50 protein-coding genes and 7 pseudogenes (2 of these 57 cut by a window edge) are annotated in these 57,671 nt (G+C 39.9%); 34 read left to right on the top strand and 23 right to left on the bottom strand.

Going from position 1 to position 57,671, the window contains the following annotated elements; all coding sequences use genetic code 11:
* The 6 genes and pseudogenes from LEP1GSC190_RS18405 to LEP1GSC190_RS18380 all read left to right on the top strand — a co-directional run.
* Positions 1-993 (top strand): annotated as a pseudogene (locus LEP1GSC190_RS18405) (hypothetical protein) (it extends 394 nt beyond the left edge of the window).
* A gap of 64 nt (positions 994-1,057) precedes the next feature.
* Positions 1,058-2,473 carry an MBOAT family O-acyltransferase gene (locus LEP1GSC190_RS18400; protein WP_002749466.1) on the top strand — a complete coding sequence of 472 codons (1,416 nt, stop codon included), beginning with the start codon at positions 1,058-1,060 and terminating at the stop codon, positions 2,471-2,473.
* A gap of 13 nt (positions 2,474-2,486) precedes the next feature.
* Positions 2,487-3,647: an SGNH/GDSL hydrolase family protein gene (locus LEP1GSC190_RS18395; RefSeq protein ID WP_002749388.1), complete on the top strand. Its 1,161-nt coding sequence runs from the start codon at positions 2,487-2,489 to the stop codon at positions 3,645-3,647.
* The gene (locus LEP1GSC190_RS18390) at positions 3,644-5,041 is read left to right on the top strand and encodes an MBOAT family O-acyltransferase (RefSeq protein WP_002749225.1); all 1,398 of its coding nucleotides are present in this window, start codon (positions 3,644-3,646) and stop codon (positions 5,039-5,041) included. Before LEP1GSC190_RS18395 ends, LEP1GSC190_RS18390 begins: the two co-directional genes overlap by 4 nt.
* A 12-nt stretch (positions 5,042-5,053) precedes the next feature.
* Positions 5,054-6,124: a DUF1574 domain-containing protein gene (locus LEP1GSC190_RS18385; RefSeq protein ID WP_036036109.1), complete on the top strand. Its 1,071-nt coding sequence runs from the start codon at positions 5,054-5,056 to the stop codon at positions 6,122-6,124.
* Positions 6,121-6,465 carry a nucleotide pyrophosphohydrolase gene (locus LEP1GSC190_RS18380; protein ID WP_002749655.1) on the top strand — a complete coding sequence of 115 codons (345 nt, stop codon included), beginning with the start codon at positions 6,121-6,123 and terminating at the stop codon, positions 6,463-6,465. The genes LEP1GSC190_RS18385 and LEP1GSC190_RS18380 overlap by 4 nt, the downstream gene beginning before the upstream one ends.
* On the opposite strand, the gene LEP1GSC190_RS18375 is transcribed toward LEP1GSC190_RS18380, so the two are convergent.
* Together LEP1GSC190_RS18375 and LEP1GSC190_RS18370 are read right to left on the bottom strand one after the other, a co-directional pair.
* The gene (locus LEP1GSC190_RS18375) at positions 6,466-6,879 is read right to left on the bottom strand and encodes an ExbD/TolR family protein (protein WP_002749588.1); all 414 of its coding nucleotides are present in this window, start codon (positions 6,877-6,879) and stop codon (positions 6,466-6,468) included.
* A gap of 2 nt (positions 6,880-6,881) precedes the next feature.
* Positions 6,882-7,409, bottom strand: coding sequence for a MotA/TolQ/ExbB proton channel family protein (locus LEP1GSC190_RS18370; RefSeq protein ID WP_002749231.1), 528 nt, complete (start codon positions 7,407-7,409; stop codon positions 6,882-6,884).
* Between the two features lie 494 nt (positions 7,410-7,903).
* On the opposite strand from LEP1GSC190_RS18370, the gene LEP1GSC190_RS18360 reads away from it, so the two are divergent.
* From LEP1GSC190_RS18360 to LEP1GSC190_RS18350, 3 genes are all read left to right on the top strand, one after another.
* Positions 7,904-8,638 (top strand): ubiquinone/menaquinone biosynthesis methyltransferase, encoded by a 735-nt coding sequence (locus LEP1GSC190_RS18360; protein ID WP_002749566.1) that lies wholly within the window; start codon positions 7,904-7,906, stop codon positions 8,636-8,638.
* 148 nt (positions 8,639-8,786) lie between these two features.
* Positions 8,787-10,835 (top strand): LruC domain-containing protein, encoded by a 2,049-nt coding sequence (locus LEP1GSC190_RS18355; protein WP_036036107.1) that lies wholly within the window; start codon positions 8,787-8,789, stop codon positions 10,833-10,835.
* A gap of 43 nt (positions 10,836-10,878) precedes the next feature.
* Complete coding sequence (locus tag LEP1GSC190_RS18350) at positions 10,879-12,270, top strand: PrsW family glutamic-type intramembrane protease (protein WP_002749464.1); 1,392 nt, start codon at positions 10,879-10,881, stop codon at positions 12,268-12,270.
* On the opposite strand, the gene LEP1GSC190_RS18345 is transcribed toward LEP1GSC190_RS18350, so the two are convergent.
* From LEP1GSC190_RS18345 to LEP1GSC190_RS18305, 8 genes and pseudogenes are all read right to left on the bottom strand, one after another.
* Positions 12,253-14,352: a hypothetical protein gene (locus LEP1GSC190_RS18345; protein WP_086005257.1), complete on the bottom strand. Its 2,100-nt coding sequence runs from the start codon at positions 14,350-14,352 to the stop codon at positions 12,253-12,255. The genes LEP1GSC190_RS18350 and LEP1GSC190_RS18345 overlap by 18 nt on opposite strands.
* Before the next feature lie 106 nt (positions 14,353-14,458).
* Positions 14,459-14,917 (bottom strand): TraR/DksA family transcriptional regulator, encoded by a 459-nt coding sequence (locus LEP1GSC190_RS18340; protein ID WP_002749537.1) that lies wholly within the window; start codon positions 14,915-14,917, stop codon positions 14,459-14,461.
* Positions 14,918-14,934: 17 nt separating this feature from the next.
* A complete protein-coding gene (gene rpmG, locus LEP1GSC190_RS18335; RefSeq protein ID WP_002722197.1) occupies positions 14,935-15,099 on the bottom strand; it encodes a 50S ribosomal protein L33 in 165 nt (54 codons plus the stop codon).
* A 383-nt stretch (positions 15,100-15,482) separates the two neighbouring features.
* Positions 15,483-15,896: pseudogene (locus tag LEP1GSC190_RS18330) on the bottom strand (hypothetical protein); the annotation flags it as partial.
* A gap of 611 nt (positions 15,897-16,507) precedes the next feature.
* Positions 16,508-17,452, bottom strand: coding sequence for a bile acid:sodium symporter family protein (locus LEP1GSC190_RS18320; RefSeq protein WP_002749670.1), 945 nt, complete (start codon positions 17,450-17,452; stop codon positions 16,508-16,510).
* 287 nt (positions 17,453-17,739) lie between these two features.
* Entirely contained in the window at positions 17,740-18,897 is a 1,158-nt protein-coding gene (locus LEP1GSC190_RS18315; protein WP_002749329.1) for an aminotransferase class V-fold PLP-dependent enzyme, read from the bottom strand.
* Positions 18,897-19,781, bottom strand: a complete 885-nt coding sequence (locus LEP1GSC190_RS18310) for a ferritin family protein (protein WP_002749390.1) — start codon at positions 19,779-19,781, stop codon at positions 18,897-18,899. The genes LEP1GSC190_RS18315 and LEP1GSC190_RS18310 overlap by 1 nt, the downstream gene beginning before the upstream one ends.
* A 62-nt stretch (positions 19,782-19,843) precedes the next feature.
* On the bottom strand, positions 19,844-20,470 hold the full coding sequence (locus LEP1GSC190_RS18305) for a lysoplasmalogenase (protein WP_002749507.1): 627 nt from the start codon (positions 20,468-20,470) through the stop codon (positions 19,844-19,846).
* 90 nt (positions 20,471-20,560) lie between these two features.
* On the opposite strand from LEP1GSC190_RS18305, the gene LEP1GSC190_RS18300 reads away from it, so the two are divergent.
* The 6 genes and pseudogenes from LEP1GSC190_RS18300 (at position 20,561) to LEP1GSC190_RS18270 (ending at position 27,994) form a co-directional block, all read left to right on the top strand.
* Positions 20,561-21,550, top strand: coding sequence for a TerC family protein (locus tag LEP1GSC190_RS18300; protein WP_002749559.1), 990 nt, complete (start codon positions 20,561-20,563; stop codon positions 21,548-21,550).
* A gap of 90 nt (positions 21,551-21,640) precedes the next feature.
* Positions 21,641-23,521 carry a methylmalonyl-CoA mutase family protein gene (locus tag LEP1GSC190_RS18295; protein WP_002749580.1) on the top strand — a complete coding sequence of 627 codons (1,881 nt, stop codon included), beginning with the start codon at positions 21,641-21,643 and terminating at the stop codon, positions 23,519-23,521.
* Positions 23,518-25,716, top strand: coding sequence for a methylmalonyl-CoA mutase (scpA, locus tag LEP1GSC190_RS18290; protein ID WP_002749204.1), 2,199 nt, complete (start codon positions 23,518-23,520; stop codon positions 25,714-25,716). Before LEP1GSC190_RS18295 ends, scpA begins: the two co-directional genes overlap by 4 nt.
* A 13-nt stretch (positions 25,717-25,729) precedes the next feature.
* Positions 25,730-26,764 (top strand): methylmalonyl Co-A mutase-associated GTPase MeaB, encoded by a 1,035-nt coding sequence (gene meaB, locus LEP1GSC190_RS18285; protein WP_002749402.1) that lies wholly within the window; start codon positions 25,730-25,732, stop codon positions 26,762-26,764.
* Positions 26,765-27,399: 635 nt separating this feature from the next.
* Positions 27,400-27,681, top strand: a pseudogene (locus LEP1GSC190_RS21255) (type II toxin-antitoxin system RelE/ParE family toxin).
* 10 nt (positions 27,682-27,691) lie between these two features.
* Positions 27,692-27,994 (top strand): HigA family addiction module antitoxin, encoded by a 303-nt coding sequence (locus LEP1GSC190_RS18270; RefSeq protein WP_002749284.1) that lies wholly within the window; start codon positions 27,692-27,694, stop codon positions 27,992-27,994.
* A gap of 612 nt (positions 27,995-28,606) precedes the next feature.
* Here LEP1GSC190_RS18270 and LEP1GSC190_RS20880 read toward each other — a convergent pair.
* The 3 pseudogenes from LEP1GSC190_RS20880 to LEP1GSC190_RS18255 form a co-directional block, all read right to left on the bottom strand.
* Positions 28,607-28,699: pseudogene (locus tag LEP1GSC190_RS20880) on the bottom strand (DNA methyltransferase); the annotation flags it as partial.
* A gap of 32 nt (positions 28,700-28,731) precedes the next feature.
* Positions 28,732-29,951: pseudogene (locus tag LEP1GSC190_RS18260) on the bottom strand (IS256 family transposase).
* A 67-nt stretch (positions 29,952-30,018) separates the two neighbouring features.
* Positions 30,019-30,168 (bottom strand): annotated as a pseudogene (locus LEP1GSC190_RS18255) (DNA methyltransferase); the annotation flags it as partial.
* Between the two features lie 206 nt (positions 30,169-30,374).
* Here LEP1GSC190_RS18255 and LEP1GSC190_RS18250 point away from each other — a divergent pair.
* The 10 genes from LEP1GSC190_RS18250 (at position 30,375) to LEP1GSC190_RS18205 (ending at position 39,650) form a co-directional block, all read left to right on the top strand.
* A complete protein-coding gene (locus tag LEP1GSC190_RS18250) occupies positions 30,375-30,752 on the top strand; it encodes an LIC20211 family lipoprotein (protein ID WP_036048612.1) in 378 nt (125 codons plus the stop codon).
* A complete protein-coding gene (locus tag LEP1GSC190_RS18245) occupies positions 30,724-31,263 on the top strand; it encodes a hypothetical protein (RefSeq protein WP_002749194.1) in 540 nt (179 codons plus the stop codon). The genes LEP1GSC190_RS18250 and LEP1GSC190_RS18245 overlap by 29 nt, the downstream gene beginning before the upstream one ends.
* 1 nt (position 31,264) lies before the next feature.
* Positions 31,265-31,690 (top strand): hypothetical protein, encoded by a 426-nt coding sequence (locus LEP1GSC190_RS18240; RefSeq protein WP_036036103.1) that lies wholly within the window; start codon positions 31,265-31,267, stop codon positions 31,688-31,690.
* 10 nt (positions 31,691-31,700) lie between these two features.
* Positions 31,701-34,307: a TonB-dependent receptor plug domain-containing protein gene (locus LEP1GSC190_RS18235; RefSeq protein WP_002749631.1), complete on the top strand. Its 2,607-nt coding sequence runs from the start codon at positions 31,701-31,703 to the stop codon at positions 34,305-34,307.
* Positions 34,307-34,825, top strand: a complete 519-nt coding sequence (locus LEP1GSC190_RS18230) for a hypothetical protein (RefSeq protein WP_002749608.1) — start codon at positions 34,307-34,309, stop codon at positions 34,823-34,825. The genes LEP1GSC190_RS18235 and LEP1GSC190_RS18230 overlap by 1 nt, the downstream gene beginning before the upstream one ends.
* A gap of 73 nt (positions 34,826-34,898) precedes the next feature.
* The gene (locus LEP1GSC190_RS18225; protein ID WP_036036102.1) at positions 34,899-35,513 is read left to right on the top strand and encodes a MotA/TolQ/ExbB proton channel family protein; all 615 of its coding nucleotides are present in this window, start codon (positions 34,899-34,901) and stop codon (positions 35,511-35,513) included.
* Positions 35,514-35,535: 22 nt separating this feature from the next.
* Positions 35,536-35,940, top strand: coding sequence for an ExbD/TolR family protein (locus tag LEP1GSC190_RS18220; protein ID WP_002749515.1), 405 nt, complete (start codon positions 35,536-35,538; stop codon positions 35,938-35,940).
* Between the two features lie 18 nt (positions 35,941-35,958).
* Positions 35,959-36,597 (top strand): energy transducer TonB, encoded by a 639-nt coding sequence (locus tag LEP1GSC190_RS18215; RefSeq protein ID WP_002749301.1) that lies wholly within the window; start codon positions 35,959-35,961, stop codon positions 36,595-36,597.
* A 183-nt stretch (positions 36,598-36,780) separates the two neighbouring features.
* Positions 36,781-37,239: an LIC_20196 family exoprotein gene (locus LEP1GSC190_RS18210; protein WP_002749252.1), complete on the top strand. Its 459-nt coding sequence runs from the start codon at positions 36,781-36,783 to the stop codon at positions 37,237-37,239.
* Positions 37,240-37,250: 11 nt separating this feature from the next.
* Positions 37,251-39,650, top strand: a complete 2,400-nt coding sequence (locus LEP1GSC190_RS18205; protein ID WP_002749429.1) for a C1 family peptidase — start codon at positions 37,251-37,253, stop codon at positions 39,648-39,650.
* 302 nt (positions 39,651-39,952) lie between these two features.
* Here the strand turns inward: LEP1GSC190_RS18205 and LEP1GSC190_RS18200 are convergent, their stop codons facing one another.
* From LEP1GSC190_RS18200 to LEP1GSC190_RS18190, 3 genes are all read right to left on the bottom strand, one after another.
* Positions 39,953-41,308, bottom strand: a complete 1,356-nt coding sequence (locus LEP1GSC190_RS18200) for an EAL domain-containing protein (protein ID WP_002749304.1) — start codon at positions 41,306-41,308, stop codon at positions 39,953-39,955.
* Positions 41,309-41,405: 97 nt separating this feature from the next.
* Complete coding sequence (locus LEP1GSC190_RS18195) at positions 41,406-42,824, bottom strand: UTP--glucose-1-phosphate uridylyltransferase (RefSeq protein WP_002749456.1); 1,419 nt, start codon at positions 42,822-42,824, stop codon at positions 41,406-41,408.
* Positions 42,812-43,219: a hypothetical protein gene (locus LEP1GSC190_RS18190; RefSeq protein ID WP_002749512.1), complete on the bottom strand. Its 408-nt coding sequence runs from the start codon at positions 43,217-43,219 to the stop codon at positions 42,812-42,814. Before LEP1GSC190_RS18190 ends, LEP1GSC190_RS18195 begins: the two co-directional genes overlap by 13 nt.
* Before the next feature lie 51 nt (positions 43,220-43,270).
* Here LEP1GSC190_RS18190 and LEP1GSC190_RS18185 point away from each other — a divergent pair, with 51 nt between their 5' ends.
* Positions 43,271-44,242, top strand: a complete 972-nt coding sequence (locus LEP1GSC190_RS18185) for a lipase family protein (RefSeq protein WP_002749590.1) — start codon at positions 43,271-43,273, stop codon at positions 44,240-44,242.
* A 273-nt stretch (positions 44,243-44,515) separates the two neighbouring features.
* On the opposite strand, the gene LEP1GSC190_RS18180 is transcribed toward LEP1GSC190_RS18185, so the two are convergent.
* The 3 genes and pseudogenes from LEP1GSC190_RS18180 to LEP1GSC190_RS18170 all read right to left on the bottom strand — a co-directional run bounded on the left by LEP1GSC190_RS18180 (position 44,516) and on the right by LEP1GSC190_RS18170 (position 46,578).
* On the bottom strand, positions 44,516-45,085 hold the full coding sequence (locus LEP1GSC190_RS18180; protein ID WP_002749340.1) for a hypothetical protein: 570 nt from the start codon (positions 45,083-45,085) through the stop codon (positions 44,516-44,518).
* Positions 45,086-45,097: 12 nt separating this feature from the next.
* A pseudogene (locus LEP1GSC190_RS18175) lies at positions 45,098-45,355 on the bottom strand (hypothetical protein); the annotation flags it as partial.
* Positions 45,352-46,578 carry a TraB/GumN family protein gene (locus LEP1GSC190_RS18170; RefSeq protein WP_036036123.1) on the bottom strand — a complete coding sequence of 409 codons (1,227 nt, stop codon included), beginning with the start codon at positions 46,576-46,578 and terminating at the stop codon, positions 45,352-45,354. The pseudogene LEP1GSC190_RS18175 and the gene LEP1GSC190_RS18170, both read right to left, overlap by 4 nt.
* 175 nt (positions 46,579-46,753) lie before the next feature.
* On the opposite strand from LEP1GSC190_RS18170, the gene LEP1GSC190_RS18165 reads away from it, so the two are divergent.
* The 4 genes from LEP1GSC190_RS18165 (at position 46,754) to LEP1GSC190_RS18150 (ending at position 49,666) form a co-directional block, all read left to right on the top strand.
* Positions 46,754-47,260, top strand: a complete 507-nt coding sequence (locus LEP1GSC190_RS18165) for a chemotaxis protein CheD (RefSeq protein WP_002749308.1) — start codon at positions 46,754-46,756, stop codon at positions 47,258-47,260.
* Between the two features lie 6 nt (positions 47,261-47,266).
* Positions 47,267-48,118 (top strand): HDOD domain-containing protein, encoded by an 852-nt coding sequence (locus LEP1GSC190_RS18160; protein WP_002749661.1) that lies wholly within the window; start codon positions 47,267-47,269, stop codon positions 48,116-48,118.
* Entirely contained in the window at positions 48,115-48,654 is a 540-nt protein-coding gene (locus LEP1GSC190_RS18155; RefSeq protein ID WP_002749553.1) for a shikimate kinase, read from the top strand. Before LEP1GSC190_RS18160 ends, LEP1GSC190_RS18155 begins: the two co-directional genes overlap by 4 nt.
* A gap of 115 nt (positions 48,655-48,769) precedes the next feature.
* On the top strand, positions 48,770-49,666 hold the full coding sequence (locus LEP1GSC190_RS18150) for a tyrosine-type recombinase/integrase (protein ID WP_002749440.1): 897 nt from the start codon (positions 48,770-48,772) through the stop codon (positions 49,664-49,666).
* Positions 49,667-49,935: 269 nt separating this feature from the next.
* Here the strand turns inward: LEP1GSC190_RS18150 and LEP1GSC190_RS18145 are convergent, their stop codons facing one another.
* The 3 genes from LEP1GSC190_RS18145 to LEP1GSC190_RS18135 all read right to left on the bottom strand — a co-directional run bounded on the left by LEP1GSC190_RS18145 (position 49,936) and on the right by LEP1GSC190_RS18135 (position 52,291).
* Positions 49,936-50,742, bottom strand: a complete 807-nt coding sequence (locus tag LEP1GSC190_RS18145; RefSeq protein ID WP_002749315.1) for an SDR family NAD(P)-dependent oxidoreductase — start codon at positions 50,740-50,742, stop codon at positions 49,936-49,938.
* 13 nt (positions 50,743-50,755) lie between these two features.
* A complete protein-coding gene (locus LEP1GSC190_RS18140) occupies positions 50,756-51,856 on the bottom strand; it encodes an MBL fold metallo-hydrolase (protein WP_002749611.1) in 1,101 nt (366 codons plus the stop codon).
* Positions 51,857-51,922: 66 nt separating this feature from the next.
* Positions 51,923-52,291 carry a SirB2 family protein gene (locus LEP1GSC190_RS18135; protein ID WP_002617059.1) on the bottom strand — a complete coding sequence of 123 codons (369 nt, stop codon included), beginning with the start codon at positions 52,289-52,291 and terminating at the stop codon, positions 51,923-51,925.
* A gap of 823 nt (positions 52,292-53,114) precedes the next feature.
* Here LEP1GSC190_RS18135 and LEP1GSC190_RS18125 point away from each other — a divergent pair.
* On the top strand, positions 53,115-53,594 hold the full coding sequence (locus LEP1GSC190_RS18125) for a peroxiredoxin (protein WP_002749398.1): 480 nt from the start codon (positions 53,115-53,117) through the stop codon (positions 53,592-53,594).
* Positions 53,595-55,316 (top strand): M61 family metallopeptidase, encoded by a 1,722-nt coding sequence (locus LEP1GSC190_RS18120; RefSeq protein WP_002749533.1) that lies wholly within the window; start codon positions 53,595-53,597, stop codon positions 55,314-55,316. It begins immediately after the preceding gene.
* 46 nt (positions 55,317-55,362) lie between these two features.
* Here LEP1GSC190_RS18120 and LEP1GSC190_RS18115 read toward each other — a convergent pair whose 3' ends face one another.
* Positions 55,363-56,118 (bottom strand): SDR family NAD(P)-dependent oxidoreductase, encoded by a 756-nt coding sequence (locus tag LEP1GSC190_RS18115; protein ID WP_002749206.1) that lies wholly within the window; start codon positions 56,116-56,118, stop codon positions 55,363-55,365.
* 79 nt (positions 56,119-56,197) lie between these two features.
* On the opposite strand from LEP1GSC190_RS18115, the gene argB reads away from it, so the two are divergent.
* Both argB and LEP1GSC190_RS18105 read left to right on the top strand, forming a co-directional pair.
* Positions 56,198-57,073 (top strand): acetylglutamate kinase, encoded by an 876-nt coding sequence (gene argB, locus LEP1GSC190_RS18110; RefSeq protein WP_036036122.1) that lies wholly within the window; start codon positions 56,198-56,200, stop codon positions 57,071-57,073.
* 169 nt (positions 57,074-57,242) lie between these two features.
* Positions 57,243-57,671 carry the start of a SpoIIE family protein phosphatase gene (locus tag LEP1GSC190_RS18105; protein ID WP_002749250.1) on the top strand. It continues 1,314 nt past the right edge of the window, so 429 of the gene's 1,743 nt are visible here — the first part of the coding sequence; the start codon lies at positions 57,243-57,245; the stop codon falls past the right edge of the window.

The following is a 57,671-nucleotide window of genomic DNA, read 5'->3' as shown; positions in this document are numbered from 1 at the left end:
ACGCGCAACACAACGATACGCCTCTCATTCATTCCTGTTTAACTGCAATTTTATATCTGTTCTGCGTCTATTTTGCTAAAAATGGACATTCACCGATTTCTATCTCTACCCTTTTTGTGATTCAGCTTTTCGGGGTGTATTTTCATCAATCGGATATTTTATTTTTACCCTTGGTGCCGATTTCAATCCTATTTTCTAGGACTTGGAAAGGGAAAGAATTCAGTTTTGCTTGGAAATTACGATGTACGTTCGTGTATTGTTTTCTTCTTGTGGGAATTCTTACTTTATCCTATCTTTACGTAGGTTTTATTGTGTTGAATCGAAATCTTTCTTCTCCTTTGGACAGCGAAAGAAATTTTGCGAATTGGCTTTTTTTATATGCGACTAAGGACAAATGGGGAAATTCTCCCGAAGCGAAAAATTACGTAATGAATTTTTATCGTGGGATCGGAGATGCGTTTCTCAATTTCGAAGGAGTGAAGAGTGGTTTGAGAATTCGTCCGCATTCTTGGGACAATAGGGAATCTTTACCTTATAATCTCAATCTCGCGTTTTGGATTTTTATCTTTTCTCTTTTTCTTTTAAATCTTAGAAAAGTATGGAAACGTTTCCGAATCGAAACAGTTTTGCTTGCATTTTGGCTTGTTCCTTCGATTCTTTTCTACACTTGGTGGGAAGGTTATTTTTTCGAATTTTGGGTTGGGACATCGATTGGAATGATTCTACTCGCGGGTTTGACTTTAAAGTCTTTGGAGCTTCGAACGTTCGCATTCGGAAGTAGAGCTCTTTATCATTCAATTCTTTTTGTTTGGTGTCTTCTTTTATTTTTAGTTAATTTTTCGTTTTCCACCCTTCCTCGTTCCTCTAAAAAAACGGTAAGTTATATTGAGGGGATCGAATTCAAACTGGAATCCATCCTTCCCGAAAAGGTTTATCCCCCTTGAGTCGGAAAAAACGGGTATTTTTCCCGAGGATTCTAAATCCGTAAATTGAAGTTGTAAGGATATTCTATTTTGAAAAACTGCTCTTCAGATCCATAAGACTCCATTGACGAAACATGCTTTTTAACTCGCTTCACTTTTTGTTTTTTTTTCCCGTTGTACTCGTCATCAACAATTTGCTCAAGGGGAAGATCCAAAGAATTTTTCTTCTCGGAACCAGTTTTTATTTTTATATGTCCTGGAGAAAAGAATTCATCATTCTTTTACTCTATTCGATCGTTATCGATTATTTTGCTTCTCTTAAAATCCAAGCGGCGACTCCTGGTTCAAAAAAAAGAAAAATTTGGCTTTTGCTGTCCATAGTTACGAATCTGGGGCTACTCGCCTACTTTAAATATACGAACTTTCTTTTAGGAGTTGTGAACGATCTCACTCCCGCTGCGGGATTTAAGTTTGCGTATTATGATATTGTTCTTCCCGTCGGAATTTCTTTTTATACGTTTCAATCTCTGAGTTATACAATTGACGTGTATCGGGGACAAATAGAAGCGAAAAAATCCTTTTTGGACTTTGCTCTCTATGTTTCCTTTTTTCCTCAGTTGGTTGCGGGGCCGATTGTTCGTGCTCAAACGTTCTTTCGGGATTTGGAATTTCCTCTTCGGGTTCAGAAGGAAGACATACAAATTGCATTTTGTCAGATTCTAATCGGATTCACGCGTAAGATCGTTTTTGCGGACAATCTCGCAAAGGTCGTGGATTCCACGTTTGCAAATTATGCGACTCTCAATCCGATTGAAATTTGGACCGGAGCGCTTGCATTCGGTTGGCAGATTTACTTTGACTTTGCGGGTTATACGGACATTGCAATTGGTGTGGCGCGTCTTTTCGGATATAAGTTCGATCCGAACTTCAATTTTCCCATGGTCGCAAGAAACATCACGGATCACTGGTCTCGTTGGCATATTTCGTTTTCCACTTGGATTCGGGATTATATCTTCATCCCACTCGGAGGATCGAGAGGAACGGCGCTTCTAACTTACAGAAATATTTTCATCACTTGGTTTTTTGCCGGAGTCTGGCACGGGGCCGCGTATCATTTTATCAGTTGGGGACTTTGGCAAGGGGTTATGATTTTTACACATAGGGAGTATGCCAAAACAAAGATTGCTACCTTACTGAATGAAAAGGGAGGAATCGTCTACGATATCTGCGCGAGAATTTTTACGATGTTTTGCCTAACGTTCGGCTTTATTATGTTTCGTGCTGAAACAATGGAAAAAGCCATTTCCATGATGAAATCTCTTCTCTTTTTAGGTTCGGACGGATTCGTGGGGGTTAAAGGATATTCGAACTATATGTATGGAATTCTTTTGTTCTTTTGTTTTGCGGCTTCCTATATATTCGCAAAAAATAATATAGAAAAAATCGTTCGAAGTCAATGGAAGTTCATTCTATTTTTCCTCGCAAACGTCTTTATGCTTTTGGTTTTCGGTATTACGGAAAGCCAGAGTTTTCTTTACTTTGCGTTTTAGGAAAACATCCGTTATGAAAGAATATCTTGCATTTTTCAAAGACCCAAAATTCTGGATTCCGGTTTTAATTCTGATCTTTTTAGAAACCGGAATGCAGTTTGGTTGTTACCGGCCTTTTTTAAAAAAGAATTCCTATGCGGCCAACGTTTTAAGAATTACAAATCACGTTCTTGATAAACAAAAAGAATTTGATCCGGATGTTTTGGTTGTCGGAACATCAGTAGCCTATCAGGGTTTGTCCATTCCGATGTTAAACGAAGAGCTTGCCCCTTTAGGTAAAAAGATTCAATCGATTGCGATTCCCGGAACGGAGTTGATCGTCCAGGACTTGGCGGTTTTGAAAACTCTTCCTCATTTTAAAAGCGTAAGGACTGTGATCCACGTATTTGAAATTACGACTCCTTGGGTTGGCCAAAAACTTTTGAACTTACATACGCTTGCCATGATTTCCGAATTCAATCGTTCGGAAGTATATCCTAGAATTTACGATTTCGATTACGACGTAAACGTGGATGATCTTATCTACATCACTTTGAAGTCGATTGCGTATAGAAGGGACATTCAGGATCTGATTTTGAGTCCTTCCAAAAGAATCAAAGATATAGGGAAACGTTTTAAAAAAGAAAATCATCATCCTTGGGACTACGAAAATTCTTATAGAGAAAAGATCAGTATGTATCCGATTGTAGACGTTCCCGATTGTGTCGCAAAGACCAATCCTGCCAACGGTCAGCCGATTCCGGAAGGTTCGGATCGTTTTCATAAAAAGGCGATCTTCGATACTTGCATCATTGCAAGTAATCCATTGACTCATGCAAACGAAGACGAGGTCACAAGACAATATTTCGATCGACTCAAAATTCTTCACGACGAGATTCGAAGAATCGGAAGGGAGAACGGTCAAGACATTCGGATCGTCGGGGTTGTTGCACCTTACAGCCAGCTCATTCAACGATGGAGACTTCCGGAAAGAAACGAGGTTTGGAAAAGGGAACTCGCAAGAATCCATCCTTCCGATCCGGTTCCGTTACTCGATTACCAGGATATCTTGGACGGTCCGGATAACGGGGATTATTATTATGATTTGATTCACCTTAATTCGATCGGGATGCAAAAGTTGACGATTGCATTTGCAAAAGATTTGAAAGCCCTTCTAAAAGAGGAAAACAAGTGATCTTTACCTCTACTCTTTTTCTTTTATTTTTTCTTTGTGTTTATATACTTTATTGGGCTTACAACGGGAAGAACTATAGGGAATGGGTGATCGTAATCGCTTCTTTGATTTTTTACGCGACCTGGAGCGTTCCGTTTTTATTTCACTTATTAGGAATTCTTTATATCAATTACTTGGCGATTCGGAGTTTGTTTAAGAGGAAAAGTCTTGGAGTCTTAAGAGCGATCGTCATTTTGGATTTGATCAACCTTGGCGTTTTCAAATACTTCTATTTCTTTACGGATAACTTCTATGTTTGGACGGGTTGGAGCTTCTTGGACCAGAGAAACTTCGGGTTTCAGATCATTCTTCCACTTGCGATCAGTTTTTATACATTTCAGATCATAGCGTTTGTCGTGGATGTCTACCGCGGTAAGATTACAAACGATTGTGGCCTTTTTCGGTTTGTTTTGTTTATCCTTTTTTTTCCTCAGTTGGTTGCAGGGCCGATTATGAGGCACCAAGATTTTTTCCCGATCTTGGATAAGGTAAGAATCAAACCCTCTTACGTTTATGCGGGTTTGTATCTTTTGGGACTTGGAATCGCAAAAAAGATTTTAGTCGCCGATAATATTGCTTCTTTGATAGATCCTGTGTATCGGAACCCTTCCGAATACGACGGTCATTCTCTTTTTCTAGCCACCCAAGGATTTACTTGGCAAGTTTATTGCGACTTTAGCGGTTATACCGATATCGCTCGAGGTTGTGCTTTTCTTTTGGGTTTTAACATTCCTGTAAATTTTCGTGCTCCGTTTTTCAGCCAAAGTATTCAAGATCTCTGGAGAAGGTGGCACATTACTCTAGCCACGTGGCTTCGGGATTATATATATATTCCACTCGGGGGTTCTAGGGCTTCGGAGCCCAGGGTATATCTGAATTTGATCATAACATTTACGTTAGGCGGCTTTTGGCACGGAGCCAGTTGGACTTATGTGGTTTGGGGATTCTGGCATGGTCTGTGGTTGGTGATTGATCGACTCATGGATCGGATTGGTATTCCTAAATTACCAGAAAAAGGATTTGTATGGTGGCTTATTCGAGCCTTTGTTGTGTATTCGATTTTTATGATAGGTGCTGTATTTTTCCGATCTCACTCTTTGGCGGACGCTTGGCATATCTTATTTTATGGGGTTCAATGGATAACCGAACCTTCGAAGTCGGTTTTGAGAACTGACTTACTGACTCCTTTTTTGGTCGCGGGGATTTTACTCCACACTTTGGAATATTTTGAGAAAGGGCTTCGGTTTTATTTTAAATATCAGAAAATTCTAATTTCTGTTTTTCTAATTTTATTAGTGTTGCTTCTTTCCAATTATGCGGGCAAGGGCCAGGACTTTATCTACTTTCAGTTTTAAGGAGGGAGAATGATGGGTGCTCCAAAACGACAGAACTTGATCCCTTTGTTTCGTAAAAAACTGTTAACGGTTCCGCTTTTATTTTTTATCTTCGCTTTTTCTTTGGATCGTCTTTTGTCTTCGCAGTGGGTAAGGCCTTACACCGAAGCCGGGGCGGAATATTACTTTTATGAAATAAAAGACAAGGTACTTGCAGCCTTGATTGAAGAGAAATCTGTGGCGGAAAAAGACAAAAAAGTTTTGATCTTTTTCGGAACTTCTCACATGGGAGAATTCTCTCTCGATACGATCCGTAAAAAAAGAACGGATCTGATCGTATATAATTTTTCCGCTCCTTCGGCTCCTTTTTCGTATCATAACTATAATTTTGAAAGGATACTTTCTGCTGGACTAAAACCGGACTACGCGATTTTGGAATTCTATCCCGATTCTATGACAGATTTTTGTAATCGTTACCCCCTACGTTATTCTTACGATCTTCCGTATTTTATACGTTATGCGAAGGAGTTTTCTACAAACGATTGGGACACGTTTTTGAGATCCAGGGTTTTTAGAACCACTGTGTTCCCTCCGAGATTCAAGGAGGCAATGGCAAGAATTAAAGATCCACATTCCAAAGATACGATGCTTAAAATTCGAAATCTTCTGATAAACGAATCGGATAAATTCAAAGGAGGAATTCCGAACGTGTTGTTGACAAATACTCCTCCCGAAAAATTAGAGGAGGAATCTGAAAAATACTACAACGACACTTATCGTTATATCAAGATATCTCCCGTGCAGAGAAAATTCCTGTTTCAGTTTTTGGAAACCGCGGAAAAAAACGGAGTCAAAGTTGTACTTTGGTCCCCTCTTCTTTATGAAGGATTGGAAAAGAGGGTTAAATCCGCAGAATTTTATCCTAGCTGGGAAAAACTCCGTAAACAAATTATATCAGAATTTAAGAATGTATATTCCTTGGATATGAACGATTTCCGTGCTGAAGTGAAATGTAGGAAGTATATTGATTCTCATCATTTAAGTGGGGGTTGTTATCCCGAACCGACGGCAATTTTGATTGATCGATTGGATATACAAAGATGAATGAAAACGAACTGTCTCTTAGACAAGCTCAGAAAAAAGTAGACGAGTGGATTTCCGATTTCGGGGTTCGGTATTTTTCGGAACTCACGAATCTTGCAATTCTCATGGAAGAGGTGGGGGAATTTGCGAGGTTAGTAGCGAGAAAATATGGAGATCAATCTTTTAAGAAAGGAGAGGATCCGGAAGGAATTTCCAAGGAAGTGGGGGATATTCTTTTTGTTTTAATATGTCTTGCAAATCAAATGGGAATTTCCCTGGAAGATGCGTTACGTGCCACTTTGAAGAAAAACACTGAAAGAGATAAGGATCGTCACAAAGAAAATCCGAAACTTCGGTCTTGATCACTCTTTCTTGATTGCGAGATGAAGTTCTTTCAGATTTGAGTTTTTCAAACTGTTCAATACAAATACGAACTTCCCGTAACCGATATCTTTGTCTCCGTAAATCCACACAACTTGGTTTTGAAATTCTTTTTTGGAGACGATCTGTTTCCAATCGGCTTCCGTAAAGTCTAACTTCGCATAACGTATATTCCCGCTTTTTAAAAGAAAGATCTCTTTTTTAGTCCCGCTTCCGCCAGTTTCCACCTTCGCTTTAGGGAGAACTACGGGTAAGGAATGAACTTCTTTTTGGAAACTCATTGCGACCATGACGAAAATTAAAAGAATAAAAACCACGTCCAACATACTCGTCATGTCGAGAGGAGAATCGTCGCCTTCTAAAAGGTTTTTCCTTTTTTGTAGATTCTTTTTCATTTCTAGGTTTTTATTGCATCGACGTTTTTGTTGTCGATCGAAGATTTAAGTTCTATTTCCGTTTTATGAAGTATAACTTTGAGGTATTGAAACCCGAGAACGGAAGGAATGGCTATGCATAATCCTTGAATTGTAGTATTTAAGGCAAGTCGAATTCCTTCGGAGAAAATTTCTAAACTTACCGTACCTGCGTTTTTCATCTCTTCGAAAGCAACCGAGATTCCGATTACGGTTCCGAGAAGTCCGAGCATCGTAGCGATTCCGGCGAGATTTCGAATCCAAGAGATCATCGTTTCCGGAACGAAAAATTCTCTACGAAAGAATTCTTCTGAATCTTCGAGGATGGATTTTAAATCCGGGTTTTGTTTGTCTTTGTTTCCGTTTGGATCGTTATCTCGGAGTCTTGAAAGAATATTTTTTTTGAGGATCGGAAGAAAGGTACGAACTCTGATAAAAAGTCCAAGATTGACGAAACTTACAATTAAAATGAGAATTGAAACCCATCCTCCTTTTGCAAATAAAACTTCCACAAAACCTCCCGAGAGCTTAAGAGCAGATTGTCATTCCCTTCTCCTTTGTCATTCTAATCTTTCAATGCTCTATGCAAGTACCGCATTTTCTTATAGTTGGAAGTCATAAAACTGATCAAAAACATGTTCATTCAATTTGTGGGAGCTCCTACGTTTCAAGTGACGATGGATTAGTGGTTGGATTTTAGGCTACTTGTCTTTGTCTGAAATAAGTCACACTAGTCACTAAGAACCCGTCTCAAAATCTTAAAAAAATATCTCTAAACGATCCAGCAAGTTTCTAAAAAACGTGGGAGTTCCTACAGATTACTCACATTGGCGGTTTTTCCTGTCGTTTAAGATTGTAGTAATTCCTACATTTTGAAGTTTTGAGACGGGCACTAAAGTTCTAATGGTTCGCAACTCTAAGCGTCCATTAGGGTTGTCTGCAATTGGATTTCTACAAAAACACTTCTTGCCATCGGCGAACGCTTTCAAATTATTTCATTAAAGTTATGTTTCAGATGCCTCATGTCGATACCAAAGCGGGTTTTGTTCGAGAGAATTTCAACAAGATCGCGAGTAAATACGATCGATTCAACGATTGGAATAGCTTTCTACTTCATAGGATTTGGAAAAATCGGTTGGTTCGTGAAATTGAAGAAAATCTTCCCGACCGTTTACATGTAATGGATCTTTGTTGTGGAACCGGAGATATTTCGGTGCGCTTGGAAAATTCTTCTCGGGTCGATCATATTACTTGTGTGGATTTTTCGGAAAACATGCTTGAGATTGCAAAAACTCGTCTTAAAGAACAAACCGAAAAAGGTCGAGTCCGTTTCGAGATAGGAGATGCGACAGAACTCAAGAATTTTCAGGATTTTCAGTTCGATGTGGTTTCAATCGGCTTCGGTCTCCGCAATGTGGATGATCTCTTCAAAGCGATTAGGGAAATTTTCAGAGTTTTAAAACCAGGGGGATTGTTTCTCAATTTGGATGTGGGTAAGGTTAAAAATCCTTGGATTCGTTGGATCGCAGATTTTTATTTCTTTAAAATAGTTCCAATTCTCGGTTATATTCTTTGGGGCGGGAAGAACGAGATGTTCGATTATCTTCCGGTTTCTTCCCTTGTTTATCCGGATCAAGAAAATCTAAAGTCGATTCTTGAAAAACTGGGTTTTCAAGAAGTACGATATAAAAATTTTGTTTTCGGAAATGCAGTTTTGCATATCGCAAAAAAACCTCTTTAAAGTACATAAAAATTACCTAAAATTCCATTGAATGCCCAAAAAAAACTTTGTTGAAATCGAGAAATCTCCTATAATTCCCTTCCCGAATAGTATTTAAGATTTAATACTATTCGTCTTTTATTCTGACTATAAAAAGGGATTGGGGATTATGAGGAAAATTCTAATATTATTAATTGTTTCGAGCGTTTTGGTTGTCGGTTGTAGCCATAAAAAAAAAGGAATGTTATTTCCATTTTTGGCGCTCTTGAATCAAGATACGAGTGCGTCTACATCGGGTGCTAGACCTGAAACGAGTGCGGGAACTGCGACGGCTTCTAACGGAGGGACGGTCGTAATTGTGGACAATACAGGAAGTGGAAGTAATTCTACTACTGTTTCCAATAGCGGCAGTAGCTCTACTTCGAATCCTCAATCTTCATCATCTTATTCGTCGAGAAACGATTCCTCCGGAGATTCCAGTTCTACCACAGGATCTGGATCGAGCAACAATTCCAATTCGGGAAGTGATGTAAATACGAATACGGGAGGAAGTTCTGATTCTAATACAGGATCCAATGTCGGTTCTGGTTCTAACAGTTCCGGATCTTCTGTAGGTGGTAATACGAATACAAGCGCAGGCGATCCCTCTACTGATACGAGCGCAAATACGAATGTAGGAAGTTCTAATTCTAATGCCGGATCTGGCTCTAACGATAATTCCGGATCTTCTACAGGTGGTAATACGAATGCAAGTACAGGCAGTTCCTCTTCGGCAAGTGATACAAATACGAATACGGGAGGAAGTTCTGATTCTAATACAGGATCCAGCGTCGGTTCTGGCTCTAACAGTGGTCCTACTACAAGTACAGGATCTGTAGAAACGGATGTAGACGTAAATGCGGGATCCTCTTCGGGTTCTTCCGTAACTCCGACTACAGGCGTGATTACCGTAAATGACCAAATAGGCAGTATTCCTTTTACGTATAACACAGTGCAGACGATTCCTTTGAATCTAATCATAACGGATAAACAATCCAAGCCGATTTCTGGGGCAACTGTAATCGTTTCCGATAACGAGGGGCATATCCTTTTTCAAGGAATTTCAAATAACGTAGGGCAAGTTTCCGGAAGTATTACTGTGGAAACCGCCGTAGGTCAGATCACACTTGAAATTACGGCAGGGGGAGAATCCATTTCCAACATAATCAATCTGATCAACGTAATCGGAATCAATCGGGAAATTAAGTACGAGATTTTACTACCGGTTGTGGCTGCTCCGGTTGACTCGGATAAGGACGGGGTTCCGGATACATTGGATACGTACCCCCAAGATCCCACCCGTTCCGCTTTGATACGGATTCCTGCAGAAGGTGTAAGTACCGTAGCGTATGAGGATTTATATCCGAGTGCCGGGGATGCGGACTTAAACGATTACGTCCTTCATATTCACAATGAAGAGGATTTGAATACTGCGGGAGACGTGATTCGTCTCAGAGGAACTTATCAACACGTGGCTCGGGGTGCCGGATATAAACATACGCTTTTTTTAAAACTTCCCGTATCCATAGGAGCTACGTTTTCGAGAAAAGTGGTAAGGGAAGACGGTAAAGTAGTGACGGAATTGACTACCAAAACTGTCTCCGCATCGGATCTCAGCCAGGGAATTCAAATTCAAGAAGAATCCAACAAAACCACATCTAACCCTAACGTAAATCCGGGTGGAGTCTATAAACCGGGACATATCGCCACGATCGAAATTGTATTTAACTCTCCGGTGAAAAAGTCGGCGCTTGGAATTTATCCGTATGATATTTTTATCAAAGTGGCCAATACGGGGAAAGAGGTTCACTTTCCGGGACTTTATAAGAATTCGAACGGAACGGACAAGTATTTAGATTCCAACAAGTTTCCTTGGGCCATTTTGGTTCCGGGGGCTTGGAAATATCCATACGAGGGTTTGGATATTCGTAAGGAAACTCAAACGGGTTATAAGGAGTTTAACCTTTGGGTAGCGTCGAATGGAACGTCTTACAAAGATTGGTATAAACACATTACAAATCAAGCGAAGGTGTTCCCGGTTCCGGATGAAGACTCCGAACTGATGGGATTTCTGCTGCATTCCGTAAAAAAGAATGCGATTCTTGTGGCGATCTTGCTGATAAGTGCAGGTGCGATGGCCGCATATATTTTGAAAAGAAGAGCTCTTTCCCGAGCTTAACTGATTAAAAGAAAGTAAGTATATTCCGATACTTTAAAGGAATATGCTCCTTTACTTAAAATTTGAAGGACTCTTAGTCACCTTTTTGAAGTTCGGCACGGCGGTTTCCGCCGCCGGATTTTATTGGTTTTTTTATCGCAACACGTACTACCATCCGAATCGAAAGAGTTTCGATTTCTCGGCGATCTTCTGTGGAATTTTAACTGTAGGGTTGGCAATCTTTCCGGAAATATTAGCAAAACAATATATAGACGAAAACTCTTATTTTGAAAGAGCCTTCTATGGTAGTTCCCTTTTAGAGGAAATCCCAAAACTGGTTGTCATCCTTTGGTATTTTAAAGGACTGAAAACGGTTTATAACACTTCCGATGGAATCTATTTCGGGCTTACATTAGGCGCCTCTTTCGGACTTCTGGAGAATTTTCTGTACGCTCCGATTCTGGACTTTTGGCCATTGTTTTTAAGGGCTGTTACTTCCCTGCCAATCCATACGTTTACCGGAGGAATTTACGGTTTTGCGACGATGCAATACTATCATTCCAGGCCCTCTTCGTTTGATTTTTTGGGAATCCTTTATAGTCTGTTCGGATGCTTTCTGTTGCATGGAACATTTAATTATATTTTGCTTATAAATGGAAATTTTATGATTTTACTTCCGTTCATCCTTGCGGCAGGATTTTTTGTTTTGGAATATCTACTTACGATTTCCCAAAACATCCTTCCGATCGAAGTTCTACAAGCGATCGGATTGTTTAGTGACGATTATCAAGTGATTTCCAGATTCACCCGTTATGATTCGTGGATGCGTTCCAGTCAAAGTCGGAATCAAAAGGTCGATCCGATTCCTTTGTTTCGACAACTTTCCAAAGGAAAAATTTTCGTATCCGTTTTTCTTTTTTTAATTCCGTCTTTATTATATTCTATTTATTTAAATTTTCCGGAAAAAATTCCTCTTCTTCTCGGAGGAATACGCACTTCCGAGTTTATTGGACTTTTTTTGATTTATCCAATCTGGCTCAGCGTCTTGATTCTTTTTAGGGGAATTTTCAATCCTAAATTTTTTCGGGAAAGAGTTCTCAAAATTCCCTTGTTTATTGCTGTAGCTATCATTCAGGAGGAAAAGGAATATCATTCTTTGGCGTATTCTCTTTCTAGAAAGGGATTTTATTCTCCGGTCGAAAAAACACTGAACATAGGAGATCGTGTCTATGTTACCTTTTACGTGGCGGGTAAGGAATTTCTTGATATTCTTGCAATTCCCGTTTGGTTAAACGTGAGAGAAGGTGATCCTGAGTTTGAATCTGGTGCCGTTTTTATTTTCGTGAATCCACCTTGGAAACTTCTTTTTTGGAGATCATTGGTGCGGGTGAAACAACAATTTCAGAATCTGATTTATCAAATTATACATCCTGTCAGTTCATCTCACTCGGTTTAGACCGTCAAAGCCTTCTGCAAAGATACCGAATTCTTTTACATGGATTCCGAGAAAAGGGCCGGAAAGAATTTCTGCTTTCATGTATTTGGCGTTGTCCGGAACGGTTAAACCGATCGTACTCGCGTTCGTAAATAAAGGCAGAGTTTTGGATTGAATTTCGATCCAGTCCGGTCCTAGAAAGGACCAACGGACATAAATCTTATCATTCTTAGAAAGTTTTTTCTCTTGAGGAACAAAGGCTTTCAAATGTATCGGAGTCCTACTCGCTAAAACCCAGGTTGCACCGGAGGAAAATTCGTGATAACGAATCCCGTTTTGAATCAGGTTTTGCCTTTTAGCCATAATTTGGTAGGACTTAAGTTCCGCATAACGGAACTCGGGTCCACGTAGATTCGGTGCAATCCCGATCAAAGTATAAGACAGAGAAAAAGAACCGAGAAGTAATACGAAAAGGTTGAATCCTGCTACGACAGCCTTGTGCAATTGTCTTATTTGAGGGAAAGAAGACGTAACGAGCCAAAGACAAAAAAAAGCGGTTGCTCCACTACTTCCAATCCAAGGCATAAAGAAAATTGATATCGGTAGAAGTAGAATCAGAACTTTCCAATGATCACGTAATGCGATTTCCAAGCCAATCCATGTTAAGAAAACGAGAATTAGAAAGATTCCTCCGTCATGTAATAAGAAAAGAAAGGAAGGGAGTCCGAGTTCCCGAATTCCTCCAGGTGGTACTGGATTTGTGGATCTAGAGTCGATCCAATTCAGGACAAAGCTTCCGGCGCCATTACCCATCCAAATTGATTGTTTGGCCCAGTTCCACGCGGATCTGGTTTGGATCCATCCCTCTCCCCAATACAGATCCAAAAAACGAGCAAGATTGCCGTTGGGACTATGATAACTTTTGGTCCAAGTTTGATAAAGTTCCTGCCAGGACTCGAATGACCAAGAAAATGATCCCATCCATAAAATCAAAACCGTAATAACGATCCATATGATCCCACAGACCGGAATGTAGGATAATTTCCACCAACGGTTTCGAATTTTAGAAAAAGCTGTAACTGAATATCCGTATATCAAAAGGGTAAGAAATAAGATCCAAGAACCTGCACTGAAATGTTTTCCTAAAATGAAAAAAGGAAGAACAAGCCCTAGGCTCAAAACGATCTTCGTGTGGAAACGCCAGCTTCTGGAATGAAGATAATAAAAGAAATACGCGATTAAAAGAGGGAAAAACCAATTGAGAGAACCGGTATCCGCAAAAAAGCCGGAAACGGAATAAGAAGCGCCGATCATAGGAGTGAATGGAATTACGGAATGTTCGGTAAGTCCTTGAATTAAGAATAGTATAATATTTAAAAATACTCCCGCAAAAAATCCCTGTCTCCAATACTTAATGGGGGAATCGCTTTCGTGAGAGGATGATTCCTCCGCAAGAAAATAAAGAACGGCGAGCATCCAGGAACCGAAAAAGTCCAAACTAAGACCAAATGCGTATCTTGAGCTAATTCCAGGTAAATAAACGGTGTCTAAAATACCGAAACCTTTGAACGGAGGCGCATTGAAATAAACAAAAAATCGTTCCAAAAGAAGCAATGAGAGAAAAATCAAAATTCCAGTTTTAGGGTTTTGATGGAATGGTAAAGATGATTTGTAAGGTCGGTTAATATAAAAAAAACGGAATATAGGGTCTTCTTCATTTATCGTTTGTGTATGAAAAGTGGAAATGTACTGTCTCAAAAAAATTCCGAAAGTTGCTCCTGCAAAAAGCCCACTCAAAGAGCTGAACATTGCGGTTTTATCATAGAGTAGTCCCGGTAGAATAAGAGCCCCCGCCATTGTGAACATTCTTCCGGGTTTACGATGATAGAGATTAGGTATAAATCCGAAAAGAAATTGGATCGTTCCAATAACGACAACCCCTGCTCCTTCCGTTTCTCTTACGAAAAGAAAACTTCGGAATAAAATGTAAGAAAGGACGGAACAAAGAATGAGTCCGAAAAAGGTAGGGGTACGAAGAAGTTTTAGTCTATTGAATAATCCAGACACGAATAAAGAGGATTTTGGAAAAGATTTAGATTTCAATCGAAAAACGATTGAAAATACGACTTCCGAGAAATTGGAAATTCTCTTCTTACTTCAAAAAACAGTATAACTTAGATGATGAATGAGGACAAAAAAGAATTGAGGTTTAGTCGTCCATCGAATCCATATCGGATGGGATTTTATATGTGCCTGTAAGGTTACCCGCGTTATTGCTCTTCCGAGAAAAACCCTTACTTTTCGAAAGAGTTTCCGCGTATTCTACGGTATAACGGGTCCAAGGAATCGCTTTGAGACGTGCGATCGGGATTTTTTTGCCTGTTCCTTCGCAAACTCCGTAAGTACCATCTTCGATTTTTTCTAATGCGGCATCGATTTCACGGATTGTTTCTATCTCCGCTTCAGAAAGAACGGAACTCAAAGTTTCTTCGTTGATTTCGGACGCGATGTCCGCAATGTCTCCCATTTCTTTGAGACCGGAAGGCCTGCTATTATCTTCCCAATGGGCGTATTTTTCCAGAAGAGTATTTTTTTTCTCGTGGAGGAGCTCGGCGATTTCTTGGAGAGCTTTTTTATCGTATGCCGGAGCTGTTTTTTTTGCAGTCATCCTAGTACCTAGAAACCTTAGACCTTGGTTTCCTTGTATTCGGTGTGTTTTCTACAAAATTTGCAGAACTTTTTAGTAACCAATTTTTCCGTCTTAGCTTTTTTGTTCTTGGTGAGAAAATAGGTGCTTCTTCCCTTGGAACAGCCTGGTTCCTGACAAACGAGCTTGATAATTTCTCTCATGGCGCTAATGTCTCGATTTCAATAAATTTCTCTCAGTAGACGGAATAACCCGCATTTTCAAGTCCAACTTCTCTGAAAATTTAGAAATTAGACTTAAAAAACCTACTAGAGGTTGTTCATTGTGCTAGAAAATGGGAAAGGGCTTAAAAATCAAGAAGGATTAGAGAAAATTCCCGAAAAAGAAAGAGTTTTTTAAATGAGTAAAGTGGTATTATCCACAATTTGAAAGGGATTTTAGAATAAGAAGAATCAAAAAGGATTTTTGTGGGAGTTCCTACGTTGATTTTAGAGGTTAGGATTTTACAACAGTACACTTTCTTCTTCGATGACTCGTTTCCGTAAAAACTTCATAGTTAAATGAAAGATTTCCTTTTGTTCTTTTTTCAATGACAATCGGAATATCGAATTCCCTTGTTTTGTGTCGTTGTTCCTACCGAAATCGATTCTGTCTTTGAGAGTTCTCGCAGATTGGGAACCGTGTTTTTCTCGCAGGTCCAATTTGCAGTGTTTGTTTGAATGTTCAGATTTCCGCATCCTCCTATAAAACTCAGATTGCGCCAAACCAAAACGTCCAGATTTTGAAACGGAATCCGTTGCGGTGTTCCTCCTTTAGGGGCTGAAATGATTCCGATCTTGAAGGAATTCTCCCCTTGAAAATGATAAGACCATTCGTATTCCATAACGTTCGAATTTCCTTCGACTCCAATCATGTCCGGAATTGATCCCAAAGTTAGGGAAAATGTAACATTAGTCGCGTTGTCTTGCACGTTTCCGGAGATCAGATCGAGATAGTCTATTTCCGTTGCTTTTTGTCGATTACCGATTTTCTCTTGAAATAGAATCCATTTCTTTCCGTTTTCTTTGCGGATCGTATAAGAAAAGAATTGGATTTTTTTGCCTTCCAGAAAGTCGGGCGGATGAGGGAGAATTTCTGCGGTTGAAAGTAGTTCTTTTTTGTTCGTGTTCTCTTCTAGATTCTCCCAATTGGATTTTATACCAACTTGGTAGAAATATAATCGTAACTTTTCATAAAACTAAGAAATTCTCATATTTGTATTAGTGGGTAGTTCTCGACCTCGCTTTTTCCCCAGATGTGTGGTTAATAAATCAAGTTTATAGAAATCAAACTGCTTGATGAACGAAATGAGGAGTAAAGAATTTCAACGCCTACTTATTAAAACGTAGGATTTACGTTCTATTACGAACTTATGAAATGATAGAGTCTGATTTTTCAGGTTTTGAGATAAATTCTAAATGAAATAATTTAAATTTTCTTAATTTTTAATTCTGTAATGTAGTTATTTTAGAACAACAGACCATAAGAATACCCTGTCAAATTTCCACAGGTTAAGAAAGTTTCAAATTTACATTTTACATATCTCTAACTGTGAGGTTCGGGAAAAACGAATTATTCTTCCGGTGTTCGTTTTCTCCAAAATGCCGCAAGTAAACTTCCGATTAGGGAATGTACGAGACTGGAAATCGCCGCCGGGATTGCAACCAACGGATCTTGAAAATTATTTCTGGAAAGGACAACTCCCAAACCTGAGTTCTGCATCCCTACTTCGATTGAGATCGTTCGGGATGTTTTTTGTTTTCGGATAAATAACCAGGATAAAAAGTAGCCGAACAAAAAGCCTGAAATGTGTAAGCTGATGACTGCGGCGATCAGGGTTCCCGCAGATCGGATAATTTTATCTCTGCCCGCCCCTAAGATTGAGGCGACGATCATCGTGATCAGTAAAACGGCAATGAAGGGAGATATGGCTTGAATTTTTTTGGAAATTTTCGGGAGATAAAAGTTGAGCAAAATTCCAAGCACTGTCGGTAAAATGACGACTTGAAATGTGTCCAAGAACAGTCCGCTCACGGAGGCTTCGACACCTTTACCAATTAAAATAAGGGTAAGTAACGGAGTCATAAAAACGGAAAGAATTGTCGAGGATGCAGTCATAGATACGGAAAGGGCTAAATCTCCCTTTGCAAGATAGGAAATAACATTAGACGCAACACCGCCGGGACAACAAGAAACGACGATGAGTCCTGTCGCTAAAGGAGTTGGTAGATCGAATAAGATTCCAATTCCCCAGCCTGAAAGCGGCATCACAGTATATTGTAGAATCACTCCTAAAAAAACGGGAATCGGTGTCTGAAAGACGTTTCGAAAGTCCTGGGGTAAAAGTGTGATTCCCATACCGAGCATCGTAAAACCGAGACCGTAAGTGATCCAAATCCCGGTAAACCAGATAAACCATTCAGGAAAGAAAAAAGAAAGAATGGATCCGGTTAGAACCCAGATCGGAAACAACAACGTGCCAATTTCTCCGATTTTTTGTAGTTTGTTTCTCGCCAAATTTTGATTACAGCTTTTCCTAAAAAATAAGTTTTCTATCACCAAATGGAACTTGAAAGGAAAACTTAAAATCTTCGAACACTGAGATAATTACATTATATTTCAAGTCGTTTGGTAAACTTAGAATTTTGTTTTGGAACTATAGTTTCACACTTTCTATTATGACTTTATATGCAAGTTCAGGGTGGACCTAAATGTTCTTCACAAGAGGATTGTTGTACTTCCACGACTATTTTATTTTCAATCCCAGGTAATTTTTGAGTGAAATTATGCCCGCTTGGTTTTGTTTAACTTGGAAAAGAACTGAGTAATTCCACGACTCGATCCAGTTGATCTTTGCGGTTATAGATATGCGGAGAAAATCTTACTTTCCCGAGGCGCAGGGCACACATTACTCCGTTTCTCTTCAGATAAGAAACGAGTTCTTCCATAGGAACTCCTTCCTTATGTCCTACCACGATTCCAGTTCGATTGTCGGGGAAATGATCGAGTTCTATTTGAAACCCAATGTTTTTCATTCCTTCGGAAAGATAATCCGCGAGTTCATAAATTCTTTCCATGACGGAATGAAATCCTATTTTCTGAAGCATTTCAAGTGAGGATTGAAAATATACCCAGTCGATAAAATTTCCGGTAGAAATTTCATAACGATCTGCTCCGGATTTTAATTCGGCGCGATAAGGCAAGTAAACCTCGTCGTTAACTACGGAGCCTGTTCCTTTAAACGGAAATGCAAGCGTATCGATTTTATCTTGTTGGATGTACAACATTCCCAAACCGAGAGGACCTAAAAGCCATTTCCAAGCGGGGAAAGCGATGTATTTTAATTTCATCTTTCTAACATCAACCGGAACCAAACCTATTCCTTGAGCACCATCCAGAACGAACTCAATCCCTTTAGAATCCAAAAAAGTTCCGATTTCTTCTAGGGGGAACGGCATTCCCGTACACCAATGAACGGCAGAAAGAGCCACGATTTTGGTCTTGGAGTTGACGGAAGATTTTAGATTTTCTAAAAACTGATCCGGGGTAAAGGCCATCGGAATAAATCCGATCTTAACTCCTTTTTCTTTCCAGTGCTCCCAAGGATAAATATTGCTTGGATATTCGTTCTCTAAGAGCAGAATTTCATCTCCGTTTTTCAAATGAAAACCTAAAGAAAGAAAATTCATCCCTTCATTTGTGTTGTGGATGATACAAAGTTCTTCCACGTCGCAATTGATGAGTCCCGCCACGATCTTTCGAATCGATTGTTTTACGGAAGCATATTTACGTACTTCCGTTAAGCCTCCTTTTTTAGAATAACCTTCCAAGTATTCCCTGACCGCCTGGATTGTATGTACGTTGCAAGGAGTTGTTCCGCAATTGTTCAACCAAATCATTTCCTGATTTATGGGATAAAGATCTTGGATTTCTTTCCAATCAATGATCGCGGTGGATTGCATTACCTTTTTTTCTTAGCCTTTACCGCTGACTTTTTTTTAGGCGTCGATTTTTTTGGAGAAACCTTTTTGGTTGCGCTTTTCTTCACTGCTTTTTTCGGTTTCGCAAGCGTTTTCTTGGTCGCCACTTTTTTCTTAGAAGTCGCTTTTTTGGCTACTGGTGGTTTACTTGCAGCTTTCTTTTTAGAAGCCGCTTTTTTTGCGCTCGCCGTTACGGCAGATTTGGTAGTTGTAGCCGGTTTTGGAGAAGTTGCAGGTTTAGTTGTAGCGGTCTTTGCAACCGGGGCTACAGCCTTCGGTTTTTTCAAGGTCGGAGTTTTTTCCGATTTAGACTCCGCCTTAGCCACTTCTTCCGCTTGTTCGTCCCAAAAAAAAGTTCCCTGACCTGAACCGGACTGATCTAATCCGTTCAGCTCAGTTTCCAGAAGAGATTGATAGTTTTGATTGTAGTCTTTCAATTTCGTGAAAAGAGATTTGATGTTCACGTCTTCGAACTTGTTTGCAAGTTTTTCATAAAAAGAAACGCTATTCTCTGCTTCTCGAATCGCAAGTTCAAGAGCTTCGTGTGCATCTTTGGTTCCCGGACCAGCGATTGTTCTTTCCACCTTATTCATCAATTTTTGAAGAGTCGAATCGTGGAATTTATGGATTGCGGTAAGTTGTTTGAGATTCGGGAGTTCGGATCCTTCCGCTTGCTCGTACAATTCCGTAATAAATTTGATATGATCGTCCACTTCCTCTGCTAGTCTTTCAAAAAGTTCCTTGGTGTCTCCGGGAGGAAGTTTTTCATACGTACTCATATAAAATTCGAAATAATCTTTTTCGTGCTGAATCGCCGCGGCGACCGCTTCTAAAAATGTGGTTTCTTTTAAAGGTTTAATATTCATGATAAGATTCCTCCCGATTTCTTTGCTATCTTAGTTACATTACCGACTGAATCAATAATTATTTAATTTTCTGCCATAGATTCATAGATGAGAAATTGCGCCGCATAGTAAGTCGACATGATCCAAACTCCGGTCCAAGGAATCGGAATCGTCGTAAACTTATTCATTGCAATGAAACTATCGGATAAGATAAAAAGTAGAGAGCCCGCTAAGGATTTCCGGAATGATAAACTGGAACATTCCCTAGACGCCGCTCTCCAACCCATTGTACAAATCGCGATAATATAAACCGCGACTGGAACGTAAAGAGAAACCCCGATCCCGGAAAAAATCCAAGTGTAAAAGAAAATTCCGAATGTAAAGAATGGAATTGATCGGACAATATGTACCGGATTTCCGATCGAGAATCCAATTGAATATAAGATCTGAGCCATAAGAAAAGACCCAAGCCCAAACACAAAATAATTTCCGGGAAGAGCTAAAAAAGCGTCTCCGAATAAGGAAAAAATCAAACCTGCGAAAATAAATTTTCCAGCTTTGTCTCTCCAGTTACCTTTGAAGAAAGAAAGAAAAATCAAAATGAGAATTGGTAGGATTTTGCTTCCGAGTTTGAAAACGATTTCATTAGGAACAAAATACAAAACTAACAAATGAGTAATAGAAGCTATGGAAAATAAGAGTGGAATCATAATGGGGCCTTCTTTATGGGAATTGGGATTGTAATTTTGTAAAGAGACGGTACTTTTGTCATCTAAGAATCGTACAAACAAAGAGGGAATATGGGGCATTGGAGTTCGGGGGAATTGATCTTAGCCGTTGTTTTTGCCGTGGTTTTAGGTCTTCTCGTTTATTTGGATCTTTTCGTTCTCAACAAAAAAGCCCACAAAATTCCTTTCAAAGAATCGATTTATTGGTCTCTTTTTTGGTTCAGCCTTGCGATTTCTTTCGGTATTTCCATCTACGTTATGAATCAATCGCCAGACGATCCGACTCTGGGAAAAACCAAAGCCCTTGAATTTATCACCGGTTATTTTCTAGAGTATTCTCTTTCCGTGGATAATCTTTTCGTCTTTATCATAGTCTTTCAGAAATTTCGGATAACGCCTCAATATCAACCTTTGATTTTAAAATGGGGAATCATCGGAGCTTTGTTCTTTCGTGCAATTATGATCTTCATCGGAGCAGAATTGGTTTCTCAGTTCGATTGGGTCCTATATCTTTTCGGGATTTTTCTTCTATACACCGCGATGAAAATGTTTACTCATCGCGAGGAGGAGGATTTTCATCCGGAATCTTCTCCCGTAGTTAAACTTGCAAAGAAAATTCTCCCGATGACTCGGGGCCATTACCCAGAAAAATTCGTTGTTTTAGAACACGGGAAATATTTATTCACTTCCACATTCATTACCCTTTTGATTGTGGAATTCAGCGACATCATGTTTGCTCTCGATTCGATTCCTGCGGTTTTTTCGATTACTACGGATGCGTTTATCGTTTATACTTCCAATATCTTTGCTATCCTCGGACTTCGTTCTCTTTATTTTATGCTTTCGGGTGTGATGGAGCTTTTCATTTTTCTCAAACGGGGAGTTTCAATCCTTCTCGCGTTTGTAGGAATCAAACTCCTGCTTCCTCTTTTTTCTCCCTATGTTTTTGGGTATGAAATTCACATTCCGATTTTAGTTTCTCTGGGAATCATCTTAGGGACGTTGGTTGTTTCAATTTTGGCTTCGGTTCCCCATTATCTCAAAATCAAAAACGGAACTTAAAAGCGGGTTTTTGACTTTACACCGGAGTCTTGCAAGGTTCCCTAGAAAGGGAACCTTATAGAAGCTTCCTAAAAAAAGAGAAAAATCAAAATGGCTGATCAAAAACTATTTACAGACTTCCCTACCGCTACTCGGGAAGCCTGGATTGCACTCATTCAAAAAGACCTCAAGGGAGCGGACTTTGAAAAGAAACTAGTTTGGGAAACGACGGAAGGATTTAAGATCCAACCTGTTTATACGAAAGACGATATCAGCGATAAACAATGGCTAACTTCCAATCTTCCCGGAACTATTCCCTTTGTTAGATCCACTCGAAAACTCGTTCAAGACTGGAGCATTCGACAAGACTTCGATTCACCTTCGGTAGCCGAGGCCAATCGATTGGCAAAAGAAGCGACGGCTAACGGTGTGACAGCAATCGGATTTATCATCGAAAATAAAACCTCTTCTCAAGCAGGGATTCCGGTACATTCTTCTAAAGATTTGGAAACCCTCATCGAAGGACTTCCTTTCGATGAAGTGACTCTTCACTTCATCGCGGAGGAAAAATCCCCCGAAATTTTTTCTTGGCTTCCCAAAGACAAAATGTTTGCCGGAGGACTCGGATACGATCCGTATCGGATTTTACTCAAACACGGAAAATCGGGAAAACATTCGATCACGGGGCTCAAAGAAATTTTGGAAACAATTGCTTCTTCTTGGCCGTATTACAGAGGTTTGTCGGTAAATTCTTCTACATTCCGGGACGCGGGTTCCACTATTTCGGAGGAGCTTGCATTTACGCTGGCGGCAGCAACTGAGTATGTACAACAACTTAAGACGATTGGAATGACCGTGGATACGATCGCTTCCCAGTTGATGTTCGAGTTCTCCATCGGTCCGGATTACTTTTTGGAAATTGCAAAGTTACGCGCCGCGAGAATTCTTTGGGCTGGGATTCTCAAAGAATTTTCTCCCAAGGAGGAAAATTCTCTCCACGCTTTTTTAAGCGCACAAACTTGTAGATATAATTACAGTGCCTATGATCCAAACGTGAATATGCTTCGTGCAACAACCGAGGCCATGTCCGCCGCGATCGGTGGTTGTGAAGTTATCAGCGTTTCTCCATACGACAACATTTTAAAAACTTCCGATTCGTTCTCCTTGAGAATCGCTCGGAACATCCAATTGTTGATGAAACACGAATCACACTTAGATAAGGTAGTGGATCCTTCCGCAGGTTCGTATTATCTTGAGTCGCTCACGGATTCGCTTACAAAAAAAGCTTGGGAAATTTTCTGTGAGATCGAATCCGTTGGAGGATTTTTAGAGGCCGTTCAAAAAGGAATCATACAAAAAAGAATCGCTGAGTCTAGAAAAAAGAAAGAAGAAAATTTTGCCAGCCGAAAGGAGATTCTTCTTGGAACTAATCAGTATCCGAACGGAGAAGATAAAGTCCCTACTCTCAATCAGAATCAAACATTAGGCGATATCGAGAGTATCTCAGGCGAAATCACTTGTGAAAGAATCTCAGAATTCAGAGCAGGTGCCGGAATCGAAGAGATTCGATTCGGGACTGAGAGTTTTTCGAAAAAGACCGGAAAAGTTCCGACTGTTCTTCTTCTCCCGATGGGAGATCTCAAAATGAAAAAAGCGCGTGCCATTTTTTCACAAAATTTTCTGACTTGTGCGGGCTACAAGGTAGTCGATCCGGGAAGTTATTCCACTCCCGAAGAAGCGCTTCAAGGTTTGAAAGAAACAAAAGCGGATGTAGTCGTTTTCTGTACAAGCGATGAAGAAATAACCGATTTTGTGAATTCTACCTTCGCGGTTTTAAAAAAACAAAATCACCATCTGGTCGGGATTATAGCGGGAAATCCTACAGAACAAATCGATTTTCTAAAATCCAAAGGGATCGAATTTTTCATTCACGTCAGGTCCCAACATTTAGAAACTCTGAAACTCATTCAAAAAAGGCTGGGCATTCGATGAAACGTCCGAATTTCGATCCAAAACGTTATGCGTCACATGGAAGTGGGAATGTTTCCAAATCCGACTGGGAAAAAGCTGCCCTTGGAGATTTAGGCCTTAATTCCATGGAACAAATTTTGTGGAATACTCCTGAAAAAATTCCGGTCAAGCCGGTTTATACCGTAGAAGATCTGGAGGGCATGGAACACCTTGATTACGTTGCGGGAATTCCTCCTTACTTACGCGGTCCTTATTCCACGATGTATGTTCAGCAACCTTGGACCATTCGTCAGTATGCTGGTTTTTCCACTGCGGAAGAATCCAACGCATTCTATCGTAGGAACTTGGCTGCGGGACAAAAAGGTCTTTCGGTCGCGTTCGACCTAGCGACTCACAGAGGATACGATTCCGATCACGAACGAGTGGTCGGGGACGTGGGAAAAGCGGGAGTTGCGATCGATTCGGTCCTGGATATGAAAATTCTATTCGATCAGATCCCTCTGGATCAAATGTCCGTATCAATGACGATGAATGGAGCGGTGATTCCTGTGTTGGCGTTTTACATCGTAGCCGCCGAAGAACAAGGTGTCGGTGCGGACAAACTTTCTGGCACGATTCAGAACGACATTCTAAAAGAATTCATGGTGCGAAACACCTACATCTATCCACCGGCACCATCGATGAAAATTATCGCAGACATTTTCAAATACACTTCCGACTTTATGCCCAAGTTCAATTCGATTTCTATTTCGGGTTATCACATGCAAGAAGCCGGAGCCACAGCGGACATAGAACTCGCCTACACTCTCGCAGACGGTTTGGAATATTTAAGAACAGGAATCAAAGCGGGAATGGACGTGGATACGTTTGCGCCTCGCTTGTCTTTTTTCTGGGCAATCGGAATGAATCACTTTATGGAAATCGCAAAGATGAGAGCGGGACGTCTTCTCTGGGCTAAACTCGTAAAACAATTTCATCCTAAGAACTTAAAATCTCTCGCGCTTCGAACCCATTGCCAAACTTCGGGCTGGAGTTTAACCGAACAGGATCCGTTCAACAACGTAGCACGAACCTGTATTGAGGCATTGGCCGCTGCACTTGGTCATACCCAATCCCTTCATACGAACGCGCTTGACGAAGCGATAGCCCTTCCGACGGATTTCTCCGCGAGAATCGCAAGAAATACTCAGATTTTTCTCCAAGAAGAAACAAACATTCACAGAGTCGTGGATCCATGGGGAGGGTCGTATTACGTGGAATCTCTGACACATTCTCTCGCGCATCGTGCTTGGGAACTCATCGAAGAAGTGGAAAAGTTAGGCGGAATTGCAAAGGCAATCGAAACCGGAATTCCCAAAATGAGAATTGAGGAAGCTGCCGCTCGCAAACAGGCTAAGATCGATTCCGGGAAAGATGTGATCGTAGGAGTCAATCGCTACAAAGCGGTTGCAGAAAAACCTTTAGACATATTAGATATCGATAATACTGCTGTGAGAGAGTCTCAAATCCGTAGACTTCAGGAACTCAAAAAAAATCGAAACGACGTAGACGTAACGTCTGCACTCGACGCGATCACAAAATGTGCAGAGGGTGGAGAAGGAAATCTTCTAACGCTTGCGGTGGACGCCGCTCGTAAACGAGCGACCCTCGGGGAAATTTCGTACGCTATGGAAAAAGTATTCGGAAGATACCAAGCCACAATTCGTTCTATCTCGGGTGTTTATTCCTCCGAAATCGAAGACGATCCGGATTTCAAAAAAGCGAAAGAACTTTCGGACCGATTTGCGATTTTAGAAGGGCGCCGTCCTAGAATCATGGTGGCTAAGATGGGACAAGACGGACACGATCGAGGCGCGAAAGTGATTTCTACGAGTTTTGCAGACATGGGATTTGACGTCGATATAGGACCCCTTTTCCAAACTCCTGCGGAAGCCGCCAAACAAGCAGTGGAAAATGACGTGCATATTCTTGGAATTTCTAGTTTAGCTGCAGGTCACAAAACCCTTGTCCCACAGGTCATAAAAGAACTGGAAAAACTTGGAAGAAAAGACATTATGGTTGTCGCGGGCGGGGTGATCCCCCAACAAGATTATGATACTCTTTATAAAGCGGGAGTTACTGGAATTTTCGGACCGGGAACAAAAATCTCCAAAGCCGCTGTGGGTATTTTGGAACTTCTCATTCGAGATTTGGAAACTTCTAAAGTAAACGTATAAAGGAAAATCGTCCTTGAGTTCTGGAGAACAATCCGAGATTCCTCTCCAATCCACCGGGATATCCAGAAAGGTTCTCCCGACGGCGGAAGAATTCGTCCAAGGAGTTCTTTCGGGGAACAGAGTAATGCTCGCCAGAGCGATTACTCTCGTCGAAAGTTCGCGCGCCGATCATAAAGAACTTGCGGAAAAGATCATAGAAGCTTGCCTTCCTCATTCCGGCAAATCGATTCGGATCGGAATCACAGGAATTCCCGGAGTCGGTAAAAGTACATTCATCGAATCCTTCGGAATGTATACCATCTCTCAAGGAAAAAAGTTAGCCGTATTGACTATTGATCCTTCCAGTCAAATTTCGGGGGGAAGTATTCTTGGAGATAAAACGAGAATGCCCGAACTCTCAAGAAACGAATCCGCGTTTATTCGCCCTTCTCCCTCGGGGAAATCCTTAGGAGGAGTCGCCCGAAAAACGAGAGAAACGATTTATCTCTGCGAAGCGGCGGGCTTTGATACGATCTTTGTGGAAACCGTTGGAGTCGGGCAATCGGAAACGGTAGTGCATTCCATGGTGGATTTGTTTTTACTTCTTCTCATTGCAGGAGCGGGAGACGAACTCCAAGGAATCAAACGTGGAATCATGGAAATGGCCGATTTGCTAGCCATAACAAAGGCGGACGGAGACAACAAAACAAGAGCCGAAATAACCAGAACCGAAACTCAATCTGCAATTCACTTTTTTCCAACCAACGAAAACGGATGGATACCCAAGGTGTCTACTTGTTCTTCTCTCTCGGGAGAAGGAATTCCCGAAATTTGGAATCAAATTTTAGAATATGAGAAAACTTTAAAGTCGAACGGTTACTTCGAAATCCGAAGAACGAATCAAGCAAATTATTGGTTAGAAGAATCCGTATCCGAACATCTTACGGAAGATTTTAAGACTCAAATGAAAGATCTCTACAAAGATATGAAAGAAAAAGTGAGTCGTCATCAGATCAGTTCCTTTCAAGCAGCAGAGAAATTGATCACAGAATATCGAAAACGTATTTAAGAATAAATCGATTTAGATTTCATTTCTAATGCGATTTTTAATTTTTTCCCTTTTTTATAAGACTTACAGTGCGTCCTAAAACCCGTCGAGCGACAATAGAAGCGAGACGGCTTGAGTTTCTTTGAGCGACCCGTCGGGAGCGAACGCTTTAGTTTTCTGCTTTGTCAGCAAGATCAAGCTGCAAGGTTTTGTCCAGGTTCTTATACAAGTGAATGGTCCTCTTTATTATCTTACAGAATTATTTTTTTAAGTCGTTTACTGAAATTTAATTATATTCTTGATTTGGAATGTATAGATAAGGGAGTCGTCTTTTGTTTTATTTTCTCAATGAGATGTAAAAAAAATAAACTTACTATTCGAACGGATGAAAATGGTACCGAAAATTAATGGGTAATTTTTGTAAAAGTATAGAAAAAAGAAGTTAATTCAGAAACAAAAAATCCGTTTATCGAAAGACAAAGAATCGAAGAACTACGGCGAGCAACCCAAAAATTCTGGGAAACCAGAAATATAATTGTAGATATAACCAACTGTTTTAATAAAGCTGCCCTAACTTCGTCTCCTCGCTCCGTTCGAGTAGAAAATGGAAATATATCTCCTTGACAAATGTATCTGTATTGCAAATATATTCTTGAATGATTAAATCTTTTGGGGATAAAGAAACAGAAAGAATCTATCACCAAGAGTTTTCAAAGAAAATTCCACCAGAAATTCAAGCAGGGTGCTAATCAAACTTCTCATTTTAGAAAATGCGGAGAAAGAAGAGGATCTTAAAAGTCCTCCAGCTAATAGATTTGAGCATTTAAAAGGAAATTTAAGGGCTTATTGCTCTATTAGAATTAACGACCAATGGAGATTAGTATTTAGATTTTCAGACCGGAAATTGTTTTGAAGTTTCCATAGTAGATTATCATTGAGCAGGTAATTATGAAGACTAAAAGAATTCCTACGCCGACAGTTTCTCAAATACTGAGAGAAGAATTTCTGGATCCCTTAGAAATTACCCCGTATCGTTTAGCAAAAGAATTACATGTATCAACCTCCACTATTTTGGAGATTCTTCATAATAAGCGTAAAGTTACTGTAGACATGTCGTTGAGGTTAGCGAAGTTCTTTGGGATGTCAGATAAGTTTTGGATAAATTTACAGAATGATCTTGAGATAAGAAAACAGAAAGAAAAATTAAAGCTTAAACTTGATAGTATTCAAACACTTCCAAGAACGGGTTGATTAAAAGCCCAAGTGTTTTACTGTCGGCTCTCTGACACTGCGCTTCACAACTCTTGCTTGCCTTCGGCGTATTTTGTTTCCGTCACTTCGCTTGCAAAGCAAGCTCGAGTCGTTAAGCCTTGGTCGATACCATTCTGTGAAAATTTTATTACTTTAAAAATTGTCATATAATTATATTTACGATCAATAAAAAAAAGACCCCTCTTCAGAGTTTAAAAAAGTAAATAGTATGGGAAAGTAATAATTATTCTGTAGGATTTGCTTTGGAAGGCAATAGGAAAGAATTTTAGAAATACCTCCTAACGCTTTGGAACCGATTCCGGACACATACAAAAGTAATGATTGAGAATTGGATCACCGTATTTTTGATTGGAGAAGCGGTCTCTTTGTTTGCTGGAATATTTTTCTACCTTTATTTTAATCTTGTACTACGAACGAAACTCGCAAAATCAATAAATTTCCCTTATAAAACCTAAAAACCCTACTCTCAATTGATAAGAAGAAAAATAACCAAAGCAAGTAACCCAAAAAAACACCATCCCACAAGAGTTACGAGTGTGGTGTATAAAAGAATGTCCACTTTTATGTGACTAAACATAAGGGATGTTTTGATTAGGAAGATAAGGTTAGATCCGAAAAAAGAGTTTCTACGTTTTCTTTTTTGGCTTTAGAGATTCTGGATTTAGCAAGATCGAAATATCCTGAGGGTGTCAGCGCTCCTGTGTAAATGACATATCTTAAAACGAATCGAACTTCAACCGATCCTCGAAAATAATCGAAAATTGGTTCATGGCTTTCCCCCAATCTTGAATAGGCATGGTCCATTTTTTAGACATATTATTCAAAGCTAAATAAAGAAGCTTGATAGCCGCTTCATCGGTAGGAAACGAACCCCGATTCTTGATAATTTTTCTTAAACCCATATTCATAGATTCGATAGCGTTTGTGGTGTAAATCGCCTTACGAATATTAGGTGGATATGCCAAAAAAGGAATCACCGATTCCCAATTGTTTCTCCAGGACTTGCTGATCATCGGATATTGACTGTCCCATTTGGTTGAAAAATCATCAAGGCTTTTCTTAGCAATCTCTGCCGACGGAGATTTGTAGATAGCCTTTAAATCAATCATCAACTCTTTCTTCTGTTTGTAAGAAACCCATTTCAAAGAATTCCTTACCATATGAACGATACAAAGTTGAACTTGTGCATTAGGAAAAACTGATATGATCGTATCCGGAAATCCCTTTAACCCGTCGACACAAGCAATTAAGATATCTTCAACTCCGCGATTCTTTAAATCGGTTAAGATCTGAAGCCAGAACTTCGCTCCTTCAGTGCGTTCTACCCAGATCCCAAGAATCTCTTTTGTTCCCTGTAGATTGATTCCTAAAGCCAAATAGAAGGATTTGTTCACTACGTGGTTACCATCTCTCACCTTTACGACTAACGCGTCCATGATGAGAATCGGATATACTTTATCCAATGCCACTCAATCACCGTTTCCAGTACCGAATCGGTGACTTCTGAGATCAGATCCGCTGAGACTTCCACTTGATAGATTTCTTGGAGATGTTGGGTAATTTCTCGTGTGGTCATTCCGCGTGAATACATCGAAATGATTTTGTCATCGAAGCCGGTAAAACGTGTCTGACCTTTTTGTATGATCTGAGGTTCGAAACTGCCGTTTCTGTCTCGAGGTATTTCCAAATCGATTGTTCCAAAATCTCCTTTGAGCTTTTTGCTACTTTTTCCATTCCGAGAATTTCCTGTGTTATTTCCCAACGAGGAATTCTTCTCGTATCCAAGGTGATGCGTCATCTCACCTTGCATCGCTCGCTCTATCAGTGATTTCGTTAGTTGCTTTAAGAGGCCTTCATTTCCCAGTAGATCTTCAGGACTCTTATCTTTGATTAATTCATCGAGTAGCTCTTCAGCTCGATTTTTGGGGTTGCTCATATTGGGTTTATCCTTGTTACTTTTTGGTTATTCACAAGTCATTTACACAATCAAGCCGACACTCTCAATATCCTTTGTCTTTTTCGATCCCTATGAATCTTCTCTCAGTCTTAATGCAAGAAATACCGGTAGTACCCGAACCCATACAGTGGTCTAAAACTGTATCGAATTTGTTTGTATAGGAAAGAATTAAGAAGTTCAGCTTTTGAGTCGAGTGCGTAGTAAAAGACGATCTCCGGTGAGCAAAAGTCACCATATTCATCCGAAAATAAATTCAACAATCGAAATCTATAATATTTAAATCTAAAATTTTTCTTGCACTGGCATATCCCATAAATAATACCAGTAGATATAATCTTCTATCAAATAATTAAGATGCAAAACTAATTGGAAGTAAATTAACTAGGATTGCAGGTGGGTATTGTGAAAACTTTTCAAATTCTTTCTTTATTTTTTGTATCTTTGATTCTATTCCATTGTGCAACTTCTTCCGCTGGAATTGCAACAAGTAACATTCCAGTTGCGGATCGTAAATATAACGTGATCGGTCCTGTGGAAGGGCATAAAATCTGGAGTACGTTTGATATCGCAATTGTGGGAATCCCCCTCTCTGAACCTCCGATCGACAAAGTAGTAACTACGATGTTGGCTGAAAAGGAAGCGGATGCTTTGATTAATATCCGTTATTGGACGGATAAATACATTTTTCTTTTCCTCACCGTCAATAGGCTCCATATCAATGCGGAAGCGATCAAATTCGAGGATCAACTCAATGGCCAGAACGCCAAAAAAAGAAAATAAGAATCTTATCATTGGGTTTTTAACGATCTTAATCTTTTCCGTTCTCGGAAATTGTATGGGAGCTACCTTATTCAAACCGGGCGGGCGTGTGCGTGCGCCAGCTCTTTATGATTCGGCAACGATTATACGAACTTCTGAATATGATATTTTAGAAAAAGAATCAGAAGGTGAGTCTTCAACGTTTTTTATCTTCGGAATCATTCCAATCACAAATCCGATTAGTATCGACTACGCGCTCAGCCAAGCGGTTCAAAAAGTTCCGGGTGGAAGAAGTCTCATAAATATCAAAGTTTGGCACGAAACACATGTCATGTTTCCTCTTGGGACAGTTTCCGTTTTGAAAGTCAAAGGTAGTGTAATTGGAAATAAAGAGGAAGCGGAAAAGGAAAGACTGAGATTGGAATTACAAAAGAAAGAATTTTCCACGGATGCCACTCCTTCAAAAGATGAAAAACCAAATCCGACCCTTGAGTCCGGAGGGATTTCCGTGGGAGGCAATAAAAAGAATTAGTATGTTAAAATATTCTTTAGTAAATTCTGTAAATTCGGCCTTAGTCAAAAGAAATACCTTCAGACACAGATTAGTGTGTTTGCAACGTTCTTTCTTGGGGTTTATTTCCGTTTTGATCCTGGCAACATTTTCGCAAAATTGCACAAAATCCGAGGTTGTTTCGGCGGGGGATTCTCAAAGTCAGATTTATGCCGCCGCAAAGTATTTGAGCAATAAATGTGGAAACCCGATTCCTACTCCGATTCCGTTTACCGTGCAAGGTGTTAAACAAAGAAATTTAGATATCTGTACGATTGCAATCACCCGTTCGGAATGTCCTTTTGTTTCGTATCCTTTAGCTTGCGTTTTGATCTATGTGGACAATCCCATCGGCGATATACCTTGGTATATAAACTTTCAGGAAGTATTTGTAAAAATTAAATTATAGTAAGGCGACGATGAAAATCATTAAAACCATATTAGTCATTCTTCGTGCCGTATCAATTGAGCGATTCGTAACGTTGAAAAAACGAATTTCGTTTTTATTTCTTATCTTTCTTACGGTTCCAACTATGGAAGTATTTGCGGAAGTTTCTTTCCGTGCCCGTGTTTATTCTCGTAGTAAAAATTCGGGAGAGGCAAACGTAAGGGTTCTGCTTTCTGAAACTAAAAAGTTCTATCAGACCAATGCGGAAGGATATTTTCAAGCGGTAGCTCCTTCTTCCGGTGCTTATACGTTTCGTATTTTAAAAGATACAGGGTTTCAAGAAATTCGCAAGGAAATCGGGGAAGGAGAGGAACTTGTCATTCTTGATTCCGATCAGTCGCCCAAAAGTGGAAGCAGTGGTGGATCGAAAGGTTCAATCATCGACGTAACCGGAGAGCGAGAAAAACAACTCATGTCTCGCACCAAACTTCGCTTTGAGGAGATCAAGCGAATGCCCGGTACTTTCGGAGAACCGCTTCGCTCGATCGAAACAATTCCTGGAGTCGTTCCTGTTTCCGCTTTTGGAGGTGGTGCAAGTAACTACTCCTTCCGAGGTGCCGATCCGACTACGAACCTTTATCTTTACGACGATCTTCCGATTTTATATCCATTTCACTTTGACGGTTTGACTGCTACGATCAACGGAAACTTAATCAAATCGATGGACGTTTATACGGGAGTTCTCCCCGCAAACTTCAACAACGCGTTAGGGGGGGTGATCGAAATCGAATCTCCCGATAAAGTGGAACGATCCAGCGGAAATTTTTTGTCTTCTCTCTGGGCCGCTTCCGCGAATTACCAAACCACTTTTGCGAACGGAAAAGGTTATATCCTAGGAGCTGTGAAAGTCGGTTATATGGATAAAACGTTTGAGACTCTCGGAACTATTACAGGCGTTAGCTCTCTTCCAGACGGGGTGCGTTTACCGCGTTATACGGATTCTCAAGTGAAAATGGTCTATAACTTTAACGATAAACATCAGATTTCGTTCTATTCTTTAACTGCAAAAGACGATACTGCATTCAATCCTCCCGTAAAAAGATACAACGACCCTACCAAGGACCAATTTGCCGAATATTCGGGCGGAAATCTTTCAGTGGGACAAGGTTATCGTACTCAAGCCTTACGTTATATTTGGAGACATTCCGAAAAATTCGTTAATCGAATCACCTTGATTAGTTACGATCCGTTTGTGGATTACAACGTTTTATTCGGTTCTCTGAAAGCAAAACAAAAAGCAAGCGGCGCTTACAACGGGATTCGACAAGATGCTTATTGGGAGCCGAATAAACATCTAACCTTGGAATTCGGTTCCGAAATGCGATTTCTCAACTATAGTACTACAGGAAATACGATCCAACAAACCGATTCTAATAATCCGGATCCGAACCCGTATGATACGGTAACTCCCGATTTTAAAACCGTTTCGGATAACAATCGAGTACAAAGCAAATATTATAACGCTTATACAACGATGAAAATTAAATTCGGCGGACTACTCATCGAACCCGGAGCAAGATACGATTACATTCCTTATATCAAAAACGGCGCTCTCGGTCCGAAAGCACAAATATCTTATAAGTTCGAAGAAGGTCCCCTTAGAGGAACTACCGTTTTCGGAGGTGCGGGGAATCATTTTAACTTTCCATTGGATACCCGTTTTTCCGAACAAAGTGGAAATCCTCACCTGAAATTTCAAAAAGCTTTTAAATACGGCGGAGGGATCGATCATCAGCTCACTTCCAATTGGCAAGTCAAAGGTGAAATCTTTAAACAAGAATTCTCCAACTTGATCGGAACCGATCCTTATATTACGGAGATTATTGGAACTAATCCGGATCAGTACGGAAAAGTCTTTCAACCTTACATTCTCAATAAACCTCTCAATTATGCGAACAACGGATCCGGTCATTCCCGAGGTTACGAACTCCTAATCCGTAAAGTTGCGACTCCCGGAAAGAGAGATTGGTTCGGTTGGATTTCCTACACTTGGTCTCAAACATTCAGAAATCCTAATATTTATAAACCTGATGGAATAATAGCTCCCATTGCTACCGGGCCGGAACAAAGATTACTCGCTCAGTCCTATCATAACTCGAAGGAAACCTTGTATGATTACGACCGTACTCATATCATCAACGTAGTTTTCGGTTGGAAATTCAGCCAGAATTGGCAACTTGGCGGAAGATGGTCTTACTTAACTTCCATGCCAATCACTCCAATTGTAGGAGACGATGGCGGTAGATTTTCTAATCCGGCGAACAACCAAACGATCTGGGCGCCGGTTTCGGCAAACAATCCGTATCTCGCCGACTATGTTAATACGAAACGTCTTTCGGATTATCATAGATTTGATATCCGAATCGATAAATTCTTAAATTACGAGTGGGGCTATATAAACACGTTCTTCGAAATTATCAACGTCTACATGAGGCAGAACGTTTCTGGAGAAGCTTTTAACGTTACGCGCCCTTATTCTTCTACAAACCCGAAACCGAGTCCGACATTTGGGACAATTACATTATCGGGTGGAGTGGTTATTCCATTCTTTAACATAGGAATCGAGGTGAAGTTCTAATGAAAAAGAATCCGTTCATCACTATTTCGTGGAAGCGAATCGGAAACTTTTCGTATTTCCTACTTGTATTCCTTTTGATTTGGGATTGTAATCTTCCGAACGAAAACGATAATTTCAACAGAGAAAACGAAAAAAGAGTCCTTCTCCAATATTTACTTTTGTCTCCGACGGATCCGGTTGAATCTTGTGTCACATCTCTACAAGCGGCTCAAACTTGTCTGAACAAAACTTCCGATTTACCAACCCCACTTTCGGAAGCTGCCATCGTTACCTTGTTTAGCAATGGGAACACATCACTTGGAACGTATCAAGATTTTTGCAGTGTTTTGCTAAATTCCTCTACGTTCGCAAAATTTACGAATAGAGCTAAAACCTGCGTAATGAATTGTAATCGATCCTATTGGTCGAGTAAAGATTCTGCGGGAACCTGCGGGGAAAGTGGGCTTTCTCAGATTTCAGGATTATCTACCGGGACCTTTTCTTGCACAAAAACTTGTGTGAGTATTTCCGGGGAATAAAAAATATTGTTTTAAAAAGAACGTTTGTGACCTTATCGGTTTAATAAAATAAAATATATTAGAGGATCCAATTATGACTATGTTTTTAGTTGAGTACGGCGAGACGTTCATTTTTATTGTCATGCTCGTAGCCAGTATTATCGCTCTTGCAGTAGGAACAGAAAGAATTCTAATTTTTCGTAGAAACCTTAGAAATACTGACGTAGTTTTGCCTATCTTAACCTCTGAAATTAGAAAGGGAGATTTTGGGGCCGTAAAGACTGTAGCAAGTGAAAACCCCACAAATATATATGCAAAGTTTTCCCAGTTTTCCACAGAAAATTACGGAGCTGGTCACGAAGCCCTCGCAGAGCTGCAAGAAGGTAAAATCATCGGAGAAAGAGTTGAACTCGAAAACCACCTTCCGATTTTAAACACTTTAGGAAATAACGCACCTTTTATTGGTCTACTGGGAACGGTTCTTGGCGTAATCAAAGCCTTCTATGGGCTGGGAACGTTAGGAAGTACTGGAGCTGAATTCGTAATGAGAAGTATCTCTACAGCTCTTCTTGCAACCGCAGCTGGATTAGGAGTTGCAATTCCGGTCGTAATGGCGAACAACTATTTTACTCGTAAATTAAAGGTCATTCAGGCAAATTTGGAAATTCTTTCAAAAGAGTTTCTTGCAAGTCTTTCCCGTAAGAAATAAACTTATAAGGAGAAGGTAAAACATGGCAGGTTCTGCTCCCTCCGGCGACGGAGAAGAAATAGGCAATATTAATATCACTCCGATGGTGGACGTGATTCTAGTTCTTTTAGTGATCTTTATGGTGACCGCTAACTTCTTAAAAAAAGAATCCATCAACATCAACCTTCCCAAGGTTGCGGCGGCGGATCCGAATGTAGCTCAATCGATTCAAGTCGCTTTGACTAAAGACGGAAAAATTCTGATAGAAGGAGCGGAAGCTTCTATAGAAAAATTACAAGCTCAACTTGAAAGAGATTCTAAAATTAAACCGAATATGCGTCTGACTCTTTCAGCCGATTCTTCTCTTCCATATGGGAAAATCGCGGAAACAATGGGAGTGATTCGTAAAGCTGGAGTTACTAGAATTGCGCTTTCGGTAAAACGTTAAGGGAAACGGGAAAGTAGAATGGTAAACGTTTCTGAAATTAAACAAAAGATCATTCGATTCGGCTTGTTCCGATTTTGTCTGATCGTGTCTTTTACTTTGCATTCACTTTCAATCGGAATTTATTTCATTGCGACCTATATTCCCGATATGGAGGTATCTTCTGAGGATTTGAATACCCAGGATGTGGAAGTGGATTTAGAAGACATTCCTCCCGAATTGATCGGTGGGACCTCTTCTCCTGCTCCCGTTGAAAAACAGGAATGGGTGGAAGGTTCCGACAAAAACGCAGATGATCCGATCGACGAAGATCTGAATCCAAACGCTCTTTCCGGCAACGGAACCGACAAAGACGGATTTTTATTTTCTTACAACGGAGATAAAACTCCAACTCCGATTATCGATTTTGACTTGAGAGATTTTTTTCCACCCCAAGCAAAATCCGCCGGGATCGTAACAAAACAAGTTGTGGTTATTGTTCAAATCGATGAACAAGGAAATCTGCAAGGAGCAAAAGTCGCTTCCGGAAAGGCAGGCTTCGGTTTTGACGAAGCAGCGCTTAAAATCGTCAAACTGGCACGCTGGAGTCCTGGGTACGTCCAAGGAAGGCCGACAAAAATGTCGCATCGGGTTCCGATTCATTTCAATCTCGAAGACTGATTTTATTTCAAATTTCAGCTCTTCGAGGTTTCGTTTCTACTCAAACAATAATACTTTTTCGTTTTCCATTCTTTTCAAGAATCAGAAGTTCTCTTCTTTGAAATTTAAAAAATTCCTTGCGGAGTCGAATTGTAAGTTCATACTTCATTTTTGGCTGAAAAAAATCAGCCGATGGAGATAAAGATGAATTTGAAAGCGTTTGCTTGGATCGGTTTACTATTTTTTACTTTGCCGCTTTTATCGGTACCCACTCCCCCTACTCTTGAACATCAGGTTAAAAATTCCGATTACATAGCTCTCACTCGAATTACAAACGTTCGCGAAAAAAAAATTTCCGAAACTTCGATTTCCGTAATAGCTACAGTTGAAATTCTAAAACCCTGGAAAGGCGGAGAAAAACTTCCCGCCAAGTTTGAAATCGGATTTATGATCTTTCCGGAGCTTTTAGGAAAATGGTTGAAAGCCGCTCCTCCTGAAGGGGATTATATTCTATTTTTAAATCAAAAAACAGTTAAAGATAGCAAAGGAAATGAATCACAATTAATTACACTCTACGAACCCCATCCTTTTGCGTTTAAAGAATATTCCAGAGAAACGGAAGACAAAATCCGAGAAATAGTTCAATCCCAAAAAGGGAATTAAAAGGAAAGTATATGAGAATTTTAAAATATTCTATTCTAACATCGATTCTTTTTTCGCTCGCTCTCAATCCAATCCTTGCGCAATCGTTGATTCGTTCTTTGGGGATGCAACGGGAATCTACCGAACTCCTTTCCTCCTTAAAGGGCACGAATCCATACGGAATTTCCCATAGAGGGCTTGCTTCGAACGTGGACCTTTCTCCTTCCATGCCTCCTGTAGGAAATCAGGGAGAACAAGGCAGTTGTGTCGCTTGGTCCACAGCCTACGCAACTAAAAGTTTCCAAGAATATATCGAAAGAAAAGGTTCCAAGGATTGGTCTCTCAGAACCCCCGAAGGAAATCCAAATTACAGCAAAATATTTTCGCCCGCGTTTATCTACAATCAAATCAACGGAGGAAGAGACAACGGATCTTTGATCTCCGACGCAATGCGTGTGATCGTGGAAATGGGAGCAGCACCTTGGGAAACAATGCCCTATAATTCCGCCGATTACAGAGCCCGCCCTTCTCAAGCAGCAATCGACGCCGCTTCCAAATACAAAGCTAAAGAATTTTTAAGGGTGAAAACGACGGATATAACCGAAGTGAAAGCGCAACTTGCGGAAGGTAAGCCGGTTGTCGCAGGAGTTTTAGTTTATGAGAACTTCTTCAATCTGAAAGGAGATCAAATTTACAAAGAGGGTTTAGGTAAAACTTACGGAGGACACGCGATCGCGATCGTCGGTTACGACGATTCTAAAAATGCCGTAAAATTCATCAATTCTTGGGGAACGGATTGGGGCGACCAAGGTTACGGTTATATAGACTATCGTTGGTTCACTCGAATTTGTCAAGGCGCCTTTGTAATGATCGACCAGATTGAAACCGTCAGCGATCAAGGAAAGCCGGATTCCAACACTCCCGAACCTACTTCGATCGCGAGCGATTCCAATCCAGAAGCACCTTCTTCCATCATCGCTTCTCAAGGAAGTTTTACAGATAGGGTTTTAATCAACTGGGAAATCGTTCCAAACGCAGTTGGATATGAAATTCATAGAAAGGGTCCAGGAGATTCCAATTTCGGAAAGATCGGTTTGGCGAGCACGAACAGCTTTAACGACGACGGAGTTCAACCAAATCTCGCTTATAGATATAAGATTATGACTTTAACGGATTCTTCCGCTTCCGATTTATCGCAAGGAGAGGTGATCGGATTTGCAAAAACGGAAGAGCTAAAGCCTCCTCCCAAGGTTTTGGGGGTGAAAGCGACACAAGGTCAGTACGATAACAAAATCGAACTCACTTGGGAACCGGGAGGCGTTTCTTCCGAATATCAAATCTTTAAATGGAATAAGGCTCAGAAGAGATACAATCCGATCGGGAACTCCAAGATCAACAGTTACGTTGATTATTCCGCAGCAAAAAAAGGTATCGTGGAAATCTATGTGGTTTCCGGAAAGCTTGGCGGAAAAACCGGAGAACCTTCTGATGCAGTGACCGGTTTTACGGCCCAACCTAAGACCCCTCCTGCAAAGCCATTGGGATTAGTTGCTAGCCGAGGTTCTTATCAAAATAAAGTAGAATTGAAATGGCAGAAAGTTTCCGGAGCTTCCAAATATTTCGTGTTTCGATACGTAAAATCCGGTTGGATTGGAGGAGGAGCTTGGGAAAAAATTTCCGAAACGGGAGCAGAAGAATTCATCGATGAAAATCTGCCCGCTCGATTCGCATACTATTCCATAACAGCCGTAAATTCGGAAGGAAAAAACGGCCCGTTCTCAAGTTTTGCCTACGGATATACCGATCCCAACAAACAAAGAGGTGTAAAAATTACTTCTCCTGAAAACCTAAAAGGTGTTTTAGATGCAAAAGAGGCTAAGATAAATCTGACTTGGGATAAGACGAAAGAAGCATCAGAATATTATGTTTTTCGTAAGAAAAGAGGAGAATCAAAATGGACTTTTCTAGGTTCCGCAGGGAACAAAAACGATTACGTGGCCGTTGTCCCGGAGAAGGAAACTTTATTTCTTTATTCTGTGACTTCAAAAACTGATCTCGGAGGAGAAAGTGAAAATTCCCTTCCCGTGTCGGCCGTCATTTCCACCGCAGTTACGGCTCCTAAGAAAAGAACCTTCGGTGGGGATTCCACTTTAGAGAAATTCAAAGGGCCTTGGACTGCAATGGCCTGGGACGGGAATAACGGAGTAAATCAAGTACTTTTGGAAATCGAAAGTCAGGACAATATCAATTACACCGTAAAATTCAATAAAAAGAAAATCTTCGAAGGTAAATACGTGGAAGAATCACCGATTATCGACAAGGACGGAAAATTCAAAATAGAGATCGAAAAATCGGGAGATGCTCTTTCGGTCACGATGAAAGACGTCTCGATCGTAAGTCAAAAATCCAATTTATCCTTCCTAAAAGAATAAGAAAATCTTTGATTAGGAGTTAATAATATTCTATCAACGCTAATCTCTCGCAAGTCGTAAAAAGTGATTGAAATCACAGTGGTTAAAAATGGAATTTTTTGCGGGAGTCCCATAAAGGAGACTTTCTATTTATAAAATTATGATTTTTTAAATAGAAAGTCTCTCAAATCTTCCACCACCCGACACGAGTAAACAACCGATCGTCGTACTTCTAACGGATTTATCTTGGCTCTAAATAAAATTTAACTTTGGAGACAAAGCGAGTAAAACTTTTAGATCTCCACTTACACAGAAACCTTAATTTAAGAAACGAGTTCCAATTCTTTTGCGAGTTTGAAGATATTGCCTTTTTTCTTGAGTCTGAAAAGAAGTTCTTCTGAACTTAAAATTTGATTTACGATTGTTTCCGGAAGATCCTGCATGTCGTTAAAAATTTCTTTATATTCTTCGACGGAAATTTTTTTACAGAATAGATTGGCTTGAAAATAATAGACTTGGTGTGTAATTAAGAAGTTCAAGGAATCTATGTCTTCCAAAGCCTCGGCTGTGATAATCGCTTCCCGATTATCCGAAAGTCTTCTGCAATAATCGATAAACGCTAAGTTATCTAAGAATTTGGTAAGATCCTGATTGGCCTTAAATTTAAAACTGATCGGATCGAGTTTGAATTCTTTAATCATTTCTCCCAAATCCAAAACGATCTGATGGCTTTGGCTTTTGACTCCAAAATCATCCGCCGCAAAACTGATTCCGAAATTCCAGAATCTCTTACATACGCTCTTGAGTGTGACATCTACTTCTTCATATGGCTTTTCAATTAATTCCATTCTTATAAGAGCCGGATTTAGATTTTGATTAAGAAGAAGATTATGAAAACGAGTTACCTTTTCGTCTGTATCGAACGTATCGATAAGAGTCTGCGGAGAAATATTGAATTTTAAAAGACCAGGGGCTCCATTACAACATACCGTTAATTTTTCCAAAATCAGAAGTTCAATTCGATTTAGATCTTGGTCGTGAGGAATATCCCGAATAAGATCCGCATAACCCGAGTAAGCTTCTCCTCCGACAAACACCTCCCCTCCTTTCATAGAGTACGTATGTGTCTTATGATTGTAGTAAATAATCGGCTGAATGACAGCATCCGCTTTTTCGCCAGCAAAATAATCATTGACCCGATTGAGATAAGTCCAACTCCAGCGGATAAGATTGTCTTGCAAATTTTTGAGCGAAGAAACTTCCAATTCATGAAAAATTTCGTCCACATAAGAAATATAATTACATTGGGTTCTTGCAATTCCAAAATCAAAATTCATAGAACCGTTTTTGATTGAAACCTCTCTGAATCGTCCAAGAAGCGAATCAAAGTTTAAAAATCCGTTTGAGCCGATGCTCATTTGAATCGGAGCAACTCCGATCAGCAGATTCTTTTTATCTCCATAACAGTAATAAGAATAGTGGTTTTCCACACCGGGACACAATTCCGATATTTTGATTGGAACAAGTTGTAAGAAATCAATAAAAGATAAGGATTTTATATCTTGAAATCGAAGAAGAACAATCGGCTTACCTCTGTTTTCGTTGATAAAGACGTTCTTGAACTGTTCAATTTCATCTTCGTCAAAGGATCGGATCTTTAAACTTTTAGAAGTTGTCATTTTAACCTTTATGATTTAAAAAATCCTATTGGATTTGAACTGATTCGTTCCAAGAATTCCAATAAAAGATTCGATGAAGGATTTTCTTTGTAAAGCCTTAAAAGGAATATTTTCCGGACTCTAAAACTCTCGATCCCAAATCAGATATTCTACAAAGCCCGGAACCAGTGTTCTGGATCACTACCTCACCTATGATCGAAACTTTTTGATCAAATAACACTTCTCCCTGAACGATGAGAGAAGTGCAACGCACCAAAGAAGGAATCTCCGGAAAAAGTCGATTGAAGTCTTGGACTTTCTTGTAGTGTTTTTCATCCAAGGTAATTAATACTTCGCCTAACCCCGATTCTTTCCTTGCGTCGGACATCGTAATCGAGTAGTTTTCCCAAAGATGATATGCGTCGGATCTCCGAGCAAGATAATCCTCACATTTTTTTACAGGAGTGAATCGATCTCTGGGAATAATGATTCCTTTGATCTTATTAAAATTTCGGATCGCAGAGCCCATTGCGGTTTCAAGCTGGAGAACGTCTTTTCCTTCAATTGTTTTCGGATTTACGATCAGAGAAAGTTCAAAATTGCCTTGAAGAATTTTTTCCCTAAGAGCAATTAAATCAATCCAAAGGTTGTTAGTCGAAAAAGTTCTAAATTTGCCCAAACCTTCAAACTCGTGTATGTGTTCTTGAGGAACCTGAGCCGTTTCGAGAAGTTGGTAACTCTCCAATTTTCCATGAACGATCTTTTTGTAGATCGCCCCGCCTTTTTTGTCGGCAAGAGTCTTCGGAGTCATTTCCATACAGAATTCCAATTTTTCTTTCAACATATAAGAAAGAATTCCAGGGTGTACAGTAGCCCCTAAATTATCCCCGTTAGATACGAACGCAACTTTATATCCACTTGCAATGAGAGTATCCAAAAATCCAGTCTCCAAAAGAGAAATCCAGATATCTCCGTGGCCGGGAGGACACCATTCATCGTCGGGATTTTTGCACACAATCGGCGTTAGATTTTCTTTTAAAAGACGAGGTACTTTATGTTGTAAGAAAGAAGTCGGGAATTTTTGTCGGAACCCGATTCTTTTCAGTTCCGTCTGACTTTCACTTTGTGTATTGAAACTGTCCATCAGAATCAAAGGAACAGACACATTATATTTCTTTTGAATGAATTCGGATTGTTTGGCGACAATTTCTAAAAAGGACATCCCGTCTTTCAATTCAATCAAGGACTTAGGACCAGAAAGCCCCATCGAAGTTCCGAGTCCTCCGTTTAGTTTGATAACAACCAGATTCTTAAGAATTGACGGATCTGGGAGATTCTCTTTTTCAATTTGTTCGAGAGCGATCTCGTCCGTAACCGGGTCCAGATCGCCTACTTCCTCCCAGCGAACAATTCCAGTTTCCCCATTTCGAACCAGATCCGTCTTTTTCAAAAAATCCTGTATGAAAGCGGAAGACAAACCTTCGGCAGCCATTTTGTTTTGGATTAGTTCATCTGCCCCTAATTTCATCGAATCCATCGAATCACCGATCTGCTATTGTATTGTTCGTCAAACTCAGTAAACTCAATCAAGAATTTCTCGGATGGGTTCGAAGGTTCGTAAAAAAGTTTCGCTCTTACTTCTTTTCCTTTACCAGGAATCGCCTTAGGGACTTCTTCGTTTTCCGAATACAAAGGAAGAAAAACGAGATACGTATAGATATAAACGATAGTTTTCGGAGTTTTTTTATAAACCAAAACTCCCTTACCCGTCAAATCATGTTTTAAAATTTTCGTATAAGGAACTGGGAACGACTTTCTCCAGGTTTCCTTGAAATTTTTCTCCATACCGAAATGTGTCGGAATATTTGAATAGACAACGGAAGGTAAAATGAAAAAAATCCATAGGAAAAGAATCAGCTTCTTTGTTTTCATGAAAGACTCTGACAGTCTTATCTTTTTACTCCATAACTTCAAGCCATTCTCATGAAAAAAATCATATCTACTCTTAGAACGTTTCTTTATTTTCTTTCTGAGATTTTAGAATTCATATTTTCTTTAATTTCTTCGTTATTCCCCTCAAGTGCAGATCCAAGTCTTTCCAGAGGAGATATTTATATCGTAACTGGTTATCTTTCGGGAACTTTGTTTTATTCCAAGTTGTGCAAGGCTTTAAAATCAAAGGGGTATCAGCCTAAAATTTTGAGAATTCCTCCTTTTTTATTTAACACGAAAAAAGCCGTGGAAATTCTCGCAAAACAGATGGATCAAATTCCCTCTAAATCCGTTTTACTCGCCCACAATACAGGCGGACTTTTGACTTTGTTGCTTCCGGATCGAAGCCGTCAAAAAATCCGAGGGCTCGTAACTTTAGGAACTCCGTTTCGAGGAAGTTATTTATTTTCCTTTTTTCCCTTAAGCAGTCTACGTTACGGCTCCGAGTATTTGAAAGAACTCTTTAAAACTTTTTTATTCATGGACCGCTTTCATCCTCTTTCACCTTTAAAAGAATTTATCTTTCTTCCAGCTTCTTCTTCCGTTTACGGCGAAGGAAGAGATCTTTGGTTCGATATTCCAGGAAATTACAACCAAGTTCGCAAAGCTGAAAATATTCGAACAATTTTGGAATTTCTTTCGTTCCATTATCCGAGCGCGGCTACGCAGGAATTCGAAAAGCAAACGATACCTATAACAAAAGCTCAGTTACAAATATTTCAACCCGAAACTTCAAAAGAAAATTTCTCGGCAAAGAAAAAATCAGTGAAAGAGCGCGATTCGAAGTCAAAATCGCCCGTTAAAAAAAATGTTACGACAAAAAATCAAAAGACTCCCAAAAGGAAAACAAAGTCCATCGTGAATCCACAGGTTGTCCGCTCCAAAGCGAAAAATGTGTCTAAGAAAAAACCGATTTCGGTTTTCGGCAAAAACAAATCGGCAGCGAAAAAGAATAAACGTTAGGCGAAATATAGAAAGAATAGATTTCGAACGTTGTCTGTTGCATCACGAAAAGATCCGAGTTCATCGTTTCTGAAGATTGCTGGAATCCGCACGTTTCAAATGACGAATGGTTAGAACTTTACATAGATAAAACGCAAGTGTTCCGACAAAGATCTTTTGAAAAGTAGATTTTATGATAAAAGAAGTCCTCACTAAAGCGTCTCGCCTTTTATGGATCACTCGTTACCTCCGCCCAAAATCAGGGAACTAAAGCGAAGGTTTTTCCTGTGAGTCTTAAGGAGCCGTAATAATAGAACGGTACTGACTGTAAAGAGTATCGTCCGAATCAAAGACGGATTCTGATAAGGCGAGAATTTCTCCCGACTGAAGAGATACGACTCTCAGTTGAAGTAAAAACGTCTGGTCGTTGAATTGAACTACTCCCAAAAGCAGAAGATCCGTTCCCGATAATTTCCCGATTTCCAGATTCTGATCGGAAAGCACCAATCCGGACTTTTGAAAACTTTGTTCGTTGATGAGTCGCCCCAATTGGGACTTTTCCACAAGTACAATCTTTTCCGGATCATACATCTGCGGCAGAAGTTGAGAGGAAATCGTGGTTCCTAAAATGGTAACCAAGCCGTTTTCATTTAATAAAGGGAGAACGGCAAGTTTTAACGCGCCTTTTTTTTCGGGAAAATAAGTTTGTCGGTTAACGTTGATCTGTTTTTTCAACGCGATAGAAACTTCCTGCAAAACCACGCCTAAAGGTTTCGGAAGACTCTTTTTCGAAGAACGTCCCGCGACCGCACAATCCGTGAGCAATAACAAAATAAATAATATTATAAAAATAAAATGTTTCATTTAGAAATACTTAATCGTTGCATCAGAATATCCAAAGCTACTATTGAAAAGCGGAATCGATTTCCCAGATCGAAAGATATTTTGAATCTCGGGAAAAGAAAGTTTTCCTGATTTATCTTCGTAATACGTTAGATACGGTTGAAGATTCCATTCTTTCATTACCACATTCGGTTCGAATTCGGCGGGCTCGGAACGAATCGCGAAAAAAGCTCCGGAACAAGCCAAAATCGAAAAGATAAAGGCTTTAGATTTCCGAAGCCTAAAAATCACATCAATCCCTTAAGAACTCGGAATAAGTCTGCAGTTACAATAAACGTACCGATACTACTGCCTATTTGAGGAAGTATAAACACGAGAAAGATACGAATCACGTTATTCTTCCAATATCCTTTCCAGTGTTCCGAATCCTGAGCGATTTTTTCGAAGTCCTCAACGAGGGGTTTGCGTAACCAAGATTCGCATAACGCGGCAATCCAACCCGGTTTGATAATCGGATTAAAATTACCTATGGGAGCGGCAAGAAACGCAAGGACCACGGATAGAGGGTGCGCAAGAGAAATAATAGCACCTAATGCGGCAAGTCCGCCTTTGACTAAAATCCAACGAAGAACTAATTCCTGACCTTGTTGTCTGCCTCCGAAATAGAAAACAGTCAGAATGAGACCGAAAAAAATCCCGGGAATCAAAAGACCTTTCCAACGGTCCAGAGCCACTTTTCGAGGTAAATGATCTAGACTGGAAATATCTCTCTCTTCCCAGACGTGATTCATGATGCCTTGCAAGTGACCTGCGCCGACTACGGCAAAAATTTTTTTCCCTTCCTTTGCGGTGTCTCGAATCTTTTGAGCGAGGTAGGAATCCCTTTCGTCGATGATTACGTTCTTAATCGACTCATAGCGTTTCGGAAGTTGGGAAAAAAGATCCTTGAGAACATCTTCCGATTTCATCTCTTCAATTTTTTCCTCGGAGACATCTTCTTTCACGAAAAGGGAAGCCAGTAGCGCCGAAAGAAGAAACATACGATTGAAAATTCCGATGTTCCACCAGGCTCTTTTGAGAGTCGTTGAAATTTCCCGGTCGATTGGAACGATTTTAGCGCCGATTTTTTCACCTTCGCTAATTGCCATTCTCATCTCATCCCCTGGGCGAATGGAGCCTTTACCGAGTTTTTTTTGGAATGCGGAGAGAATAAGGCTTGAAAGGAGAAGATACATTTTTCTTTCTTTAAAAACTTTGAATATATCTAATTTTTTCCAGTGTTCGTTATCTTTAAGGGAACGCATTCTGGAATTACAAAGTTCAACACATACCGTGTCCGGTTTTTCTTTCCGGATGATTTTTTGAACCTCGTCTATACTTTTTTGACTGATATGCGCAGTCCCAAGAATCGTTACAATCGTCTTGCCCAGTTTAAACGTTTCAATCGGTTCCGAGCCGAAGACTTTTTTTTTGTGTTCGGATTTTACCTTACTTTTAAGTGCCGCTTTTACCATTCCAAAGGCAGTATATGAAATCAAGATCCGAGAGTAAAATGAAATTCTGCCGTTTTTAGATTCAAAGGCACCTACTTCTTCAAATTGTTTCAAAAAAGTATTGAAGAATTCGAGAGCTTCCTATAATGTCTTGTTACACTTTTATAACTAAAATGATCGGGATAACGGGATACAAATGCTGACAAAAGGATTAAAAGTAGTCAACGTAGGAATCGCCGATATGCAGGGAGCACAGTCTCCCGAAATTTTGAGAACCACTTTGGGTTCCTGCATCGGGGTGGTATTTTACGCTCCCGACAAAAAGATAGGAGCAATGGCTCACTTTATGCTCTCCAAAGACCCAAGCGGAAAAGATTCACAAAAGAATCCTTTCAAATACGCAGAGACTGCAATTCCTCTCTTGATCAAAAAAATGAGCGAAATGGGCTGTAACCACGGAGAATATTCGGTAAGACTCTTCGGAGGTGCCTCCATGTTCAAAGGAGTTCAATCCAGTTTTTTACAAAACATCGGAGAACAAAACATCCTTATCGCCAGAACTATTTTGGAACAAAGTAAAATTCCTTTAATCTTAGAGGATGTCGGAGGAAACGACGGTAGAACTATCAGCTTGTATTTGGATGACGGCCGGGTTCTTTTAAAAAAAGGCGGGTTTGAAAAGTATCTCTACAAGGTCAGGTAAGAAAAGATGAAAGAAAAAATAGACCAACTTTTTTTAAACGACGCTCAACTTCCTAGAATTTCATCCGTAGTTACGAAAGTAATGCAAATGGTGCAAAAACAAGATGTAGCGATTCCGGACCTAGCAAAGGAAATTTCACACGATCCGGGTCTAACGGCCGATGTGATTAAACTTTCCAATTCGGCTTACTATCGAGCAGCAAAACCAATCAAAACCGTACAAGAATCTCTGATGACTTTAGGAATTAAAACGGTAAAAGATATCATTCTACTAACCGCGGCGAGAGGAATTCTTAAAAAAGATCTGAAAGGTTATCAGATAGAAGCGGAAGACAACTGGATTCATTCTCTCACGGTAGCGGAACTTTCCAAAAGAATCTGTGAACAGAAAAAGCTCAAAATCGGATTGGACCTCGCGTTTACCGGTGGCCTTTTACACAATATAGGCAAAGTGATTCTTACCGACTTTTTTCCCGCCGTGATCGCCAATCTTAGGGAAGAATTAAAAACTCATTCCGTTTCGTTCGAAGAATTAGAAAGAAAACATTTCGGATATTCCCATGAAGAAGTGGGTGAGAAATTATTAGAAAAATGGAATTTTCCAAAAGAATTGATTCACGTAGCACGAAACTACAGCCAACCCGAAAATGAAAAAGAATTTCAGGAATTGGTATCCGTGGTTCATGTAGCTCATTCGATTTCCATAGCAGCGGGAGTGGGAATTGACATCGCGGGCTTATCCACCCCAATTTCCAATAAGGCTTTGCAAATTATAGGAATCACCGACTCTGACGTACAAATGTACTATACGGTCCTTCCTGAAATACAGAAGCACATCCGCGAGTTGATTCAGGCTTGAGAAAAAATTTTGCTCTGATCGGTCCAAGAGGGGTCGGAAAATCCAAAATTTCTCGCAAACTTTCTAAAATAACAGAAATGCCCGTAGTATCTACGGACATGATCGCGGTTTACGAGATGGGAGGGATTTCCATTCCGGAATTCATTCAAGAAAATGAAGGAGATTGGAGAACTTTTCGAGATCTAGAGTTCCAAATCTTAGTAAAACTCAAAACTTCCAGAGGAATTATCTTAGATTGCGGAGGCGGTATTTTATTTGATTTGGATGCCAAAGGAAAAGAGATCCCTAGTAATCGCAAAATTGATCTTTTAAAGTCCATTGCGGTCGTTTTTGGCCTCTCTAAGCCCACGGACGCTTTAGTGGAAAAGATTCAAAGCGACCCTACTCGTCCCCCACTCAGTGCAATTAACTCCTATCGGAACGTATTAGAGAACCGATTGCCCCATTATCGAAGTGTTTCGGATTATTACCTTGAAATAGATGATTTGAAGGTGGAAGAGGTTTGTTCTAGAATTCTGCGCAAAATCGAATATTGAATTGACACATTTTGGCGATATTTGGTTCCCTTTTTTCAAAGCTTTTAGAAAAAGAATATCAAAATCATATAAAAGCAACTAACGAGTCTCATTACTAAATTAGCAGGGAAGAAAGATGGCAGAATTGGACGTTCCAAAAAAGAACAAACACTCGATTGAAAGACTAATAAAGATTATCCGCCAGAGAAATTATAAAAAAGCTACGGCTTATACTTACATGAAATATAACTTAGATTTTCTTCATTTTGCGGACAAGCCTGCGGAAAGGATCACTGTGAAAGATTTAAATCGTTATATGGATCACTTAAGAAAGAGAAAAGTATCTTCTTCTACCATTCAGATCAACGTAAGTTCTTTGAAAATGTTTTTCGAAGACGTAATGAAAATGAATTTATTCCAGGATTTTCAAAGGCCCGTACGGGAATATAACAATCCGAACGCAATCACTTATAAAGAAATGCAGAGTATTTTAAAAACTGCATCATCTAACGCAAAACATGAGTTGATGTGCGGTCTGGTGTATTTTGGAGGCCTTCGCGTCGGTGAATTGATTACTCTTAGATGGGCTCATTTGGATACAAAAAGGAAATCGATTCACATCAAAGTTCCGATTCTTTCCCAATCTAGAACTGTAGAAATCCCTGCGGAATTAGGGACTCTGATCAAGAGGTATGAAAGAGAAGTTATCTCTTCTTCGAACGCATATCTGTTCCCGGGAAAAAGTTTAGGATCTCATACGACATCTAGAAACGTGGAAAGGATCATTTCCGAAATAGGCAGGAACTCCGGAATTTCAAGTCCAATAACCGTTTTTACTCTCAGACATAGTAGAGCCCTACATTTGATCGCCGACGGTTCGTCCTTGAACCACGTGAAGGATTTTCTAGGACATAAAACTCTGGCAAGCACCGAGTCTTATTTACCGGTAAAGAGAAATCTAAGATCGTCAGTCAGGGAAAAATCAAGACAGGATGCCCTTAAAAATATTCGTAAAAAGTTCAGGACTAGTTAAACTCTAAATTCATTTTAAAAAAGGTTTTGAATTTTCCGATGTCGTTTTTTGTAAGATGTGTATCTAAAAACCTGAAGAGAAATAGCAATTGCTAAATCGCCAATAGCAAAATGTAGTATTACGTCTCTTTTTGAGAAGTTTATAGATTTTTAAACCGTCTTTTTATCGTTAACTAGCTAGGAGTTCCTACTTCTAAAGGTTTGGGGACAAGTTCTAAAAACAAGCAAACGAAAATTAAAATCCGAACATAGAAAGAATCCGGAGAGAATTTAGTCTTTGGTATAAACGAATTGTTTTTTTAGACCTTTTTTTCGGAGAATTGGACCCAAGATTGCGGCGGTTGCAGGAAATACATTTCCGATCTTTGCAAGAATACCACGACTACTAGGAACCAAAATTTCAAGCGGCCTTTTGGTAAGAACCTTACCAAGAATGATTTTAGAAACCTCTTCCACCGTTAAAATTCTACCCCCGGAAAAAGTCATCGAAGCCTGTTTATAATCCTTCTGTAGATCCAGCATCGGAGTTTTGATCGCGTCAGGACAAACAACCGTAACATAAACATTTTTTTCTTTCAATTCCTGAGCGATCGCAAGGGAAAAACCTCTCACCGCAAACTTAGAGGTAGAATACAAGGAAATTCCAGAAATTGGAGCGACTCCCGCTAAGGACGCGATATTTACGATATGCCCCGCTCCTGCCGCTACCATTCTGGTTGCGGCCTCCCTCGTTCCGTACATAACTCCCTTTGTATTGATATCGATATGCCGATCGATATGATTGGAAGAGACTTCATAAATATAACCGGGCAATAAATAACCTGCAACATTGAGAAGTACATCAATCTTACTCCATTTTTTGATCGCAAGATCCATTACTTTTTTCCAATCGTCAGGAGAAGTTACGTCGAGTTTAGAAACAAGCACCCGATTTTTTTCATTTTTCCAGGGAATTGCGAATTTTTTGAGTTCCTTCTCATTGACGTCCGTGATTAGAATCGAATGCCCGGCGGCAAAAGCTTCTTCTGCTAACTTTTTTCCAAGGCCGCCCGCGCAACCTGTGATGAATAAAATCACTTTTTTATTTCCTTTAGATCACCGGAGAACCAAAAGACAATCTTCCGAAACTAAAGGTAGGGGTCGTTCCTGGAAACAACCAGTAACTTGTCATCTCTGAAGAAGGCATAACGTTGTAAAAGTCCGAATTCCTGGAAGAAATTCCCGCCATTTCTTTTTCCTGAACCATGGAAATATACTGTTCCAATCCGCTCTCAAGTGTATTTCCGTTTAGGATAACTTCCATACCGGTCGCCTTTGCGTATTTTTTCACTCCTGGAATCCGGGACTTTAACGGAGAATAACTATCTGCACTAACCCCGTTTTCGCTCGAAACAAAAATCCCCTCGGAAGTATGGGCCACAAGAGAATGATTTCCTGAAGTATGTCCCGGAGTACGTATTAAAGCAACTCCTTGTCCCAACGAGACGTCTCCGTCCAAGATCCGAATTCGATCACTTGCAACTCCTCCGGTTCCATTCGGACAATACCAATCCGCTTGAGGAGGAAGAAGTCCCTGAACCGAATCCCATTCTTGTCTCATTACCAAAAGTTTTGCGTTCGGAAAGTAGCCTTTTTCTCCATTCGCCCCCAACCACTTACGGATATCCTGTGTATGAAGGTGATCATAAGAAATATAGTCGACTTTTTCGGGAGAAATCCCCGCATCTTTCAGACACTCTTCCACTGTGTTTAAAATCGGTGCGATGATCTTTTTTCCAATGGATTGAAACGGTCCGAAAGATTCAGAAAGTCTTTTGAAAAACGGGGTTTCCGTATTTCCATCCAAATCGGAAGGAGAAAATAAAAGCGTTTTGATTCCATCCGGAGTTTTATACTGGATGATGAATAATCGATTGAGAATATGCATGTACGGAGTTGGAAGACTATAAGCATTTAAAAGCGCATAACGCGTAGGATAAGGAACCCTGATTAAATCGTAAGACCTGTAAAAAATCACTTGAGGACCGGAGAGCATCTTCTCCCTAAATTTACGAGCCCTTCTTCGAACGTCTTCTAGACGATCTACCGGATGAGGCAGATCTCTAGCACCTAAAAAATCGTTGATGGATCGAATCGAAGAGTCCTTCTTCATCTTGGAAATCCCTTTTACTGTGGATGTTTTTTTTGCCATATTTTTTAATCCCCTGAGATGTTTTAGATTATATTTCCTATTTTCATTTTCGAAGGTGAATGGAAATCAAAACGGTTTGTAAATTGCGACATACACTACAAGAAGGCCAAGAAGGGGAAATCCGAACCAAAACATTTTTCCCAAGGAGGGTTTTTTATAAACCACTGTCAAAAGTCCGCCGTATGCCAGCCAGATCGCAAATTTTGCAATCACCCAACCCGGCCAAGACCAAATGACCCCAAGTCTTGCCAACATCCCAAATCCGCCTAACAAAATTAAAAAGAGACCGATTCCATGTGTAATCGCTACGATTTTACGATTGGAAAATTCTTTCGTACCCCCATTCAAAACATGAAGCGTAACCCCTCCAAGCGCGGTAAACAATAGAAGAATTCCAAAAATATGAATCATTTTATAGACTGTATAAGAGATCATAGGCCAGTTTTTTCCTCATTCCAAATTGATAGTTCAAAAAATTGCTGTTTTATTTTCCGAAACACGACCGACAACTCAATATAAAGAAAACTTTACACTGCCGTATAATATAGGGAATTTTATAGTGAACTCTGAATGCCGTTTTTCCCCGATGGATTTTTAAAGACAATCTCCAAATATTTCGACAATAGTCGAATCCCTTAAAAGAGCCGCATCACGGAATCCAATCTTTAAGAAAGAACAGACTTTGGCAACGATTGTTTATAGTCAGAGCCTGCCGTAAGACCACATTCATAATCTTTGTTCCGACAAATACTTTGCTAAAAAAACGCTTGAAACCGGACTTTCCAAGTCCGTTCTTGGTTAGGATTCTCGAAAAATTATCCTCTTTTGAAAAATAAATTTTCAACCACGGCTTTAAAATTTTGAAATAGCCCTTCCAAAAAGATTCCGAAAACTTGGGACTCAACCTTTCCTACGAACGCGACACATACTCCAAAGTGAAAATGAGTCTGAGTCCGCTAACGTTGTTTTCCAGTTTAAGCGGAGAAAGTGTGCCCCGATCATCTGTAAATTTGGCCTTTTTACCTTTCTTGATGTCCGGTTCACTCGCATTGAGTCTTATCCAAGACGTTCGATCGCAAATCTCAATCGCTGCATCGCTCGCTATTAAACGAATCGTTTACTTTTCCAGAAAGTGTTGAACCCGATCTAAAAATTGTATTCCTTTTAAGTACAAACCGCCTTTAAATCTTTCATACTATTTCGAAAAGCAGTTGCATCTCATTTGAATTCGATATTCTTACTTCCGGAGGGAATTTGAATGTCGGATTCAATGTTAGGAACAAATCTACCCACGATTAGTTTGGAAAGTACGGAAGGTAAAAGCATCAAACTTCCGGAAGATATTGTTGGTTCTTGGACTCTTCTCTATTTTTATCCTAAAGATGATACTCCGGGCTGTACTAAACAAGCCTGTAGTTACCGGGATAATATTGAAGAATTCAAAAAAATCGGAGCTAAAGTTTACGGAGTAAGTCTGGATCATTTAGACTCCCACAAAAATTTTATTCAAAAATATTCTTTGAATTTCCCGCTTTTGTCCGATCCGGATCACAAACTCAGCGAAGCCTTGGGAGTTTATGGCGATCAGGAATGGAAAGGTAAGATTTTCAAAGGACTTTCTAGAGACTCTTTTTTAATTTCTCCAAATGGAAAGATTCAAAAGGTTTGGAGAAAAGTTGACCCGACGACTACGGTGGAAGAAACTCTCCAAGAGATTTCCAAAGTCAGCGGTACATGATTGTCTAAACTTCACTTTTCTATTCAAGAATATCAACTTACGGGACATTATCTTCAAGTGGATTTGGAGATAATGTCCCCCCGAAAAGAAATAATCCTTTCCCTTCCCGTTTGGTCCCCTGGGTCCTATATGATTCGGGATTATTCTAAACATATTCATAAACTCGAAGTCTTTGCTTTAGGGAAAAATAGGAAACGTCCAGAAGTTTCACAAATTGGTTTAGATTCCTGGAGCGTTTACTGCGAAGGGAAACCGTTTAGAATACGTTATGTGGTTTATGGTTATGATTATTCAGTTCGTTCTAATTATTTTACAACCGAGTTTTGCCTTTTGCACCCACCCGCCCTGTTCTTATATCCGAAAGACGAAAAAGTTTCCGAAATTACATTAGAGATTTCGAATTCTCTTCCCTTTGAATTCTGTCACTCGGGTATAGATGGCAAAGGGAAAAAACGTTTTTCCAAAAATCTAGACGAGTTCTTGGATGCCCCCATTCTTTTATCCAACCGCGCGGCCGTTTCCTTTCGTGCGGGAGAATGTGTTCATGAAATCGTACTCGAAGGAGAATTATCCAAATCTGTTCAGAAAACTCTGATCCCGGATTTACAAAAGATTACTGAAGAACAAATCCGTTCTTTAGGCGGTTCACCGAATAACCGTTATCTATTTATTTTGATTTTATCAGAAGGGGCTTACGGAGGTTTAGAACATCTCAATTCTTCGGTAAATATGTACGATCCTTTGAAGGCAATTTCAAAAGACGGATATCTAAAACTTTTGGAACTTTTGTCCCACGAATACTTTCATCTCTGGAACGTAAAGCGCATCCGACCGATCGCATTAGGCCCTTTCAATTACCAAAAGCCGAGTTTAACAAGAGAACTATGGATAGCGGAAGGAATCACTTCTTTTTATGACGCATATTTTTTAGTCAAAACCAAACATCTCAATGCGGATTTGTATCTTGCGAAAGTAATGGAAGATTTACTGAGTTTGGAAAAATCGGAAGGCGAATCTTGGATGAGTCTTGAAGATTCTTCGTTTACGGCTTGGACCAAATTCTACAATCGCCCGCACGATCCGAACGCAAATAATACGGGAATTTCCTACTACATCAAAGGAAGTATTTTGGCTTTGGCTATGAATCTTCACCTTTTGTCCGAATCTTCAGGCGATCATTCTCTTTTAGATGTGATGAACGAAATTTATCAAACCTTCCATTTAGTAAAAAATCGGGGTTTTACAAAAATCGAGTTCTTTGAAGCGGCAAAAAAATGTACAGGGATCGATCTAAAATCGGAATTCGGCGATTATCTTGACAAACCAATTCCGGTTCCAATTGAAAAATATTTTCACAAAATCGGTGTTAAGCGATCGGATTCGAATCCGGAAGCGGAACTCGGTTTCGGAACCAGGGAAGAAAAAGGAAATCTCGTCATCCATAAGATCGACTGGAAATTTTTAGATCCTTCTGTGGACCTGAGTCAAGGAGACGAGTGGATTGCATTGAACGGAACTCGGATTCACTCCGGAAATCGAAAGAATCTTTTGAAACAATTTAGGGCGGGCGAAAAAATAGAACTTTTGATCGCAAGAAAAGGTAAAATCCTCAAAAGGAAAATGAAACTTTCCAAACGATTTCAAACGAGCCAATTTAAATTCGAAGAACACATATCCGAGAATCAAAGAAAGTTACGCAATCTTTTTTTCGGAATAAAGTAACATAACGAAAATTCAATATATTAAAATATTCTAAATTTAGAATTTTTCATACCGCAGTGATTCCGCCATCAACGGCCCAGTTTGCGCCGTTGATATAAGAAGAGTTTTCGTTTAACATAAAAGTAACGACCCTTGCGATTTCGTAAGGATACGCAATTTTTCCGGACGGGGTCATTTTAATGATTTTTTGTCTATGATCGGAAACTTGATCCTCCTGAATTCCCATCGACGTTTCCATATAACCCGGACTGACCGCATTCGCAGTAATTCCGAAAGGCCCCCATTCATCTGCAAGAGATTTTACAAAACCGATCAAAGCGTGTTTTGATGAGGAATATGCAACCGAATTTGCGGAGCCGATCAGCGATAAAGAAGAAGCGATAAATACCAATCTTCCTAATTGCAAATTTTTGAATATAGGTAAAAGAAACTTCGCAATTTGAAAAGAAGAACGTATATTTATCGAAAAAATACGATCCCATTCTTCCAGACTGACTTGGGTGATTTTATGATAAGGCCCTCCATATCCGGCACAGTGGACAAAACCGTACGGAATCTGATTTTGGGTAGAAATCGTATTTTCCCATTTAGAGAGCGAGGAAATAAGTTCTTCGTCTTTTGTAAGATCCGTATTCAGGAAAAGTTCTCCCGACAAAATTTTCTTCGGAACCTGAATATCTAAATTGGTCACGGAATAACCTTCGAATACAAGAGATTCAGCGACGGCTCTTCCTAAACCTCCACTTCCTCCGGTAAGAATCACATTTCTTTTTTTGTTCGTTTCTTGATTTTTCGGAGACAATCTATAACCTCATAACAGGCAACTTATTATTCTCTATTTCTAGATGACAGAGGAAGACACAAGGATTCTTTTGTTTCTCATGGAAAAACTTTTGGAAAGAGTCAATCACATCCTAGAAGCCCTTCCTTATATCACCAAATATTCAGGCAAGACGGTTGTGATCAAATACGGCGGAGCCGCGATGGCTAAGGCCGATCTCAAAGAATCTTTTGCTAAAGACATCGTCCTTTTAAAGTATGTAGGCATTCATCCCGTAATCGTTCACGGAGGAGGACCCGAAATCAACCGCCTCTTAGATAGTTTGAAAATTCCAACTGAATTCGTTCACGGACATAGGATTACCGACACTCAGACAATGGAAATTGTGGAAATGGTTCTTACCGGTAAGGTAAATAAACAAATCGTTTCTATGATCAATTCTCAAGGAGGAAAAGCGGTCGGAATTTCCGGCAAGGACGGTAATCTCGCAAAAGCAGTCAAAGCTCCGATAGAAATCGAATTGGAAGGAAAGGAAAAACAGCTCTTCGATGTGGGGCTTGTAGGAAGAATCGAATCCATAAATCCGGAAATTCTTCATAACCTCCAAAAGGAAGGGTTCATTCCGGTCATCTCTCCAGTAGCGGAAAGTATAGAAGGAAACAGTCTAAACATCAACGCGGATACTTTCGCCGGTGAAATCGCGGGTGCTCTCAAAGCGGAAAAACTTATTCTTCTTACCGACACGGAAGGAATTTTGATCGACGGAAAATTAGCGACCGGCCTTAACCGAGGTAAAGTGAAGGAATACATTCGGAAGGGAGAAATTTCAGGCGGAATGATTCCTAAGGTAGAATGTTGTCTGGCAGCGATTGATCAAGGAGTGCATAGAACTCATATCATTGACGGAAGAGTTTCTCATTCCATCTTGATTGAAATTTTCACGAACCAAGGCATCGGTTCTTTAATTGAATCATGATTTGTCTTGCTCTTTTTCGAAAAAGATACATTCGTGGGTTCGATTAACGCTATTTTTCATTTGTTTCGTTTTCCTCAAAGTTTTCGATTCGTTGAAACTCCTTGACAAGGAAAACTTTCCCGTGTTCAATGATTGAATTCTTTCTACAAAAAAATCCCAACACCCCTTTATGAGTGAAAGGCAGTTATCCTTATCTTTAATTTCCAACATTACGGCGAAAATTAACTCGACCGACAACCTGGAAGAACTTCTTAACATCATCATAGAAACCACAAAAGACGTCCTTAACACAGAAGGTTGTTCCCTACTTTTGTATGATCAAAACGAAGATTGTCTCGTTTTCAACATTGCTAAAGGCACAAAAGGAGAATCCCTTACGGAACTGAAAGTTCCAAGAGGAAAAGGGATTGCGGGAATGGTTCTAGAGACATTAGAACCCGTAATCGTGAACGACGCAAAAAACGATCCTCGAATTTATAGAAATATCGATGAGACCGTGGGGTTCGTTACCTACAACCTTATCTGTGTTCCGATGAGTACTCAAGGGGAAATCCAGGGTGTACTAGAGGCGGTCAATTCCCTAGAAAGAAAAGAATTT

Origin of the sequence: Leptospira mayottensis 200901116, assembly GCF_000306675.2 — a bacterium.
GTDB classification, from domain to species: Bacteria; Spirochaetota; Leptospiria; order Leptospirales; family Leptospiraceae; genus Leptospira; species Leptospira mayottensis.
Note: the sequence above shows the minus strand (reverse complement) of the source record. Positions and strands in the feature narration are given on the sequence as shown.

What these genes read in the sequence shown, in the direction of transcription:
- LEP1GSC190_RS18300 (WP_002749559.1), top strand. Translation starts at nt 20,561, where the DNA reads ATGGGGCATTGGAGTTCGGGGGAATTGATCTTAGCCGTTGTTTTTGCC.
- LEP1GSC190_RS18160 (WP_002749661.1), top strand. Translation starts at nt 47,267, where the DNA reads ATGAAAGAAAAAATAGACCAACTTTTTTTAAACGACGCTCAACTTCCT.
- LEP1GSC190_RS18375 (WP_002749588.1), bottom strand. Translation starts at nt 6,879, where the DNA reads ATGAAAAAGAATCTACAAAAAAGGAAAAACCTTTTAGAAGGCGACGAT.
- LEP1GSC190_RS18340 (WP_002749537.1), bottom strand. Translation starts at nt 14,917, where the DNA reads ATGACTGCAAAAAAAACAGCTCCGGCATACGATAAAAAAGCTCTCCAA.
- LEP1GSC190_RS18205 (WP_002749429.1), top strand. Translation starts at nt 37,251, where the DNA reads ATGAGAATTTTAAAATATTCTATTCTAACATCGATTCTTTTTTCGCTC.
- LEP1GSC190_RS18180 (WP_002749340.1), bottom strand. Translation starts at nt 45,085, where the DNA reads ATGAAACATTTTATTTTTATAATATTATTTATTTTGTTATTGCTCACG.
- LEP1GSC190_RS18295 (WP_002749580.1), top strand. Translation starts at nt 21,641, where the DNA reads ATGGCTGATCAAAAACTATTTACAGACTTCCCTACCGCTACTCGGGAA.
- LEP1GSC190_RS18270 (WP_002749284.1), top strand. Translation starts at nt 27,692, where the DNA reads ATGAAGACTAAAAGAATTCCTACGCCGACAGTTTCTCAAATACTGAGA.
- LEP1GSC190_RS18395 (WP_002749388.1), top strand. Translation starts at nt 2,487, where the DNA reads ATGAAAGAATATCTTGCATTTTTCAAAGACCCAAAATTCTGGATTCCG.
- LEP1GSC190_RS18310 (WP_002749390.1), bottom strand. Translation starts at nt 19,781, where the DNA reads ATGAATATTAAACCTTTAAAAGAAACCACATTTTTAGAAGCGGTCGCC.
- LEP1GSC190_RS18215 (WP_002749301.1), top strand. Translation starts at nt 35,959, where the DNA reads ATGGTAAACGTTTCTGAAATTAAACAAAAGATCATTCGATTCGGCTTG.
- LEP1GSC190_RS18245 (WP_002749194.1), top strand. Translation starts at nt 30,724, where the DNA reads ATGGCCAGAACGCCAAAAAAAGAAAATAAGAATCTTATCATTGGGTTT.
- LEP1GSC190_RS18220 (WP_002749515.1), top strand. Translation starts at nt 35,536, where the DNA reads ATGGCAGGTTCTGCTCCCTCCGGCGACGGAGAAGAAATAGGCAATATT.
- LEP1GSC190_RS18230 (WP_002749608.1), top strand. Translation starts at nt 34,307, where the DNA reads ATGAAAAAGAATCCGTTCATCACTATTTCGTGGAAGCGAATCGGAAAC.
- scpA (WP_002749204.1), top strand. Translation starts at nt 23,518, where the DNA reads ATGAAACGTCCGAATTTCGATCCAAAACGTTATGCGTCACATGGAAGT.
- LEP1GSC190_RS18400 (WP_002749466.1), top strand. Translation starts at nt 1,058, where the DNA reads ATGCTTTTTAACTCGCTTCACTTTTTGTTTTTTTTTCCCGTTGTACTC.
- LEP1GSC190_RS18235 (WP_002749631.1), top strand. Translation starts at nt 31,701, where the DNA reads ATGAAAATCATTAAAACCATATTAGTCATTCTTCGTGCCGTATCAATT.
- LEP1GSC190_RS18185 (WP_002749590.1), top strand. Translation starts at nt 43,271, where the DNA reads ATGAAAAAAATCATATCTACTCTTAGAACGTTTCTTTATTTTCTTTCT.
- LEP1GSC190_RS18190 (WP_002749512.1), bottom strand. Translation starts at nt 43,219, where the DNA reads ATGAAAACAAAGAAGCTGATTCTTTTCCTATGGATTTTTTTCATTTTA.
- LEP1GSC190_RS18210 (WP_002749252.1), top strand. Translation starts at nt 36,781, where the DNA reads ATGAATTTGAAAGCGTTTGCTTGGATCGGTTTACTATTTTTTACTTTG.
- LEP1GSC190_RS18200 (WP_002749304.1), bottom strand. Translation starts at nt 41,308, where the DNA reads ATGACAACTTCTAAAAGTTTAAAGATCCGATCCTTTGACGAAGATGAA.
- LEP1GSC190_RS18170 (WP_036036123.1), bottom strand. Translation starts at nt 46,578, where the DNA reads ATGGTAAAAGCGGCACTTAAAAGTAAGGTAAAATCCGAACACAAAAAA.
- LEP1GSC190_RS18225 (WP_036036102.1), top strand. Translation starts at nt 34,899, where the DNA reads ATGACTATGTTTTTAGTTGAGTACGGCGAGACGTTCATTTTTATTGTC.
- LEP1GSC190_RS18305 (WP_002749507.1), bottom strand. Translation starts at nt 20,470, where the DNA reads ATGATTCCACTCTTATTTTCCATAGCTTCTATTACTCATTTGTTAGTT.
- LEP1GSC190_RS18385 (WP_036036109.1), top strand. Translation starts at nt 5,054, where the DNA reads ATGGGTGCTCCAAAACGACAGAACTTGATCCCTTTGTTTCGTAAAAAA.
- LEP1GSC190_RS18165 (WP_002749308.1), top strand. Translation starts at nt 46,754, where the DNA reads ATGCTGACAAAAGGATTAAAAGTAGTCAACGTAGGAATCGCCGATATG.
- LEP1GSC190_RS18125 (WP_002749398.1), top strand. Translation starts at nt 53,115, where the DNA reads ATGTCGGATTCAATGTTAGGAACAAATCTACCCACGATTAGTTTGGAA.
- rpmG (WP_002722197.1), bottom strand. Translation starts at nt 15,099, where the DNA reads ATGAGAGAAATTATCAAGCTCGTTTGTCAGGAACCAGGCTGTTCCAAG.
- LEP1GSC190_RS18140 (WP_002749611.1), bottom strand. Translation starts at nt 51,856, where the DNA reads ATGGCAAAAAAAACATCCACAGTAAAAGGGATTTCCAAGATGAAGAAG.
- LEP1GSC190_RS18350 (WP_002749464.1), top strand. Translation starts at nt 10,879, where the DNA reads ATGCTCCTTTACTTAAAATTTGAAGGACTCTTAGTCACCTTTTTGAAG.
- LEP1GSC190_RS18355 (WP_036036107.1), top strand. Translation starts at nt 8,787, where the DNA reads ATGAGGAAAATTCTAATATTATTAATTGTTTCGAGCGTTTTGGTTGTC.
- LEP1GSC190_RS18240 (WP_036036103.1), top strand. Translation starts at nt 31,265, where the DNA reads ATGTTAAAATATTCTTTAGTAAATTCTGTAAATTCGGCCTTAGTCAAA.
- LEP1GSC190_RS18135 (WP_002617059.1), bottom strand. Translation starts at nt 52,291, where the DNA reads ATGATCTCTTATACAGTCTATAAAATGATTCATATTTTTGGAATTCTT.
- argB (WP_036036122.1), top strand. Translation starts at nt 56,198, where the DNA reads ATGGAAAAACTTTTGGAAAGAGTCAATCACATCCTAGAAGCCCTTCCT.
- LEP1GSC190_RS18380 (WP_002749655.1), top strand. Translation starts at nt 6,121, where the DNA reads ATGAATGAAAACGAACTGTCTCTTAGACAAGCTCAGAAAAAAGTAGAC.
- LEP1GSC190_RS18150 (WP_002749440.1), top strand. Translation starts at nt 48,770, where the DNA reads ATGGCAGAATTGGACGTTCCAAAAAAGAACAAACACTCGATTGAAAGA.
- LEP1GSC190_RS18315 (WP_002749329.1), bottom strand. Translation starts at nt 18,897, where the DNA reads ATGCAATCCACCGCGATCATTGATTGGAAAGAAATCCAAGATCTTTAT.
- LEP1GSC190_RS18360 (WP_002749566.1), top strand. Translation starts at nt 7,904, where the DNA reads ATGTTTCAGATGCCTCATGTCGATACCAAAGCGGGTTTTGTTCGAGAG.
- LEP1GSC190_RS18195 (WP_002749456.1), bottom strand. Translation starts at nt 42,824, where the DNA reads ATGGATTCGATGAAATTAGGGGCAGATGAACTAATCCAAAACAAAATG.